The organism is Dyadobacter jiangsuensis, from assembly GCF_003014695.1.
In the GTDB taxonomy this organism is placed as follows: domain Bacteria; phylum Bacteroidota; class Bacteroidia; order Cytophagales; family Spirosomataceae; genus Dyadobacter; species Dyadobacter jiangsuensis.
In genome coordinates this window covers 1-57,671 of sequence record NZ_PYAS01000001.1, presented here as the reverse complement: position 1 = coordinate 57,671, position 57,671 = coordinate 1, and the positions used below count along the sequence as shown (strand labels likewise).

42 protein-coding genes (1 of these 42 running past the window's edge) are annotated in these 57,671 nt (G+C 51.5%); 22 read left to right on the top strand and 20 right to left on the bottom strand.

Translation table 11 applies throughout. The features are described 5' to 3' along the window. A protein-coding gene (locus CLV60_RS00220; protein WP_106593384.1) for a TolC family protein crosses the window boundary here: on the top strand, nt 1-991 show its 3' portion. 392 nt of this gene lie to the left of the window's left edge; only the last 991 of its 1,383 coding nucleotides appear in the window; the start codon falls outside the window, past its left edge; the stop codon is at nt 989-991. Between the two features lie 75 nt (nt 992-1,066). Here CLV60_RS00220 and CLV60_RS00215 read toward each other — a convergent pair whose 3' ends face one another. Next, on the bottom strand, nt 1,067-1,951 hold the full coding sequence (locus CLV60_RS00215) for an aminoglycoside 6-adenylyltransferase (protein ID WP_106593383.1): 885 nt from the start codon (nt 1,949-1,951) through the stop codon (nt 1,067-1,069). Nucleotides 1,952-2,191: 240 nt separating this feature from the next. Between CLV60_RS00215 and CLV60_RS00210 the strand changes: the two genes are divergently transcribed. Then, nucleotides 2,192-3,784, top strand: a complete 1,593-nt coding sequence (locus CLV60_RS00210) for a tannase/feruloyl esterase family alpha/beta hydrolase (RefSeq protein WP_106593382.1) — start codon at nt 2,192-2,194, stop codon at nt 3,782-3,784. Between the two features lie 57 nt (nt 3,785-3,841). On the opposite strand, the gene CLV60_RS00205 is transcribed toward CLV60_RS00210, so the two are convergent. From CLV60_RS00205 to CLV60_RS00195, 3 genes are read right to left on the bottom strand one after another with little or no spacing between them, the layout of a single operon-like run. Further along, entirely contained in the window at nt 3,842-5,257 is a 1,416-nt protein-coding gene (locus CLV60_RS00205) for a TolC family protein (RefSeq protein ID WP_229210753.1), read from the bottom strand. Nucleotides 5,258-5,268: 11 nt separating this feature from the next. Then, nucleotides 5,269-6,597, bottom strand: a complete 1,329-nt coding sequence (locus CLV60_RS00200; protein WP_106593381.1) for an HlyD family secretion protein — start codon at nt 6,595-6,597, stop codon at nt 5,269-5,271. Further along, the gene (locus CLV60_RS00195; protein WP_106593380.1) at nt 6,578-8,263 is read right to left on the bottom strand and encodes a peptidase domain-containing ABC transporter; all 1,686 of its coding nucleotides are present in this window, start codon (nt 8,261-8,263) and stop codon (nt 6,578-6,580) included. Before CLV60_RS00195 ends, CLV60_RS00200 begins: the two co-directional genes overlap by 20 nt. A 147-nt stretch (nt 8,264-8,410) precedes the next feature. Here CLV60_RS00195 and CLV60_RS00190 point away from each other — a divergent pair, with 147 nt between their 5' ends. After that, nucleotides 8,411-9,106: a TetR/AcrR family transcriptional regulator gene (locus tag CLV60_RS00190; protein WP_106593379.1), complete on the top strand. Its 696-nt coding sequence runs from the start codon at nt 8,411-8,413 to the stop codon at nt 9,104-9,106. Between the two features lie 14 nt (nt 9,107-9,120). Here the strand turns inward: CLV60_RS00190 and CLV60_RS00185 are convergent, their stop codons facing one another. Both CLV60_RS00185 and CLV60_RS00180 read right to left on the bottom strand, forming a co-directional pair. After that, nucleotides 9,121-11,100, bottom strand: a complete 1,980-nt coding sequence (locus CLV60_RS00185; protein ID WP_106593378.1) for a BspA family leucine-rich repeat surface protein — start codon at nt 11,098-11,100, stop codon at nt 9,121-9,123. 277 nt (nt 11,101-11,377) lie between these two features. After that, nucleotides 11,378-12,829, bottom strand: coding sequence for a T9SS type A sorting domain-containing protein (locus CLV60_RS00180; protein WP_106593377.1), 1,452 nt, complete (start codon nt 12,827-12,829; stop codon nt 11,378-11,380). A gap of 465 nt (nt 12,830-13,294) precedes the next feature. On the opposite strand from CLV60_RS00180, the gene CLV60_RS00175 reads away from it, so the two are divergent. The 11 genes from CLV60_RS00175 (at nt 13,295) to CLV60_RS00125 (ending at nt 29,463) form a co-directional block, all read left to right on the top strand. Next, complete coding sequence (locus CLV60_RS00175) at nt 13,295-16,399, top strand: SusC/RagA family TonB-linked outer membrane protein (protein ID WP_106593376.1); 3,105 nt, start codon at nt 13,295-13,297, stop codon at nt 16,397-16,399. Nucleotides 16,400-16,410: 11 nt separating this feature from the next. Next, nucleotides 16,411-17,856, top strand: coding sequence for a RagB/SusD family nutrient uptake outer membrane protein (locus CLV60_RS00170; RefSeq protein ID WP_106593375.1), 1,446 nt, complete (start codon nt 16,411-16,413; stop codon nt 17,854-17,856). 60 nt (nt 17,857-17,916) lie between these two features. Next, on the top strand, nt 17,917-20,709 hold the full coding sequence (locus CLV60_RS00165) for a hypothetical protein (RefSeq protein ID WP_106593374.1): 2,793 nt from the start codon (nt 17,917-17,919) through the stop codon (nt 20,707-20,709). Between the two features lie 69 nt (nt 20,710-20,778). Next, nucleotides 20,779-22,122: an aspartate aminotransferase family protein gene (locus CLV60_RS00160; protein WP_106593373.1), complete on the top strand. Its 1,344-nt coding sequence runs from the start codon at nt 20,779-20,781 to the stop codon at nt 22,120-22,122. 19 nt (nt 22,123-22,141) lie between these two features. After that, complete coding sequence (gene dgoD / locus CLV60_RS00155; RefSeq protein ID WP_106593372.1) at nt 22,142-23,320, top strand: galactonate dehydratase; 1,179 nt, start codon at nt 22,142-22,144, stop codon at nt 23,318-23,320. Between the two features lie 32 nt (nt 23,321-23,352). Next, complete coding sequence (locus tag CLV60_RS00150; RefSeq protein WP_106593371.1) at nt 23,353-24,120, top strand: SDR family NAD(P)-dependent oxidoreductase; 768 nt, start codon at nt 23,353-23,355, stop codon at nt 24,118-24,120. A gap of 8 nt (nt 24,121-24,128) precedes the next feature. Continuing rightward, nucleotides 24,129-25,505 carry a hypothetical protein gene (locus tag CLV60_RS00145; protein WP_106593370.1) on the top strand — a complete coding sequence of 459 codons (1,377 nt, stop codon included), beginning with the start codon at nt 24,129-24,131 and terminating at the stop codon, nt 25,503-25,505. Continuing rightward, nucleotides 25,502-27,073, top strand: a complete 1,572-nt coding sequence (locus CLV60_RS00140) for an SLC5 family protein (protein ID WP_106593369.1) — start codon at nt 25,502-25,504, stop codon at nt 27,071-27,073. The genes CLV60_RS00145 and CLV60_RS00140 overlap by 4 nt, the downstream gene beginning before the upstream one ends. Nucleotides 27,074-27,148: 75 nt before the next feature. After that, a complete protein-coding gene (locus tag CLV60_RS00135) occupies nt 27,149-27,790 on the top strand; it encodes a GntR family transcriptional regulator (protein WP_106593368.1) in 642 nt (213 codons plus the stop codon). A 110-nt stretch (nt 27,791-27,900) separates the two neighbouring features. Further along, on the top strand, nt 27,901-28,776 hold the full coding sequence (locus CLV60_RS00130) for an SMP-30/gluconolactonase/LRE family protein (RefSeq protein WP_106593367.1): 876 nt from the start codon (nt 27,901-27,903) through the stop codon (nt 28,774-28,776). A 60-nt stretch (nt 28,777-28,836) separates the two neighbouring features. After that, nucleotides 28,837-29,463: a GntR family transcriptional regulator gene (locus CLV60_RS00125; RefSeq protein WP_106593366.1), complete on the top strand. Its 627-nt coding sequence runs from the start codon at nt 28,837-28,839 to the stop codon at nt 29,461-29,463. Nucleotides 29,464-29,482: 19 nt separating this feature from the next. On the opposite strand, the gene CLV60_RS00120 is transcribed toward CLV60_RS00125, so the two are convergent. The 9 genes from CLV60_RS00120 to CLV60_RS00070 form a co-directional block, all read right to left on the bottom strand. Continuing rightward, the gene (locus CLV60_RS00120) at nt 29,483-30,673 is read right to left on the bottom strand and encodes a glycosyl hydrolase family 28-related protein (protein ID WP_106593365.1); all 1,191 of its coding nucleotides are present in this window, start codon (nt 30,671-30,673) and stop codon (nt 29,483-29,485) included. Between the two features lie 101 nt (nt 30,674-30,774). Next, nucleotides 30,775-32,235 (bottom strand): RagB/SusD family nutrient uptake outer membrane protein, encoded by a 1,461-nt coding sequence (locus tag CLV60_RS00115; protein WP_229210752.1) that lies wholly within the window; start codon nt 32,233-32,235, stop codon nt 30,775-30,777. A gap of 17 nt (nt 32,236-32,252) precedes the next feature. Next, entirely contained in the window at nt 32,253-35,336 is a 3,084-nt protein-coding gene (locus CLV60_RS00110; RefSeq protein ID WP_229210751.1) for a SusC/RagA family TonB-linked outer membrane protein, read from the bottom strand. A gap of 66 nt (nt 35,337-35,402) precedes the next feature. Then, on the bottom strand, nt 35,403-36,923 hold the full coding sequence (locus tag CLV60_RS00105) for a PQQ-dependent sugar dehydrogenase (protein ID WP_229210750.1): 1,521 nt from the start codon (nt 36,921-36,923) through the stop codon (nt 35,403-35,405). Continuing rightward, nucleotides 36,923-37,984 (bottom strand): dihydrodipicolinate synthase family protein, encoded by a 1,062-nt coding sequence (locus tag CLV60_RS00100; protein WP_106593363.1) that lies wholly within the window; start codon nt 37,982-37,984, stop codon nt 36,923-36,925. The genes CLV60_RS00105 and CLV60_RS00100 overlap by 1 nt, the downstream gene beginning before the upstream one ends. A 120-nt stretch (nt 37,985-38,104) precedes the next feature. Next, complete coding sequence (locus CLV60_RS00095; RefSeq protein WP_106593362.1) at nt 38,105-39,121, bottom strand: NAD-dependent epimerase/dehydratase family protein; 1,017 nt, start codon at nt 39,119-39,121, stop codon at nt 38,105-38,107. A gap of 2 nt (nt 39,122-39,123) precedes the next feature. Beyond that, a complete protein-coding gene (locus tag CLV60_RS00090; protein ID WP_106593897.1) occupies nt 39,124-40,332 on the bottom strand; it encodes an Nramp family divalent metal transporter in 1,209 nt (402 codons plus the stop codon). Nucleotides 40,333-40,711: 379 nt separating this feature from the next. Further along, nucleotides 40,712-41,155 carry a tetratricopeptide repeat protein gene (locus CLV60_RS00080; protein ID WP_106593360.1) on the bottom strand — a complete coding sequence of 148 codons (444 nt, stop codon included), beginning with the start codon at nt 41,153-41,155 and terminating at the stop codon, nt 40,712-40,714. A 426-nt stretch (nt 41,156-41,581) separates the two neighbouring features. Beyond that, a complete protein-coding gene (locus CLV60_RS00070) occupies nt 41,582-41,965 on the bottom strand; it encodes an NAD(P)H-dependent oxidoreductase (RefSeq protein WP_229210749.1) in 384 nt (127 codons plus the stop codon). Nucleotides 41,966-41,975: 10 nt separating this feature from the next. Here CLV60_RS00070 and CLV60_RS34945 point away from each other — a divergent pair, with 10 nt between their 5' ends. Next, on the top strand, nt 41,976-42,089 hold the full coding sequence (locus tag CLV60_RS34945) for a winged helix-turn-helix transcriptional regulator (protein WP_374755638.1): 114 nt from the start codon (nt 41,976-41,978) through the stop codon (nt 42,087-42,089). A gap of 75 nt (nt 42,090-42,164) precedes the next feature. Here CLV60_RS34945 and CLV60_RS00060 read toward each other — a convergent pair whose 3' ends face one another. Then, nucleotides 42,165-42,935 carry an SDR family oxidoreductase gene (locus tag CLV60_RS00060; RefSeq protein ID WP_211302162.1) on the bottom strand — a complete coding sequence of 257 codons (771 nt, stop codon included), beginning with the start codon at nt 42,933-42,935 and terminating at the stop codon, nt 42,165-42,167. A 105-nt stretch (nt 42,936-43,040) separates the two neighbouring features. Here CLV60_RS00060 and CLV60_RS00055 point away from each other — a divergent pair, with 105 nt between their 5' ends. From CLV60_RS00055 to CLV60_RS00045, 3 genes are all read left to right on the top strand, one after another. Next, complete coding sequence (locus CLV60_RS00055) at nt 43,041-43,394, top strand: winged helix-turn-helix transcriptional regulator (RefSeq protein WP_106593356.1); 354 nt, start codon at nt 43,041-43,043, stop codon at nt 43,392-43,394. A 31-nt stretch (nt 43,395-43,425) separates the two neighbouring features. Beyond that, a complete protein-coding gene (locus CLV60_RS00050; RefSeq protein ID WP_106593355.1) occupies nt 43,426-43,992 on the top strand; it encodes a Crp/Fnr family transcriptional regulator in 567 nt (188 codons plus the stop codon). Between the two features lie 93 nt (nt 43,993-44,085). Then, entirely contained in the window at nt 44,086-44,478 is a 393-nt protein-coding gene (locus CLV60_RS00045; RefSeq protein WP_106593354.1) for a RidA family protein, read from the top strand. A 128-nt stretch (nt 44,479-44,606) separates the two neighbouring features. On the opposite strand, the gene CLV60_RS00040 is transcribed toward CLV60_RS00045, so the two are convergent. Next, nucleotides 44,607-45,404: a pseudouridylate synthase gene (locus tag CLV60_RS00040; RefSeq protein WP_229210748.1), complete on the bottom strand. Its 798-nt coding sequence runs from the start codon at nt 45,402-45,404 to the stop codon at nt 44,607-44,609. 2,012 nt (nt 45,405-47,416) lie between these two features. Here CLV60_RS00040 and CLV60_RS00035 point away from each other — a divergent pair. The 3 genes from CLV60_RS00035 (at nt 47,417) to CLV60_RS00025 (ending at nt 53,586) form a co-directional block, all read left to right on the top strand. Beyond that, nucleotides 47,417-50,248: a hybrid sensor histidine kinase/response regulator transcription factor gene (locus CLV60_RS00035; RefSeq protein ID WP_106593353.1), complete on the top strand. Its 2,832-nt coding sequence runs from the start codon at nt 47,417-47,419 to the stop codon at nt 50,246-50,248. Nucleotides 50,249-50,373: 125 nt separating this feature from the next. Further along, on the top strand, nt 50,374-51,966 hold the full coding sequence (locus CLV60_RS00030; protein WP_170118665.1) for a DUF4394 domain-containing protein: 1,593 nt from the start codon (nt 50,374-50,376) through the stop codon (nt 51,964-51,966). Between the two features lie 33 nt (nt 51,967-51,999). Beyond that, nucleotides 52,000-53,586 (top strand): DUF4394 domain-containing protein, encoded by a 1,587-nt coding sequence (locus CLV60_RS00025; RefSeq protein ID WP_170118664.1) that lies wholly within the window; start codon nt 52,000-52,002, stop codon nt 53,584-53,586. A gap of 185 nt (nt 53,587-53,771) precedes the next feature. Here CLV60_RS00025 and CLV60_RS00020 read toward each other — a convergent pair whose 3' ends face one another. Next, a complete protein-coding gene (locus tag CLV60_RS00020; RefSeq protein WP_106593350.1) occupies nt 53,772-54,620 on the bottom strand; it encodes an alpha/beta hydrolase family protein in 849 nt (282 codons plus the stop codon). A gap of 508 nt (nt 54,621-55,128) precedes the next feature. Beyond that, nucleotides 55,129-55,644: a hypothetical protein gene (locus CLV60_RS00015; protein WP_146151492.1), complete on the bottom strand. Its 516-nt coding sequence runs from the start codon at nt 55,642-55,644 to the stop codon at nt 55,129-55,131. A 431-nt stretch (nt 55,645-56,075) separates the two neighbouring features. Between CLV60_RS00015 and CLV60_RS00010 the strand changes: the two genes are divergently transcribed. Continuing rightward, on the top strand, nt 56,076-56,582 hold the full coding sequence (locus CLV60_RS00010; protein WP_106593348.1) for a DUF4304 domain-containing protein: 507 nt from the start codon (nt 56,076-56,078) through the stop codon (nt 56,580-56,582). A 134-nt stretch (nt 56,583-56,716) separates the two neighbouring features. Here CLV60_RS00010 and CLV60_RS00005 read toward each other — a convergent pair whose 3' ends face one another. Next, nucleotides 56,717-57,616: a TlpA family protein disulfide reductase gene (locus tag CLV60_RS00005; RefSeq protein WP_106593347.1), complete on the bottom strand. Its 900-nt coding sequence runs from the start codon at nt 57,614-57,616 to the stop codon at nt 56,717-56,719. Nucleotides 57,617-57,671 lie beyond the last annotated feature (55 nt).

The window sequence follows — 57,671 nt, the reverse complement described above, 5'->3', positions numbered from 1 at the left end:
ATCTTGGGAAGCCGACATCTGGGGCAAACTCCGCAGCGCCAAACGCGGTGCACTGGCGGGCCTGCTGCGGACGGAACAAGCGCAAAAGGCCATCCAGACGCAACTGATCGCCGACATTGCCGGAAATTATTACACATTGCTTGTGCTGGACCAACAACTGGCAATTCTTGAAAAAACCAGGAACAACCGCTTTGCCGACGTCAAAGCAGTGACCATGCTGAAAGATGCGAACATCCTCAACGGCGCAGCCATTTCTCAGAGCGAAGCCAATGCCTACGCCGCCGAAATCGCGATCCCGGCGGTGAAAAACCAAATTCGGGAGACGGAAAATGCCTTGAACCTGCTGCTTGCCCTGCCTTCCGGCAATGTTATGCGGACGACGCTCGATCAGCAAAAGCTGGATATTCCCCTGGAAACAGGCATTCCGTCGCAGCTTTTGCAAAACAGGCCGGATGTCAAACAAGCCGAATACGCCCTTTGGGAAGCTTTTGAAAACACGAATGTGGCTAAAACCTTCTTTTATCCGGCACTGATGATTACGGCAAACAGCGGGTTTACCAGTTTCAATTTCCGGGACTGGCTCACATCGCTGGGGCTGTTCGGAAACGTGGCCGCCGGCCTCACGCAGCCGATCTTCAACCGGGGAGCGAACAAAGCCCGGCTCGCCACCGCCCAGGCACGGCAGGAACAAGCGGCTATTGAGCTTGAAAAGTCGATGCTGGCAGCGGGCCGCGAAGTTTCGGACGCGCTGTATGCGTACGAAACCGCGGGCACGCAACGCGACATACGCGTAAGGCAACTCGCATCGCTTGAAAAGGCCGTCGACGCCAACAAAAAGCTGCTCAGGTTCAGCTCCACCACCAACTACACCGACGTACTGACCTCGGAACAAAGCCTGCTGGCCGCACAGCTCGACGCTGTAAACGATCAGCACCGGCAGTGGCTGGCGGTGATCAGGCTCTACCGTGCATTGGGAGGCGGCACCCGCTAGACTAAAACCGGATACTCCCCGTAGTTACATCTATTAGCCTGACCATGCTTGCTAAACCCAAAGCTAATCTGCCCCTCAGTATATCGTGGTCGCCCCTGCCGGCAACTGCTCAACATGCCTCAAAAATGCCGAAACATTCAAATCCTCGTCCATTCGATATTCGTATCCATGCTTTTCAGCCACTTCCAGGGCCATTTTTCTAAACAGGTCAATCGTCGCATACACGCAGCGCCAGTTACTTTCCCAATCTGCCGACACATAAGTGGCCAGAAATTGGGCATAGATTTCAGGTTCCAGGTAGCGTTCGAAATACTTGCCAAACTTGCCCGCATTTACCGCACCGTGGCGACTTTCGATATACCATTCAGTCATTTGCACAAGCGCCTCGTGAATGACTCTATGGTATAACTCTTTGACCAAAATCATCTCCTTACGCCATAATCCTTTTGCCAAACCTGAATTGGTGTACCAGAATTCGTTACAGCAATCGGCGAAAGACCGGGCCGTAGGCGCTTCGACCAGGTAATCACGGTCGCTGGCCGGGGGAAGAGGGCTACCATCGAACAGGCCGTCCTTGTCGAGCAGCAGCTTGCACAGGCTGTCTTCTGTAAATCGTTTGGAATGCTTCACCGGTACCAAGGTCAGATCAATGCGGTTGCCATCCAAAAATTGCAGCAGGTATGAAAAGCCCCCTTTCATACTTTCGTCGGGGGGATACAGTTCCATGTCTTCGGGCATCTGCATAATCATGCGTTCGCCAAACACATCCACCCAACGGTGATCCCTGGTAAAAGGGCGTACGCTTTTTACGATGTAAATGATATCGAAATCCTGAAAGATATCTCCGGATACAGAGGGGTTTGATCGCGATCCGTCCTGTATTACCGCTCGAATCCGGGCATTGCTCCGGGCAACATGAAGGATCAACTCCATCATTTGGCGGTCATTTCTGCTGGCCATGCTATTTTAAAATTTGTGTCCGACTATTTTGTAACCGAATATCTCAAAATATTAATTTACAAGAAATGATTGCCTAATATTTCCCTCCCCCAGCTCCTGCCGGGATTCGCTCTCTTGATCATGTTTCCGGCGATGGGGCACCATAGTAATTCCCCAAAACGGCATTTGCAGCAAGTATAGTTAGTGCGTTAAGAGCCTTTTAATGCATAGGCCATCCCATCGGCCACCAAATTTTGGTAAATGATAAAACACGCTGCATTCGCCTTAGCTGCTGCATTATGCCTGCAATGGGGCATATCCGTCGCCCAGTCCCCCCCGAAATCCGACTGCCCTTGTGCGCAGCTCGCGAAGGCACGCATTCCGCAGGCGACCATCACCGTCGCCGAATGCGTGCCTGCCGGTACATTCTCGCCGCCTGGCAACGCGCAGCCACTCACCGACCTCCCGGCATTCTGCCGCGTCGCCGCCGTATTGAAACCTTCTCCCGACTCGCATATCCGCATTGAATTGTGGCTGCCTGAAGCGGGCTGGAACGAGCGATTTCTCGGCACCGGAACGGGCGGAGGGGCCGGATATATCAATTACGGCTCCCTGGCTATGGGCCTGCGAAAAGGTTTTGCCACGGCTAATACCGACATGGGCACGTCGCCCGGCGCCAACGAACATACGGGCCACCCTGAAAAGTGGATCGATTTCGGGCATCGCGCAACGCACGAAATGACCGTAGCCGGCAAGGCCATTACCGCAGCGTATTACCACAAGCCCGCCCGAATGGCCTATTTTTCGGGCTGCTCCACCGGCGGCCAGCAAGCATTGATGGAATCGCAACGGTACCCCGACGATTACGACGGCATCCTCGCGGGTGCCCCGGCCAACAACCGCACGCATTTACATACCGGCTTCGTGTGGATACTCCGCGCCACCAATGACGCGCCTGGCAGCACATTATCCAAACAAAAACTCGACCTCGTCACGCGCGCTGTGCTGCGCGCATGTGCAGGCAAGGACGGCGGCGCGCCCGGAGACAATTTCCTGACCAACCCCGCCGCCTGCCTTTTTGACCCCGAAACGCTTCCTATCTGCCCTGACGGCACCGACGACAGCACCTGTCTCACCAAGTCCCAGCTGGCCGCATTGAAAAAAATCCGGCAAGGCCCGGTCAACCCAACCACAGGAGAACGGATTTACACACCTATACCCGTAGGAAGTGAAAATGTGGCCGCAGGCATCGATATGCAGCAAAACCCTGCACTGGCGCCCAATGCATTGTTTTACCAATACAAATGGGCCTTCGGCAAAGATTTCGACTATAAAACTTTCGATTTCGATCGGGACCAGGACCGGCTCGACGCCCTGCTTGGCCCCGTCCTGAATGCCAACAGCACCGACCTTTCTGCATTCAAAAGCAAGGGGTCCAAATTACTGATGTACACTGGCACCGCCGATCCGCTTGTGCCCTACCAAGACGCGCTAAGCTACTACGAGCGCGTGATCGGCATCCAGGGCGGCATCCCCCAGACTCAGGACTTCTTCCGGTTTTACCTAATCCCGGGTATGGGTCATTGCAGCGGCGGCCCCGGCCTCAACGACGGCGGTGACATGCTCGGGGCATTGATGGAATGGAAAGAAAAAGGTGTTACCCCGCAGCAGCTCATTGGTACTGCCTATGAAGGTGGCGATTCGAAAAAAAGTATACGTTTCCAGCGCCCTGTGTATCCCTACCCGCTGCTGCCCGCGTATAAAGCCGGCAACGAAACACTCCCTGAAAGTTACGAAGGGCGGGCGCAGCCGATACCCGAAGTAACGGCGCCGGCTGCGCGGTATTTGAAATAGGCAAAACTTCCAGTACCCAGGAAGCGGTGCACGGCATAATTTCACACTTCGCTATTTCTAGTTAAGCAGGCCCGCCGTCCATTGCACCGCGTACGCCGTTTTGAAAAACTTGGCTTTCAGTTCTATCAGTTTTTGTTGCGCTTCGAGCACTTTGTTTTCGCGGCTGTTGACGAGAAACAACGAGCTTTCGCCATTGTTCAACCGCGTTTGCTCGGCTTCCAGCAGCTTTTGATAGTTGGCATAGTTCATCGTTTGCAGGCCGATCTGCTCTTTCAGTATTGCATATTCATTGTGGTACTGCCTTATTTTTAATTGCAAGTCGAGCTGCTTTTGGGCCTGGTCCAGGCGGGTTTCCATGATTTTCAGGCCGGCTTTCCGGTACTCGCCCCGCCCGGCAGACAGCCGCAGCGGTATTTCGAATTTGAAACCATATTGGTAATTGTTCCCCAGGAACGCCGATTCAGAAATACCCGAAAACGCATTGTAACCTTTGCTCAGGTGATTATAGCGAAAGTCGGCCTTCGGCAGCAATTCCTGGAATTTCAGTTTCTTTTCCACATCCAGCGCACGCAGCTTGTAGTCGTACACACGCAAAGCAGGGTGTGAATTTTCCACGATCGTCAGCAAGGCATTCAAGTCCAGCTCCATGTCTTTCAGCATATGCGGGTCGTCCCAGGCAGCAGGTGGCGAAATGGTTTCGGGGAGATTGTAGGGAGCCCCGGTTTCGGTCCACAGGAAGCTGGAAAGCGCCAGACCGGCGTTCCGGAACTGCATGCGGTACTGCGTCTCCTGGTATTGGAAACTTTGCAGCTGCGACAACGCCTCCACGGTATCGATGGCCGCGCGCTCGCCGTTTTCGAATGCCTTCCGCACGAACTCCATCCTTTCCACATTGATGGCTACGGCCGTCCGCATTACCTGGTAGAGGTTATAACTGCTCACCCAGCCCCAGTAGGCTTCCATGGCATCCATCAGCAAATCGTTGATGTAAAGCCGCTGTTCCGTTTCGGCCATGGAAGTGAAAATTCGGGCCTGCTTTAAATATGCACGCCGCTTGTCCATCAGCAGGTCTTTCCCCAGCGGGATGCTCGCGCCGATGAACGACGATTGCCCTTTGGACATGGTCGGGTCGAGGCGCTCGCCGGTGTAGTTATCGATGCCGCTGTACACTTCGATACCGTACCAGGTGGGGATCACGATTTCGGGCGACGCGCGGTCGTAATATTCCACTCCGCCGAACCGCTTCCGGGCGAGATAGGCGCCCAGCACAGGGTCGAAGCCGCCTCGGGCTACGAGCAGGTCGGCCTGGGCCTTATCCACATGAATGCGCGCCTGCCGGGCCACCGGGTGGTACTTGCGCACCAACTCCAGCACCTGCGCGCCGCTTAGCGTGCGGGTCGAATCCTGGGCCGATGCCGAACCGAAAAGCGCCGTTGCCACCAGCAAGGCCAGCTGAATTACGATCGTTCTCATAGGCTGCCGCTTCATTTTTCTTTACTTTTTGCAGCCGGCTCTTTCAGCATGTAATAGTCGGGTGGGAAGCCGTTGATATTACGCCAGAGCTCGTACCATACCGGCACATCTTTCAGCAATGCAATGGCCTGCGCCCCGGTACCGAGTTTCAGCTGCTGCGGCCATGGGCGGTCGGTAGTATCTTCGGCCACCAGTACCCTGAAAAGCCCGTTGGTGCTGATCGTATGCTCATAAGCAACCACTTTACCCCCAAAGGTACCGTAGCTATTTTCCGGCCAACCGCTGAAAATGATTGCCGGGAAGCCATCGAACATGAATCGCACTTTTTGTCCGACGCTGATCAGGGGCAAGTCCACCGGGCGGACGAACATTTCCACCGCGTACTGCGTGCGCGTGGGCACGATCACCGTAATGCGCTCGCCGTCTTTGAGGATTTCGCCGATACCGGCCTTGTTAGCCTGTACGATCTGCCCGTCCTGCGGGGCGGTGATAATGTACATCCCATTACGGATCGTATAGTTGGTCACCTGGTTTTCCAGTTTCGCCATTTCGCCTTCGCCCGAAGCGATGTTGCTCAGGCTTTGCAGCCGGTCGCCCTCGGCTTTGCTGATCTTTTCGGCATACTCCTGCTCCACCCCATTCTGCTCGATCTGCGTGATCAGAATTTCCTGTTTGGTCTGCGCTACCTTGTTTTCGGCCGTCACACGCTTGGCCATCGCATTCCGAAACGCAGTATTGCGCTGTTGCAGCTGGGTTTTGGACACAAGCCCTTCCTGCTGCATTTTTTCCTGACGTTCGTACTGGTCTTTCGCCAGGTTATACTCATTATTCACCGCTTCCAGCTCCGCCTGTTCACCCGCGAGTTTGCTGTCGAGTTGGCCGAGTTTATTTTTGAGCTGCTGGATTTTCAGTTTTTTGGATGCTTCCAGTGCCTGTATCTGCGAGGCGGCCGTGGCTGCCTTGCCTTTGTAGTACCGGACAGAGCCCTTTTTCGCATCGAGCTGCTGCTGCGTACGGCCCACGAGGTTAGGGTCGAGATAATCTTCCTTGATCTCCGAAATCTGCGCGATCGTATCGCCTTTCTGCACAAAGTCACCCTCCTTCACATACCACCTGGCAATACGCCCCGGGATCGGAGAAACGATATCCTGGGGGCGCTGCTCCTGGTAAAGTGTCGTGATCGACCCGCGCGCCTTGATATTTTGCGTCCAGGGCAGAAAAAGCCCGAGCACCAGGATTAGCATGATTCCGTAGAACCAGTAGCGGACCTTGCTTTCGTGATCGCGCATGTAAATCGTGTCGAACGATTTAAGAGGGATTTTATAGTTCGCCTGATCCATTTTCGATGTTCTCGGTTAGAGTTGCTGTGCCGTTACTGAGCAAAATCTGGTAATCGCATGCTTTCAGGAAAGCGGGGTCGCCGCCAGCCACGATGACCGTCGCGTCGTTGGGCCTGCTCGTCAGGTATTGGGTAAGTTTCTGCATTTCATGCCCTGCCAGCCCCTCCCATGGGTCTTCAAGCAGCAGCAGCCGGGGCTTGTTGAGCAACGCCCTCAGTAGTGAAATGCGTTTAATATAATGTCCGGGAAGGTTTTTGCCATGCGGCGCCACCTGCGTTTGAAACCCTTGCGGGAGTTGGTCGAGGAAGCCCGAGAGCCCGCTTTGTTCGGCGAGGTCGATGATTTCCTCGGAGGTAATGTGGCTTCTGCCGTCGATGATGTTGTCCCAAACCGTACCGGTAAAAACCTCCCGCTGGTTCAGGTACAAGCCCATCTTCATCCGAAGCGCTGCGAGCCTGTAATTGCAAAGCGGCACTTTGTTGAACAGCAGGGAACCGGAGAAGTCCTGGTAATGCCCCGCGAGGATTTTCAGGAAAGTTGATTTACCGAGGCGCCCCATTGTAGAAACACCCACCAGGCTGCCGGCCGGAATCTGCAAATTGATCCCGGAAAACACATTCCGGTTATCGGGAAACGAAAACGAGAAGTTCTGCAACTCAACAGCCACACCCTTGCCGGCCGAATCGATAGAAAGTGTACCGTCTTTCTCCGAAAGGTTTTCCGTCACGGACGCCAGCTTTTCGAGGCCGGTCACCACATCGTAAACAGTATCGAGGTTCACGATCAGCTTCTCTACCGCATTGATCACCGCAAGCACCACGATTTCAGCCGCAATGAACTCACCGATATTCAGCTGCTGGCGCAGCAAAAGGAATGCACCTCCGGCAAGCATGGCGGTGGTGATGGCCACCTTCGTGAACACGAGCGTTTTGTATTGCAGCAGCAACACCGAAAAGTGTTCCGTGCGGCTGTTAAGGTATTTGTTTACGTGGACGTCCGTGCGGGTGAGGTTGAAATTCGTGTCGTAGCTGAGCTTGAACGGGTTGATAACCCGCGCCATTTCTTGCAGCCATGCCACGGTTTTATATTTATGGACGCTCTCTTCGAGGCTGGTGTCGAGGCCCTTCGTACCGGTCAGACGGAAAATAATGGTAAGGACGACGATGAGCGTAAGACCGAATACGATGAAGAAGGAGTGATAAAGCGCCAGCAGCATGAGGCCGAAGACGATCTGTATACTTGCCGCAGGGACATCGAGCAGAAGCTTGGACAAACCTTTTTGAACATTGAGAACGTCAAAAAAACGGTTGACTTTCTCGGGGAGATAAAACTTGTCGGTTTTGAGCAGGTCGAAGCGCGGTATTTTATCGGCGAACTCGAAGGCGTAGCGGGTGAAAATTTTCTGCTGGATCTTTTCAATGATCCTCATCTGATTGATTTGCATGAGCCCTACAACCACCACGCCGGTCACCACTAGGGTTATCAATACGTAAATGGAGGTCACCATGGAGGCTCCTAACACGAACCCGATGATTGCCTGAATGCCCAGGGGAAGACTTAAATTGACCAGGCCGCTTAGCATTGCGTAGAAGTACACCGCTATGATGTCCGACCGGTCAAGCAATATCAAATCCCATAATCGCTTGAAGGGGTTTACCTTTTTCATAGTTCTTAATTGGGTTTCACCGCAAATATAACTATGCTTACATCAATAATAGTATTACTACCTTGCAATAAAGTGAAATTTTTATTCCGATATATTTACTGTCCATGACAGACATTTTACTATTTTAGTGCAATAATCGATGGTTGTATGGAATTTCATGTTAGTTTTCATTTGAATGAGAAGGTCTACTTAAAAGACCCGGAGAGCAGCGAGGTGGGCAAACAGCTCATTAAGGCGGCCATTGAACTCATTTACGAGCTTGGCTTCGAGCACTTTACATTTAAGAAGTTGGCATTGCAGGTGAACACTACCGAAGCAACCGTTTACCGCTATTTCGAAAACAAACACCGGCTGTTGCTCTACATCCTGAACTGGTATTGGAGCTATATGGAATTCCTCGTAATGTTCAAATTGCAGAACGTCGCGGCCCCTGGGCAAAAACTGCATGTAATTATCGAGCTGCTCACGCAGGAATTGCCTCAGAGCGCGGGAGCATTGAATTATAATGTAAAATTCCTGAACCAAATCATTATCAGTGAAAGCAGCAAGGTATACCTGGTCAAGGAGGTTGGGGAAATCAACAAATCAGAGGTCTTTAAACCCTACAAGGATCTTTGTGCCACAATCGCTCAGGTCATCACTGAATACAACCCCGCTTACCCTTATCCGAGGTCACTAAGCAGCACACTGATCGAGACTGCTCATTACCAGCAGTTTTTTTGCAGCTACCTGCCAAGACTTACCGACAATACAACCGGGGATGATCGTGCGTTTGTTGTAAGTTTTTTAACGGACCTGCTTTTTAAGAGCATTAGAAAGAGCGATTCGCAAGTCGTGGACTGATTAGTCACTCACGTCTAATTCTTCACAAATTTGGAATTCAAACCATTATCAGACACAATAATGTACGTTCCCACCGGCAGGCCACTGATCGGAATAGTAGTTTTCTCAGCATTGATTCTCATTCGCATTACCTGCCGCCCGGAACTATTGAATATTTTGAAATATCCTTTCGCTTTCCCCGAGATGGTCACCGAGCTGATAGCCGGATTGGGATAAATGTTCATGGTCAGGCCGGGTTGTAAATTGATAGGTTTGATCATTGAATAATCGGCTTTTCCTTTGAAGTCAACGATTTTCAAGCGGTAATACGAAACACCTTCGAGGGGATCTGAGTCGGTCAAAGCGTAATTCTGCGTGGTGCTTACGGTTCCCGCCCCTTTGATCCGGCCAATTGCCGTCCAGGTCCTGACGTCTGCCGAACGTTCCACTTCGAAATAATCGTTGTCCGTTTCCGAAGCAGTAGCCCAGTCAAGTCTGACCGCCTCGCCGACATTTTTCGCATTAAAATGGATGAGTGAAACTTCCAACGCTTCGCACTCGACGTCGTCACCAATCGCAACCGTCCAGCCTTTAGAATTTGTTAAAGTCTCCAAAGCTGCCGCAGCCTGAACACCATAGTTGATGCCTTCCGCGCCAAAAAAAATGCTGTCGGGCGTAGCAACATTGGCTGCCCACCCTTGCAACGTGAGTCCCATATTTACGCAATCCATTTTGGTACCCAACAACATGGATATCATCCCCGGTGTAGACGCCAATGTCCATTTATTAAGTGGCTGATTAAAATTCGGTGCCATGGCAAACATGTAAACCATGTTCGTAACCTTGCTAACGTCCCAATTATTAACCGGTTGGTTGAAACTATTGGCAAATGCAAACATCAGAAACATATCGGTGACATTACTTACATTCCAAGTGTCGACAGGCTGGTTAAACGAAGTCGCCTGATAGAACATATTGGGCATAGCCGTTACGTTGCTGACATCCCAGCTTTCCAAGGATTGATTAAAAACTGCGGTCCCTCTGAACATGAAGGACATATCAGTCACTTTGCCGACGTTCCAGGAGCCAATCGGCTGATTGAACGCAACTGCGGCGGAGAACATTCTGCTCATGTTCGTAACATTGCCCACATCCCAGCTACCGATAGCGCCATTGAACGCGGCTGCTCCGTTAAACATATGTTGCATGTCGGTAACCTGTCCTACCTCCCAGTTATCCAATGCCTGATTAAAATATGGTGCCTCTGAGAACATACCTTGCATTGCAGTCACACTGCTCACATTCCATGAACCAATTGGCTGATTGAAATTGCGTGCTCCTAAGAACATATTGGACATATCTGTTACTTTGCTGACGTCCCAGTTTCCAATAGGTTGATTAAAATCGGAGTTTGAGAACATCCCGTTCATATTCGTGACATTGCCGACGTTCCAATTTTCAAGAGGTTCATTCATTCTCGTATAGGAAAACAACCCCTGCATATTGGTTACCGAGCTCACGTCCCAGCTGTTAATTCCTGGAATTGTTGTAATAGCGCTGCAATTGCTAAAGGTGTTCACCATTGAGGTAACATTTTGCAGATTCGGGATGTCAGTTGCCGTAATTATCATCTTGTTACAGAATAAATATGCGGTTTCCATGCTTTCCCATTCGATATCGCCCCATTGTTTTAACTCAATCAGTTTGAATCTATCGCTTTCACCGCCAAAGTTAATTTGTGTGAACGTACCGCCGCCTGGTGAAATACTTACCTGGTAAATTCCCGGTGCAGGAAAAGTGAGCGTATAGTGACCTGATGCCGTTGTCGCACCGTTGTTCGCGGGATTACCCACTTCCTCCCAGGCCACACTGTAATTGGTGCCGGTTGCCGGGATGATGATCTGATTGTTAGCACTTTCACCAATATTGTCCGTTTTCCAGATGGTAATATATTGGCCGCTCGCATGGAGCGCAGACAGCAAAAGCACGAAAAAGAATGTAAAAAGGTTCTTCATTAAAATCCAGGTAAAGATTAAGGGAATGACGAATCAAACGTCATTCGCACTATTGGTAAATTTTATACCCGGAAAAGTAGCAAATAGTCGACCCTCGGATCGTACGATTAATTACGAATTGTTTGTCGAAATAGCGCCACAGATTGCTGTGCAGAAAGAGGCAGTTTATAAAATCATAAGTCTTTTCAGGCGTCATGGCAGGCAGTACAATAACAGCCAGAGTAGTCCTCTCGAAAAAGGACTGGCAAGCGCTCCGACGATGCTTACTTTCAGTTATTTATTGTTTGATTATCCGCTGTGCCGCCCCACCCTCGACCCGGATTAAATAAAGCCCCTGGCGCAGGGAACCCATCTCCAGATAATCGCGGTCAGAAGTTATTTTCCACTTCTTCATAATGTCGCCCCGAAGGTTGATCAGCTCAACTTTTTTGTTGAGTCCGCCCCCCTCTATCCAGACACCGGCTGCTGCCGGAACAGGGTATATCAGCGTCTGATTTTGTTCCGTCATTGCAACCGAAGCTATTGAGCTAAGGCTGTAAGATCCATCCAGATCGACCGACCGAAGTCTGTAATAACTGGTGGATGGAACAGGATATTTGTCCGTGAACGTGTATTTGTTAAGCTGCCTGCTATTCCCCTTTGCCGGCATCGACCCTAAAATGTGCCAGTTTTGAGCGTCGGAACTCCTCTGAATCTCAAAATATCCGCTGTTGATTTCTTCGGTTGTTTCCCAATATAAATGTGCCTGCCCGGCTTCCTCATCAGCCTTAAAGTTTATCAATGTAACAGGCAGTGCGACGCATGCGTCCAGAACTGCATCCAGGCTAAGGCAATCTCCCAGGTTGTTTTCAATTTTTGCCGGGGTATCAGGCATACTAATAAAATCACATACCGCCTTTATTGCGCATTCACTCAGCATTCCGTTATTAACAATGGTCACCGTGTTCGTTATTTCTTTCAAGCTTGTTAGCCCCTTTAAAGAAACCAGGGACGGATTACCAAACAGAATGAAATCTCCGACCTTTTCCAGCTTTGACAAACCACTAAGGTCGGTTACCAATGCACAATTATAAATATAGAACCAATCATCGACAGTTGTTAAGTTACCAAGTGCACTGATATCAGTTAGGGCATACAGGTTTTGTAACCAAATTTGGCCTACATGGGTAAGATTTTCAAGTCCGGCCAGACTGGTAACAGGAGTTGTTACTCCAATGTCGATTACGCCAGTGACTGTCGTCAGGTTACTAAGTGCAGTCAGGCTGGTAAGCGCGAGGTTGGCGTCTAAGCTTAGTGAATTGATAGTGGTGAAATGCTCCATCCCGGTAAGGCTGGCCAGTGCATTGTTATCTTGTAATCTAAGCCACAGATCGGCGATATTGCCAAGCCCTGCCAACGAAGTCAGGGATCCATTTCCTGATATTTGCAGCCCGCCTCCTGCACTGATAATGTTATCGAGTCCCCTCAGGTTTGTAATACTCGTGCCCCTGATGATCAGTCCTCTCCCCACGCTGGTAATTTGAGAAAGGCCCGAAAGATCTGTAATGTCAGACCCGGTAATATCAAGAACACCTGGTATTGCCGTGCAACTGGGATAATTCGCTTTAAAAGCAGCAATTTCGGCCTGTGTGTTAAACCTGATAGCATTATTATTAGTAGGAACCGGACATTGCGACCAACCGGTTAGAAACAGGAAAAGCAGAACGACAAGTAGAACTATTTTTTTCATATGATTTGTGGAGGTTTTCCCTAGCGTCGCAAAGTGAATCAATTCGCGTTTGCCAGGGTATCCCTCTTTTGGGGGGCAGGTCATTGGTCTGGTGGATACTCTCACAAATACCTACTTCCATCTCCACGAAGCATAGATCACGAGTTTTTGTATACAATATTTAGGTGCAAATCCGAACATACTGGTTACAAACGCCATTTAAAACCATCGCTACTACCTACATCTTCCATACAAAATCAGGCAACAAACAACCATAAACGCGGTCGAAGCCAATTAAAACAGTGCATATTCAAACATTTACCGTGGTTTTAGCGGCCCAAAAACAAAAAACAGCAAATTTTATTTTTGTATACAAAAATTCAATAGTTTTGTATTCAAGAATACAATGACTTCGCCACGCACTGACATCAAGCTTGTTAATTTCCGATCACTAGTCCAATCAATCACTCATTTAACCAAGGTGGCATGAATTATTCGGTTTACCCCAGTTTTGCGCCCGCGGTCAGGCAGCTGTCCAAATCCAGGGAGCTCTTTGCCTTGATCATCTGCTTGCTATTATTGCTGCCATTCACCAACGCGACGGCAGGACCGGGCTCCCGCTCAAAACCAGGTGCATGGGCACTGGCAGAGATCAGGGGCACAGTTACCGACACCCTCGGCAGTCCTATCCCCGGAGTTATCGTGCGCGTTAAGAGCACCAACAATGCCACGATCACCGACGAAAAAGGGGCTTACAAGCTCGAAAATGTATCGGAAGGCGCCCTGCTCGTATTCAGTATGATCGGCTACCAGCCGCAGCAGGTCATCGCCAGTTCCGGGCGGCTCGACATCAAACTCAGCGTGTCGGATGTTTCGCTGGAAGCGGTTACGATCACCAACGGCTACCGGGTCACGCATGTCGCCGAGAATACCAGCTCCACCGGAACAGTGGGCGGCAAAGCACTGGAAAACAAGCCGTTCTCTACCGTAATCAGCTCCATGCAGGGGCAAGTAGCCGGATTCACCGCGCCGGTCACCAGCGGGCAACCCGGCGGGTTGGTCGACGTCCGCATTCGCGGTCTGGGCTCCCTTTCGCTGTCGTCCAGCCCCTTGTTCGTAATAGACGGAATGATTGTCAACTCCGGGAAGCTGGGCTATAACACCACCACGGCCGACGCCCTGGCCGGTCTGAACCAGAACGATATCGAGCGCATCGACGTCCTCAAAGATGCGGCCGCCACCGCACTGTACGGTGCACGCGGTAGCACGGGCGTGATCGTGATCACCACCAAAAGAGGAAGTGCGGGCCGGACGCAAGTGCGCCTGGATACCGAAATAGGCGTTTCGGCGGCGATGGACCCGCCTAAGGCCGGCATGCCGCTCAATGCAAGCCAATATGCCGAATTGTTTAGAGAGACACTTACCAACAGCAATTTTACACCTGCACAAGTCGAGACCCTGGCTGAAAGCTATGGCCTTAACAGCGGCAAAAGCAATAATTGGTATGACCTGGTAACCCGTACCGGCAAACAGAGCCAATATAATGTAAGCGTCAACGGTGGATCGGAGAAATCCAAGTTCTTCGGATCTCTCGGCTACTTCTCGCAGGACGCCACCACCATCGGTTCGGACTTCAGAAAGATATCTGCGTTGCTCAACATCGACCACAAAATCAATAGCAAAGTGGCGCTGTCGGCAGGTTTCAACGTTTCGAATGTAAACCAGAATACACCTTACAGCTCGCAGTTTTCGGGTAACCCTACCTGGGCTGCAAGGTCGCTGCGCCCATTCCAGCTTGCGTATAACGAGGATGGTTCTATTAATACGACCACACCCGGCAACACCAACTTCCCGGGCATTTACAACCCCCTGTGGATCGCGGAAAAGGATAAAAAACTACTATCGGCGACCAAGATGCTCGGCAACCTGAAGTTGAAGTGGGACATTGTGAAAAACCTGTCTTTTTCCACCTACACGAGCGTCGATTACAACGGACTGGAAGAAACGCTGTTCCTCAACGCAACCATGGGAGACGGCGCCTCCCTCAAAGGACGCAGCAAAAATTATTACACCCGGTATTTCAACTGGCTATCCAGAAACCAGTTTGACTACCGCTACGATATCCCCGGTTTCAACAACTTCTATGTGAGCGCTTCGGTAGGCTATGAAGCCCAGAAATCGAAAGAATACCTTTTGGCGGCCGACGGCAGCGGGTTCCCTTCCGCGCACGAAGACCTGACCGCACTTACCAACGCGGCCACGCCGCTGGGCACCTACGGCCAATACAGCAACTATGCATTCACCTCGCTTTACGCGATCGGAGAGGTTAATTTCAGAAACAAATATGCGATCAGCGGTTCTTTCCGGCGGGATGGTTCTTCCCGCTTTCCGAAGGCAAATCGCGAAGCCAATTTCTTCTCCGTCGGCGGAACATGGAACGTGCATGAGGAAGCATTCTTTGTGAAACAACGGGTGCTGTCGTCATTGAAAATCAGGTCGTCCTACGGAACCACGGGCAATGCCAACCTTGGAAACTACGCGTGGGTACCGCAGGCAAGTTACAGCACCGCATACGGATATGCAGGATACAACGGACAGCAATATTCCAGCGTGGGTAACATTGCATTGAAATGGGAAACATCCAAAAAGTTTGATGCCGGCGTGGATATCGGCCTGGCCAACGACCGGTTCTCGCTCACGGTGGATTACTACCGCAACAATATCGACGGGCTGATCCGCTCCATCCCGACCTCTTACACCACCGGTTTTACAGCCGTGAGCCAGAACGTCGGTTCGATGCTGAACTACGGTTGGGAATTCACATTGAGAGGCGATTTGCTCCGAATCAAGGATTTTACCTGGAACAGCAACTTCAACCTTTCGCTTAACCGCAACAAAATCACCAGCCTGCCGGCCGGTACCGCGGTGACGAACGGGCAGTATTATCTCAAAGAAGGTTACAGCTTCTACACCTATTACATGCGCGAGTTCGCGGGGGTGGATCCGGCCAATGGTAGCCCGTTGTATTACACGAACGAGTCAAGAACGGAAAAGACAGCCAATATCGCCGACGCCAGCCTGATTGTCCAGAACAAACAATCGAACCCGAAATACACGGGCGGATTCAACAACCTGTTCACCTACAAAGGCATCAACCTCGGCGTTGATTTCAACTTCAACCTCGGCTACTGGATCTACGGCGCTTCGGACCTTTACCAGACCTCCGGTACTTATTATACGTACAACAAGTACCGGTTTGTTTACGACAGACGCTGGACAACGCCGGGACAGGTTACCGACGTGCCTAAAATGTCGACTACGACCGACAACTCCGTGAGCACCTACCGCATTTACAAAGGCGACCACATCCGTTTCCGCAACCTGATGGTGGGATACGACTTCAAGAACCTGGGGATCTTCAAAAATCTGAAAGTGAGCAAGCTGCATCTCTATGGAAGAGCCACCAACCTGTTTACCAAAACATTTGACAAACGTTTACCATTTGATCCGGAGGTTGGGTTTTCAGGATTCGACTCGCAGGATATGCTGCAATACAGAACCTACACAGTTGGCGTGAACATCGGACTATAATCCTTACTGACATGAAGATCAATAACAAATACACTGCCCTGGCGCTGGCCATGCTCATGACCGCCACGTCTTGCAGCGACAGTTTTCTGGACGAATCCCCTACTACGGCCATCTCGGTGGAGCACGCCATCAAAACCGACGGAGATATGATGGAGGCCACCGCAGGCATGTACCGCGTGCTGCAAGGTTACTACCTTTTCGGCCGGAACGCCACCGTTTTCGGCGATATGCTGGCCGACAACGTCTACCTGAGCAGTTCCAACTCCAACCGGCTCATCCCGCATAACAATTTCACGTTTGTCGCCGGAAATGCCGAAACCAGAATGCTCTGGCAACAGGCCTACTATGCCATTTTGCAAGCCAACCGGATCATTGGCTCGGAGATTGCCGAAAATGACAACGTGAAATACCTGAAAGGCGAAGCCTATGCCGTACGGGCGTTGTGCTACCTCAACCTGGTCAACTGGTTTGCCACCCCGCACACCGTAAACCCCTCCGCTCCGGGTGTGCCCGTCGTGACGGTTTCGACCGACATCGCGGGGCCGTTGGCCCTGCCGGCACGAAACACGGTGGCGGAGGTCTACGCCCAGATATTGAGTGACCTGCAAACCGCATTCGCGATGATGCCTGCCGCCACTCCCACCATTCATATTAACAATACCAATTTCTTCTCCAAATACGCGGTTAAAGCATTGGAAGCAAGAGCCCAACTCTACAAAGGCGACTATCAGAAAGCGAAGGACGCAGCACTGGAAGTTGTTCAGAATGGTGGTTATACCCTTTCAGCTACAAAAGCGGTATTCACCGCCTACTGGGCCGCCACCACGCCGCGCACCGACAAGCTCGAAACGCTGTTCGAACTGAACAACTCGGCCATTGCCAACAATGGCGTAGAGGGAATGGACTGGATGTATGCCAAAGGCGGACTCGGGGAATTGCTCGTGACCGATGACACCTACGCCATTTACAGCCCGACAGACATGCGAAGGGAGCTAATTCTGGACGGTACCCGAGGAAATAATCAGGTATATTATGTAAACAAATACCAGAATACCGCCAATACCGATCGCGACGAAATCAAGATGCTGCGATACGCAGAAGTGATACTGACACTCGCGGAATCGTATGCAAGGCTGGCCGACAACACCAATGCCTTGCAATACCTGAATATGCTCGCACAAAACCGCGACCCCGAGCAAAAGGCATATACCTTGACAGGCAGCGAGTTGATCAACGCGGTCCTGCTCGAACGGCGGAAGGAGCTCGCATTCGAAGGCTTGCGTTTCTTCGACCTGACGCGTACCAATGCCAGCTACACCCGGCAAAACATGGGAGCCAAGGCCGCTGCCATTTATCCGACGGTAACCACCACCGATTTCAGGAGGCTCCAACCTATTCCCGAACTGGAAATTGCAGCCAATCCTAACGTGAGCCAGAATCCGGGGTATTCCAATTAAATCTTACGGAAAAGGAAGACCGGAAACGCTGGAATCCGGGGCTTCCTTTTCCTCTTTGCGATGAACGTAATTCAACACAACAACAAACGAAAGACCGGCAAAACGCCGCGGAAAATACGGCTGGTGCTGACGATCCTCTTCTGGGGGTTGCTCCCCTTTGGGACAAGCGCTCAGTCATATTACAACAACAATGGCGAAATCGTCCTGAAAATCAATGCGTCGGAAGGCCAAATCAATAAGGCGACGACAAAAATCGTCCGTACGGCCGGGGATGCGAGGTCGAAAACATGGCTTGCCCGAAAAAGTGCCGGTCCCAGATCCGCCGCCGATTCGGTGGGGAAACCGGACGTGATTTTTAAGGTAAAACTGCCGCACGCGGGCCTGTACTACCTGCGTACCTACGCGATCGAAACCGGGCAACCAACCGGCAAAACATCGCATATCGGCATTCAGATCGACCACCAGCGGGTAACGCGCCGGATTGTTTTCGATTCGTACCACGGCGCTGCCCAGGTAGCCGGGAAATTCCATTTCACCGGCCAGCATCAGGAGCTAAAACTCTGGCTTCCGTCCGGAATCCAGCTAGCGGTCGTCGAGTTCAAAGAGTTTATCCCCCCTGCGGTTCCCGAAGCCGTCAGGAACTACACACCGGGCATCACGCCACCTGCCAGCCGGCCACGCCTTTGGGTTAACCACGAATCTTTGCCCGTCGTGCGCGGGCGGCTCACCCTGGGGGAAAACAAGCCGGAATGGGAGAAGGTAAAAGCGGCCGCACTGGCGCCGTTCCGGTTCGACTTCCAGCCTGACCACGAGATTTTTCACCGGGAAGACGTCGAGAAAGCGGCCGAGACCAAGGCATTTTATTACCTCATGACGGGGGATAAAAAAGTAGGTTCGGAAGCGGTGACGCTGATGCGCAACTACCTGTCGGTGCTGGAATTCGGCAACATCACCTACGGGGATATTACCCGTGAAGTCGGCAGGGCTATTTACACCGCCGCGCTCGTGTACGACTGGTGCTACGATTTACTCGATGCCACATCAAAAAAGGAGCTTTTCGACCAGATGCATAAACTGGCCATCGAAATGGAAATCGGCTGGCCTCCATTCGACGAATCGCTGCTGAACGGCCATGGCAACGAGGCCCAGCTGAGCCGCGATCTGCTCGCCATGAGCATCGCCGTGTACGACGAAGACCCGGAACCCTACCGCTACACCTCCTACCGTATCCTGGAACAGCTGGTACCGATGCGCAAATTCGAATACCAATCGCCCAGACACAACCAGGGCGTCGATTACGGCGCCTACCGCTTCGGCTGGGAAATGCACGGCGTGTGGCTATTGTACCGCATGAGCGGCCGGACCAGTTTTGACGACAATATCAAAAACCTGCCCGATTACTGGCTTTACATGCGCCTGCCCGACGGTTATATGCTCCGCGATGGCGACATGTTCAGCATCAAGAACAAAGGGACGCAACCCGGATACTGGAAACACCCCCAAACGATGCTCCTCTCCTATGCGTATTCGAACAATCCGCTCATTAAAGGCGAATTTGAAAGGCAGGGCGGGCTCCCCGACAACCCGGTACTGTACCTGTTGGTCAACGACCCGGCATTAAAAGCCGACCACGACCTCACGAAGCTGCCACAAACCAAGGATTTCGGAAAAGTACTTGGCTCGATGGTTGCCCGCACAGGCTGGGACAACACCCCGAGCAGCAACGACGTAATCGCGGAAATCAAAGGCGGCGGGTATAACTTCGGAAATCACCAGCATGCCGATGCCGGCGCCATGCAGATTTTCTACAAAGGCATTCAAATGGGCGATATCGGCTTATACTTATCCTACGGCCCTCCCTACGACATGGAGTTTAACAAGCGCTCCATTTCGCACAGTACGATGCTCGTGCTCGACCCGGACGAACAGCTGCTGTTCCGTACCAAAAAGCACGACGGCGGTTCGAGGTTCAGCCAGCGGTTTCCGCTGTCGCCCCGGGAAACGATGAGCGATCCGTGGTACAATTACGGTTCGGTCGTTTCCTCGCATTTCGGCCCCGACGCTGTCAAACCCGCATATAGCTATTTCAAGGCCGACCTTACGGCCGCCTATACCGGAAAGGTCAGTCACTTTACCCGCGAGTTCTGCTTTCTGGACTTGAACAGAAAGGATGTACCGGCGGTGATCATCCTGTCCGACGACATCGCGAGTTCCAATGCCGATTTCACCAAATACTGGCAGATTAATACGATCAATACGCCGGACACGACCGGCTCTGCAATTGGCCTGCACAACCAGCTGAATGGTGTTACAGGAAAAACACATGTGCGCATGCTCGTACCTGCCCCCGCCGACCGAACGCTTGAAATCAAAAGCGGCAAGGAGGCGAACAGCACATTCGGGCAGCAATTCGACGTCAAGTCCGACAAGCCGGAAGCCAGCGGGCACCGGATTATGGTTTCCCCGAAAGGAAAAAACAAGCAGGACCGCTTCCTGACGGTCTTTCAAATACTTTCCGATAACACCCAGCCTTTGCCGGTGCAATTCTCCGAAAGCGACGGACGCTACCTGCTGACTTTCGCCGACCGTGTGGTGAGCATGAATGCCTCGTCCGACTTCGCCGCATCCGCATTCAAGGTAAGCGCCCCCAACGACACGACCTACCAGTTGATACTCACCGGATTACAGCCCGGCTTCTGGTCCGTCAAGGCAAAAAATGGCGCTGCGCCCACGAACTACGACGTCAAACCCGGCGAGAACACGCTCTACTTTACCTCCGCCGGAGGGCATTTTGAGGTGACGCCCGGACGGACCCGGGAAACGCAGGACGTGCAACCTCCCGCCAGGCCCTGAAATGAATAAAGAACAATCCATTAGAGTCATAGTAACCAATACAATTTTAATTTAACCGAAGTGAAGGATATGAGCACGCTGAGCAAATCATCTGCAATTTTAAAACACAATGAAAATTACATTCCGGGAGGGGTTGTGTCACTCAACCGCAAGTCGGACCCGAATATATGTTTTACCAAAGGAAATGGAAGCCGCGTATGGGATGTGGACGGCAACGAGTACATTGACTATCAGGCTGGCTTTGCCGCTTCCTTCCTGGGGCACAACGACCCCGATATTAACCGCGCCGTACGCGAAACGCTGGAACGCGACGCCGTGCTGATGGGCGCCGGACCGACAGACCTGGAAGGCATTTTCGCCGAAATGTTCATCCAAAGCGTCCCTACCGCCGAGAGCCTGCAAATCACAACCACCGGCTCCGAAGCGACCTACCATGCGATCCGGATCTCCCGCGCGGTGACCAAAAAACAGCACGTGATCGTGATGCAGGGCGGCTATAACGGCTGGCACAACGATGTGGCCTGCAATGTGATCAGCAGCCTCGCCGACGTAGGCCCGCGCGTAAGCCCAGGCGAATATCCGTTCGACTCGCTGTCGGCGGGTATCCCGGATGTCCATAAATCCCTGGTACACATCGTCAACTATAACGACCTGGCTTCGGTCGAATACATCATCAAGCGGTATGAGGTGGCCTGTATCATTCTCGAACCGCTGCTGCAAAACATCGGGATCGTCAAACCGAAACCGGGCTACCTCGAAGGGTTGAGAAAACTGGCCGATGCGCACAACTTCCTGCTCATTTTCGACGAGGTCAAAACCGGCTTCCGCCATGCGCTGGGCGGTTACCAGAGCATTTGCGGCGTGACGCCCGATCTGAGCACTTTCGGGAAAGCCATTGCCAACGGGTTTCCGCTCGGTGTAATCGCCGGGAAGAAAAAGTACATGGATTACTTCGTTCACCCCGAAAAAGAACACCGGGTGCTGATCGCGGGCACCTACAATGCATTTCCGCTGACGACCATGGCGGCCATAGCGACACTGAAAAAGCTCGCGTCTGCCGAGCATGACGTGTACGGCCATGTGAACAGGCTCGGTACGATGCTCGAAGACGGGCTGAACGCCATATTCTCCGAAACCGACCAGCCCTATTACCTCGCTCGCCAGGGCTCCGCATATTGCCTTTACCTGATGGATCACGCACCGGCGGACCTGCACGATATCCTGAACAACCACGATTTTGCGCTCGACAAAGCCTATCGGCTCGCATTGATCGAAAAGGGCATTTACAACTTCCCGCTGCCGATCAAGCAGGGCAGCATATCCTTCGCCCACACCGAAAAGGATATCGAGATCACCCTCGACAAAACCCGCGAGGTGGTGAGCAGCTTGTTCAAAGGGGTTGTCGCACAGTAAAATACAATAGATAGTTCAGATGAAAATCACCGCCATTGAAACCAAAGTTTGCCATGCCCGCATGCGCAACTGGATATTTGTTAAAATCATCACCGATCAGCCCGGCCTCTGGGGCTGGGGCGAAGCTACGCTCGAATGGCATACCCGCTCGGTAGTCGGCGCGATCGAAGACCTGTCGCAACTGCTCATCGGCGAAGATCCCCGCCGGATCGAGTACCTGTGGCAAATGATGTACCGCCAGCACTTCTGGCACGGTAACGGTGTCGTGCGGGGCACGGCCATCAGCGGCATCGATATCGCTTTGTGGGATATCCTGGGTAAAATACATGGCGTTCCCTGCCACGAACTGTGGGGCGGCCGCGTGAGGGATTACATCAGGCTGTATTGTCACCTGGGTGGCGGCAAAATGGAAGATTTCTACGAAACGCGGCGAGACGACGCCAAACGTTTTGGTGAGCTCGCTCAGAAGGCCGTCGAGGACGGATTTACGGCCTTCAAGTCGATGGCAGTGCCCGAAACGGCTCCTTTGGAAGGCTTGCAGCCCGTGCATTACGCGGAAGCATGCGTAGCCGCCATGCGCGAGGCAGTCGGCGATTCGATCGACATCATGGTCGACTGCCACGCGCGGCCTTCCCCGCGCATGGGAATGCTCTTCGCAAAGGCCCTGGAACCTTACGGCCTGTACTTTTTCGAGGAGCCATGCTGGCCCGAAACCATGGAGGATATTGCCCTGATCCAGCGCGCGGTCAAAACGCCGATCGCCAGCGGCGAGCGGCTAACGGGCATCCACGCATTCAGGGATATGCTCGAAAAGCGTTCGGTAAGTGTGATCCAGCCGGACATTACCCATTGCGGGGGATTGAGTGAAGTCCGCAAGATTGCCGCGCTGGCCGATGCCTATCGGGTATCCATCGCGCCGCACAATCCGCAGGGGCCTGTGAGCACGGCGGCTTCGATAGAATTTGGATTTTCGGCCCCTTCGTACATCATTTGCGAAAGTGTTCACAACGATGTAGAATGGCGGCAGGATGTCGTACAGGAAGGATTTGTGGTGGAACAAAAAGGGCGCATCGTAAAACCGAACGCATTGCCCGGACTGGGAATCGAGATCGACGAAAAGGAAGTAGCCAGGCATCCGTTCCAGCAAGAGGTATTGCAGCGCAGTTTTTACAAGGACGGAAGCGTAGGTGACTGGTAACAGACCAGCACCTTCAAAACAGCAGACTATCAATGAATAAAATCTTTCAAGAACAGGTGGTCGTGATCAGCGGCGGGCTGGGCGACATCGGCAAGGCCATTGCCCTCGCGTTCGCTTCCGAAGGGGCGTCGGTCGCCATCGGGGATATCAGACCTGCCCGGGAAGCCGAAGCGTTACTTGCAGAAATCACGTCGCAAGGCGTGCAGGCTCATTACCGGCAGGTGGATGTGGCGCGCCCGGAGGAGGTGGCCGGTTGGATCGGAGCGGTGGAAAACGCGCTGGGTACCCCGCAGATTGTCATTTCCAATGCCGCCACAGTCACCATAGCGGGTATCGAAACGGTGAGCGACCAGCAGTGGGCGAACGAGATCGATATTAACCTCAACGGCTCTTTCTACCTGAGCCGCACCGCAGCGTCCCGTATGATTGCCGCGCAGATCCCGGGCAGGATCCTGTTCGTGGGCAGCTGGGCAGCCCATGCGGTACATCCTAACCTGCCCGCCTACTCGGTGTCCAAAGCCGGCGTGCGGATGCTGTGCAAATGCATGGCGTTAGAGCTGGCGCCGCACCAGATCCTGGTCAACGAGATCGCTCCCGGCTACGTGGAGGCCGGTCTGAGCGCCTCCATCTGGAAAACCGCACCGGAACTCGCCGAACAGGCCCGGCAACGCGTACCTGTCAAAAAACTCATTACCACCGGTGAAGTAGCCAGGCAGGTATTGCACCTGTGCCACCCCGACAATGTCCACATGACCGGCAGCACGCTGCTCATGGATGGCGGCCTTTCCCTATTAACCTGAGAACATCTATGTCCTACCCTATTGTAGCCAACCCTTCCTTTTCAGGACTGATCGGCGTATCGCAGGCAGTCATTACCCCTCCGGCGGGTATTTATGCAAAAAACTGGGGTGCCGCCACGCACGAAACCGCCGAAGGCGTGCACAAACCACTGTACTTGACCTGTATCACATTCAGGGCGCCCGGAATGGCCGACCCGCTGGTGCTGATCGGGGCGGACCTGGGGTGGTGGAAAAGCGCCGATGACGAAAAGTTTCTGCGGAACGGGATATTATCGAAAACTGGGCTTCCCGTCGAAAACCTGATGTTCTGTTTGTCGCATACGCATGCCGGCCCGAGCCTTTTCCGCGAGGATGCCGGCAAACCCGGCGGGCACCTGATCGAACCCTATTTGGCCGAAGTCCGTGACAAATCCATCGCCGCCATTCGCCAGGCGATGACCGCTGAAACTACCGCTACGCTGGCCTGGAACTACGGAAAATGTACGCTGGCCGTCAACCGCGATTTGCCGGAGCAGGGAAAGGACCGCCTGCTGGTGGCGATGAACCCCGGCCAGCCTGCCGACGATACGCTGCTGGTAGGAAGGATTACCGACTCCCAGCACCAGATTATCGCCACGATCGTCAACTACGCGTGCCATCCAACCACCCTGGCCTGGGACAACAAGCTGATATCGCCCGACTACATTGGCGCGATGCGTGAAATGGTGGAAACCACCACCGGAGCCCCTACCTTGTTTCTGCAAGGCGCGTCGGGTGAGCTTTCCCCGAAAGACCAATATGTGGGAGACACGGCTGTCGCCGACCGCTACGGCCGACAGCTAGGCCATGCCGTGCTGTCGACGCTGGAAGATATGCTGCCCGCGGCCACCGGCCTCAGTTTTCAGGGAGCCGTGGAATCGGGAGCACCGCTGGGTATCTGGGCCCAAACCGCGGTAACGCCTCCCGGAACCGTCGCATATGCCCTGACCGACATCCCTTTCACCCTCAAAGAAATGCCCTCGCTGGCCGAAATTGAAGCGGAGTGGGCCGCCTGCGCCGACGCCGTGACGCGGGAAAGGCTATGGCGAAAAAGGGGAATCCGAAAGACCGTTGGCGACGGCGGCACCAGCCATATGCCGTTATGGATATGGCGCCTGGGTGACTCCCTGCTCGTCGGCCAACCCAACGAGGCCTATTCCGCTTTCCAGCAGCAGCTACGCGCCGAATTGGATGGAAAAGCAGTGGCCGTGATCAACATTGTGAACGGTTATGCGGGCTATCTGCCCCCTGAAAGTTTGTACACCGAAGACACCTATGCCGTCTGGCAGACCCCATTCGAAGCGGCTTCCCTGGAACTGCTCATCGAAAAAACCATTGACATCGCTCAAAGAATCCTCCGAGAATGAATATAAACCTGACCCTGGCGGATGCCGTCATTTTTGGCCTATACATATTGAGTATTCTACTGCTTGGCCTGTACGCCTCCCGAAAAGGCAAGCAGACCAAACGCGACTATTTCCTGGCCGGCGACAAGCTGCCGTGGTGGATGATCGGCGGGAGCATCATCGCTTCCAATATCAGCAGTCACCACCTGGTGGGTGCGATGGGCGCCGCCTATAACCGGGGCTTCGTCGTGATCGCGATGGAATGGGGCGCGATCCTGATCGGCTTCAATGCGCTGCTCTGGATTTTCCTGCCTTTCTACATCCGCAACGGGTTTTATACCATTCCTGAATTTCTGCATAAAAGATTCGGCACCGCCGCCCGGAGCACGTATTCGGTATTGATTTTAATGACTTACGTTTTTGTGGAGATCGCGGCCGTACTGTACCTAGGGGCGCTTTCGCTCCACGCGCTGCTGGATATTCCGGTGATCGTCAGCATTATTTTACTGGCGCTGCTCACCGGCCTCTACACTATTCTGGGAGGCTTACGGGCGGTAATATGGACGGAAATGCTGCAATTGGTCGTGCTCGTGGCCGGTGGCATTATCCTGACGATCGCGACGCTGAATGCTACCGGGGGCGTAGAGTCCGTGCTGGCAACCACCAAGGACTGGGAGCTTATCCTGCCTTCGGACGACCCTGATTTCCCCTGGACGATGTACCTCGGCGGCCTGCTCTGTATCAGTATTTTCTATTGCGCCACCAACCAGTTTATCGTGCAGCGCGTGCTGGCCGCCAAGAACGAATGGCATGCGCGGATGGGCGTCATTTTCGGGGATTATCTCAAATTCCTGGTGCCACTTATCATTACCATACCCGCGCTCGTCGCTCCCCGGCTGATTCCGCACCTGGATAACCCCGACCTGCTTTTCCCGATGCTCGTAGCCAAGCTGCTACCTTCGGGGCTGGTGGGGCTGGTCATGGCCGGACTGATTTCCGCCGTCATGTCGCATTTGTCCGGCGCGATCAATTCCTGCACGACGATCTTGACCGTCGATGTATACCTGCCCCATTTCGCAAAAAATGCCTCCGACCAGCAGGCCGTTCGCTTCGGGCGTGTCGCCGGAACGCTCATTGTGGTGGCGGGTATCCTCTGTACGGGACTGTTGATGAACTATTCCGATAAACCGGTTTTCATTTACCTGATGAATGCGTATGGATTGTTCACGCCGGGGATCGCAACCATGTTTCTGATGGGAATCTTCTGGAAACGAACCACGCAGGCAGGTTCATTGACTGCCGGAATTTTGACCATCCCACTGTCGCTGCTGATTGAATTCTCCTTCCCGCAAATGCCGTTTTTCAACAGAACGGGCATCGTGTTCTGGATATGTATGCTGCTGTGCTTGGTGGTGAGTATGATGACCAAGCCCAAGCCGGAAGCCGAGCTCTCCGGGCTGATCTGGAACCGTGAAAGCCTTCGCCTCCTGCCGGAAGAACGTGACCAGCAGCGCGGCATTCGCGACCCGTTTTACTGGTGGGCCCTTATTACAGCTGCCGTACTGTTTTTCTATATTCGTTTTGCCTGACCAATGGGGGCAGTTCCCCAATAGGTATTAACTATATAAATTCGTTTATTTGAATTAATACTTTTTGTATACACAATGAAACAGGACTCACAGGCCAGCAAGGTATACGTTGAACTGAGGCGAAAAATCCTTTCCAATCAACTCTCGGCCGGAAGCAGGCTGAAAGAAGACGCCTGGGCTAAAAAAATGGAAGTCAGCCGGATATCTGTCCGTGAAGCGCTGACCCGGCTTTTAGGGGAAGAACTCATCGTTTTCGGGGAGAAAGGCGGCTATTTCGTCAAATCGCTCACTGCTCAGGACGTCAAGGAAATACGCCAGATGCGGCAAATTTTCGAAATTGGCGCGCTCAGACTGATCTTGCAGAACAGAGACCCGCAGGTGATCACCAAACTCGAAGAAATCTGCGACGACTTTTCTACGATGATACAGCGCGGGTATCTTGGCGGCGCGTGTGAGGCCGATATCAAATTCCACGAGACGCTGATTGCCAGTGCCGGAAACGAGAAGTTAAAAATGTTGTATCAGGTTAGTAACATTCCCCTTTTTCATCAAAAACTGGGACAAGCCCAGTCACACATGGACGACTACGAGCTCACCGATACAGAGCACCGGCAAATCCTGGAAGCGATCAAAGCCAACGACCTGGATTCAGCCGAAGCTTTATTAAACAAACACCTGCTTAGAGGCGAAGCTGCCGTGCTGGAAGGTGTTGATTAGTAATTGCAGCAGTGCAGAAGTCATCATATCAGCTTTTATGTTTACATTATTTGATTATATTTGCATACAATATTTAAGTTTTACCTTCGATCAGTATCTACCCGGCGATCATGAATTGGGAAGTTGCGGGTAGTTTCCGCTGTCATTTAGGAGAGGGACCCGTATGGGACGTGGCAAGTCAAAGCGTGTTATGGGTTGATGTCGCCGAGGGCAATATTCACCAGCTCTGTGTTGATTCGGGTAGCCACTCCAAGTATTTCACAGGTCAACAAACAGGATCAATAGCGCTGGAAGAGACAGGCATGCTGGTAGCAGCCCTGCAAAACGGTTTTTTCCTGATCAATCTGCGGGACAAAACGCAAGTTCCGCTCGCAGACCCTGAACGGCATTTACCCGGTAACCGTTTCAATGATGGCAAATGTGATCCTGCCGGACGTTTTTGGGCAGGAACCATGTCGGTTCAAAACGAGCCGGGGGCAGGTAAACTCTACTGTCTGGACAGGGACGGTTCGGTATCGGCAAAGATCTCCGGAGTCGGCTGCTCCAACGGGCTCGCATGGAGCCCGGACCAACAAACGTTCTACTTTATCGATTCGCCGGCCCAAAATGTGGTTGCCTATGACTACGATGTGGCCACAGGCAAAATCTGCAACTCCCGTACAATCCTGGAAATACCACGGCAAAACGGCATTCCCGATGGGATGACGATCGACACGGAAGGTATGCTCTGGATTGCCTTGTGGGGTGGCGGCAAAGTTATCCGGGTCTCCCCCGAGACCGGTACCATCCTTGATCAAATCGCGTTACCGGTAAGTCAGGTAAGCTCCTGCACATTTGGCGGGGCGGGCTTACGTGACCTGTACATTACCTCGGCTAGCATCGGCCTGACTGACAAGGAGCTGCAACAGCAGCCACTGGCCGGTTCGCTTTTTGTTTGCAAAAACACTCCATTTCAGGGATATGAGCCCCATTATTTCGTCAGGTAAATACGTAAAAATAGCTCGCTTTGAGCGCTGTTTTTACTTCCTTGAAGCAAAAATTACTACATGAAGGATGTTTCGAAAGCCACTACGGCTTATAATGAAATTCGCAAACGCATATTGTCCAATCAGGTTGTGGCCGGTGCCCGGCTCCGCGAAGATGAATGGGCGAAAAAACTGGATGTCAACCGGGCAGCGGTGAGAGAAGCCCTCACCCGATTGTTAGGAGAACAACTGGTGGTACCAGGCGAAAAAGGCGGTTATTTCGTCAAATCGTTCACGGAAGAGAACGTGACCGAGATCCGGGAACTGCGCAAGGTTCTCGAACTGGGTGCGCTGGAAATTGCGATTGTCAAAATCAGCCCGGAGGATCTGCAAGAGCTTTCGACAATTTGCGACGAGTTTACCGCCATGGTGGAAAGGGGCTATTATGGTGGCGCCCTGGAAGCGGACATGAAATTTCACGAAACCCTGATCGCGGCATCAGGCAATCAGAAGATCGCGGGTATCTACCATTCGAGTAACATTCCCTTGTTTCACCAAAAACTCGGCAAGATCAAAAGCCACCTGGACGACTACCTGCTGACCGATCAGGAACACCGGGAAATTTTAGCGGCTATTCGAAATGCAGACCTGGAAAAGGCGCGCGAAGCACTTTCCAGGCACTTGATGCGCGGGGAAGTATATTTGTAATGACCGCCCGGCAGATTTCCTATGGGTTGCTTAGTAGCTCGATGTCCGACAGCCTGATTTTGGAAATATTCGCTTTCCCGAAATCGATAAAAGCATTGCTGCTCAACCCCTCGTAAATCGTCGAAACATTGCTGATGTGAAGCTCACGTACGTCCATCTGGTCGTCAAACCGCAACGTTGGTTCGGCATACCGATTCTCGAGTCTGGCAACGCCGTCGATCACCAGCCGGTCAATTTCCGAGTTTTTGAATGTAATTGCCGCGTACGAGGCGTGTAAATCCGGATGTTCAGACCGGGAATAAACGTTGGTGCCTTCAACATGGGAAATGCTCACGTTGGAAAAATAGCCTTTCTGATCGAACAGGCTGTAAAACAACACCGAGGCCGCGGCCGTGTTGCCTTTGACATTGTCGATCGTGATGTTCGAAACGCGTGTGCGACCGAATGTGTAGAATGCAACGCCCTTCAATGCCGGAATGGAATCGTAAATGCTTTCCGGGAAGATATTACGGACCGTAACATTTTCGTAGTTTCTGGCTGAAAACGGCGACATTTTGCCCTGAAAACTGGCCCCACCCGACGCAAATGCAATCAGGTCGTCGTTAGTAAAACCCGAAATATTCTCGATGAGCACATTGTTGCCTCCTCCGGTCACGCCGTCGCCGTTATGATTCAATGCGCTGGTGAACCGGGCGTCGCGGAAGGGATTTTGCTGAAAGCGGATGTCGTGGATGTAAACGCTATCGCATTCCATGTAGGCAATCCCCCAACTGCGGGTACTGTCAATCTGCAACTTGCCTACTTCCAGGTTTTTGACTTTATAAAAGAAAAACCCGAAACAGAAGTCCGAATTGTCGACCTTGTCACGAATCGTACGCGTCTGCGTCCAGGCGTTGCCATTCCACTTCCCGCCAAAGACCTTTATATTCTCGTTGCCGTTAACAATGTCCTTGTTACGAAGCAAATACTGGTTCGACGATTTCTTTAATTCCAGATAAGCCCCTTTATCGGCGACGAGCGTGAAGTTGGAAGGGATCAGCAACGGGGCCGAGAGCAGGTAATGCCCGGCTGGGATTTCCAGGCGGTTGGTTCCCTTTTGAGCGGCACGGTCGATGGCCTTTTGCAAGGCCTTGGTATCGTCTTGCTGACCCATTGCGTAAAGTGCGGTGCCAAAGACCAGGAGAATCGCTAACAGGTGCTGATATTTCACGGATTCGGGAAGTTAATGAATGAGAAGGCTGTAAAAATAAGGGTTTAGGTAGAGACTGCCCATAGCCGGTTGTTGCCGGCTATGGACGTCGAATTAACTGCTTAATATCCGTTGTTCTGCTTCAAATTGCTCGACAGGTCGATCTGCGCTTGCGGAATCGGGTATATTTTCATGAAATCCTTGGGCACAAGATTCACTACCACCGGTGTTTTTGCCGCATAATTGTACAGGCGTTCTTCCTGCGTCATAACGGTCAGATACTTGCCGGTGCGCACCAGGTCGAACCAGCGCTCATGCTCGTAGGCGAGTTCCAGCTGCCGCTCGTTGAGGATAAGGTCCATCAAATCGGCGGCCTCGGTGCCTTTGTAGTTATGTGTTGCATTTCCGAAAGCGCGTTCCCTGACTTTATTAAGCTGGATCAATGCATTGGCCTTATCGCCCGATTTGAAAAGTGCTTCGGAATACAGCAGCAAAATGTCGGCATACCGCAGCACGGGGATATCGATACCCGACGCGCCATAGGAATGCTTGACGGCGTATTTACTCACATACGGGTAGTAAATCGGCTCGGCGTTGGGCTGTGCGGGCGAAGTCCACCATTCCTGAACAGTGGCCGCTTTACGCTTGTCGCCGGTTTCGTATTTTTTCATCAGACTCCACGACGGCAGGGAAGTCTCCGCGCCGCGGTCGGCGATCCCGACAAGGCCGCCGTTGGGCGTGTAGGATGTCGACAGGCTTTGCCCGTTTGTCCCATCCACGTATTTGACGGTAAAAAGTACCTCGTCATTGTCCTCCGATTCGAGCTTCCAGAGTGAAGCAAAGTCGCTCACCAGTTTGTAGTCCTGTTCGTTCACCAGCTTTTCCAGTTGCGTTTTCGCGTTGGCCCAATCCTGGCGGTACACATACACTTTGCCTAGTAAACCGGTAGCCGCCCCTTTGCTGGCTCGCCCGGTGGCGATGGACTTCCGTGCGGGAAGTTTGGCGATCGCGTCGGTCAGGTCCTCGATGATCAGCGAGTAGATCTCGTCCTCGGTCGATTTCGGCAATGCGGCCGCTTCGGTAATCGAAATTTTATCGACGACTTTGGGGACACCCCCAAAAACCCGCACGAGGTCAAAATAAAACAGTGCCCGCATGAATTTGGCTTCACCGATGTACTGGTCCTTCAAACCCGCTCCGTAGTTGGTAGGCGTGTCGATATTGAGCAACACCGCATTAGCCCGGAAAATACCATTGTAGGTCGTATTCCAGAATGCGGCTGTCAATGCATTGTCGGCATTCACAGTCAGGAAGTCGACGTCGTTGGAGCCGGCAATGGTGGTGTTGGCCGACATATACAGATTATCCGCCGGTACTTCCATCAGCAGGTAGTCGGTCTGGCGACGGGTTTGCAGCGAGTTATACACGCCCAGTACAGCCTGGTTAATATCGTTGGCCGTTTTATAGAAGTTCGTCGGCGTGAGCACCGATTCCGGTGTGAGGTTCAGCAGCTTGTCTTCACAACTGGTCAGGCCCAATGTCATCAGCATCAGGCCGGTTTTAATATGTTTTGTGATTTTCATGTTCCGATTTTCAAGCATTAAAAGTTGAAATTGAGACCCAGCGTATACACACGGTTGATCGGCGTCGCTCCGTTGTTAAAGCCTGGCTTACTGCCCGTTCCGGCAATTTCACCGCCGGTGTAACCCTCCGGATTGTAGCCGTGAAAACCTTTTTTGGTAAACATGAAGGGATTCGCGAGCGAGGCATACACGCGCAGACCCGACAAACGCAGCTTTTGCGAAACAGTAGAAGGCACCGTATAACCGAGGTTGATATTGCGGACGGCCAGGAATGAAGCGTCCTCGATGTAGGCATCCGACGAGGACTGGTAAGTGAGCTTGCTCAATGAGCTCGCGGGTACCCTGCCATTGCCCGGCTCGGCTTCCGACCACCACTGCGTGTCTACCAGCGAGCGGCGCATCGCTCCCAGTAGCGCGCCCTGGTAGTATTCGTTTTCAAAATTGTACATTTTGGCACCCACGGAGGCCTGCATGGCAATGCTCAAGTCAAATGCCTTATAAGCGAAGTTGTTGATCAAACCGAAATATGCTTTGGGCTGAAAGTTGCCCAAAATCACTTTATCCGCCGAGGTGATCTGGCCGTCGCCGTTCACATCCTGGAACTTGGGGTTACCCGGCACCGATCCTGCCAGGACCGGCGAGTTCTTCACATCCTCCGCATTTTGCAGCACGCCTACGATCTTGTAGCCATAATAGGAGAACATCGGCTGCCCCAAACGCAGAATCCAGCCCATTCCATAAGTATCGGTGGTAATGCGTTCCTGTACGCCACCCAGGTCTTCGACTTTGTTCACGTTCCTGGCCATATTGAATGAAGTCTCCCATTTGAACTCCCCTACCAGGTTTTTTGTGGTCAGTTCAATTTCAAAACCTTTGTTGCTCACACTGCCGACATTCGATAACGAGCTGGTAAAGCCGGTCACCGATGGGATCGACACATTGTAAAGCAGCCCACTCGTGCGTTTGTCATAATAATCCAGCACCAGGTTCACCCGGTTGCGAAACAGCCCCAGTTCCAGCCCGAAATCGTAGCTTTTGGTTTTCTCCCAGCTCAGGCTATTGTTACCGTAAGAGATTTGAGTCTGGCCTTTGGTGAGGGTATTGTTGGGCGAGTAGTATACATCGCCGATTTGTCCGAGGTATTCAAAATCGCCGATGTTGAAGTTACCGGTAGCTCCGTAGCTCGCGCGCAGTTTCAACTCGCTTACGGGGCGGACATTTTTCATGAAATCCTCCTGCGAAATGCGCCATGCCACGGAGGCCGACGGGAAGTACCCCCATTTGTTGTCGGGGCCGAACCGCGAGCTACCGTCGGTACGGATCGAGGCAGAAAGCAGATATTTGTCCTTAAACCCATAATTCACCCGGCTGAAATAAGAAATCAATCCCCATTGCGACCTGGACGAGGCCGAAGCCGAAGGGTTGATGATCGCATTATTGAGCGTATGGATGATATCATTATTGAAAGAACCGTTCACCGCCGCCAGCGAGGAGCTGCTCGAATTATATTTCTGGTAGGAAGCACCGGCGATCGCACTCACATTGTGAATGCCTTTGAAAGTGTTGGTGTAGCTCAAAACGTTCTCATTGGCAATGCTGGTAGTCGAGCTCAGCGCCTGCGAACCGGAGTTCAGACCGGTACTGGTCGCCCAGGAGGCCTGGAAGCGATCGGTGGTGTTCGAGGCGAGGTTGGTGCTCAGCGAAGACCGGAATGAAAGGCCTTTGGCCAGGTTCAGGTTGATAAACGCTTCGCCCAGGTTGTTAACGGTCGTACCGAAATAGTAGCTGCCGTCCAGCGTGGCCATCGGATTGGCCTGCCCGCTCACCACCGCGCCCCAATACGAACGCGCGTTCGGATAGGTACCGTCCGGATTTTGCACAGCCACGAAGCTGGGGAACTTCACATAGTTGTTAATGTCCGCAGATGCAAAGCGGCGTTTCGAATATGACGGGTTCAGCATGAAACCCAGGCTCACCACCGAATTGACGGTCACGTCCACATTTGCACGCAAGCCGTAGTTCTTGTACCAGGTGTTTTTCAAAGTCCCTTTCTCATCTTTCAGCGTACCCGATACGTAATACCGTACATGGTCGTTTCCTCCACCCACCGACAAATTGTAGTTCTGAATGGCAGCGCTTTGCATGACTGCGTCTTCCCAAACCACATTGTTACCGTTTTTCAAAACGTCGCTCACCTGGTAGGCATTCGGCCGGCGGGAGTCGCCCCACACCGGGATACTGGTGTCGCCGCCAATCCATTTGTACTCGCGGTTCTGGTAACGTACCGCGTAATCGTAATACTCCTGCCCCGTGATCCAGTCCTTATGCCCTTTGGCATTGGCCACACCGGCATATGCATTGAAATTGAATTTAGCCTTACCCGATTTACCCTTTTTAGTCGTAACGATAATCACGCCGCCCGCGCCGCGTGAACCGTAGATGGCCGCCGCAGAAGCGTCCTTCAAAACCTCTATTGACTCGATGTCGTTGGTACTCACGCTGCCGAGGCTCCCACCGGGAAAACCGTCAATTACGACCAACGGGTCGTTACCCGCGTCGATGGAGCTCGCACCGCGGATACGGATCAACGGCGCGCTGCCCGGCGAGGTATTGTTTTGGGTTACGTTCACCCCCGCAAGCCGCCCCGCCAGTACCGATTCTGGCCTGCCGACCGGAATCTGATCAAGGACGGTGTTCTCGACCTTTGCCACAGATGCAGTCACCGAACTTTTCTTCACCGTACCATAACCAACTACCACCAGCTCGTCCAGAACGGTATTGTCCTGCCGCAGCACCACCCTAATCACCGTTTGATTGCCCACCGGCACCTCGACTTTTTTGTAGCCGATGAACGAGAACGTCAGTACTTCGCCTTGTGCAGCCTGGATCTGGAATTTGCCATCCACATCCGTAGTGACACCTTTGCTCGTACCTTTGATAACCACGCTTACTCCGGGTAAAGTGGCGTTGCCAACGCTATCCACTACCGTTCCCGACACATTGCCGGCATCCTGGGCCTGTAACCGGCCCGACATACACAAGGCCAGCATCAGCATCATCGCCAGCAGAGGCCTTTTCAGGTAAAACTTCATTTGGATCATAGGGTATTTGGGTTTAACTAAATATACAATTGGTGACGTGCGCGTGCCCGAAACCGGGCAAATGGATTACTTGATTCGCGTCTTAGCAACATCGCTGACACTGACGGGGTCGAGGTCCTGGTTGAAAGACTGCCGTACATAAGTCCCGATCTCGGCAATGGACTCATCGGGCAGAAAGCTCATCGCGGGCATATGCTGATCGAACTCTTCGCCCTGGACAGTTATCTTCCCCGAAAGGCCATTCAGCATAATTTGTACAAATTGGTCTTTATCTTTCACCTGCTGCGTGCCGTGCAGGGTCGGAAAAGTACCGGCGACGCCTTTGCCGTCGGGCTTGTGGCAGGAAGCACAATACTGGCGATAAAGCCTGGCGCCATTCGATACGTTATCGGTCACGGCCTGGCTTTGCGCTTTGCGGGCGAGCAGGTCCGCCTGTGTACCGCGCGTAATGCGCAGGATGCGGTCATCCTCCGGTTTTGGGAAACCGCTGCCGGGATTCCAGTCGCGGTTACTGGTCGAAACGTAAATGCTGCCGTCGGGAGCCACGCACACCGCACGCAGACGGCCATAGCTCGCATCCAGCGGAATACTTTCCGACACAATGCTTTCGCCTTTCGCGTCCGTTTTCAGCACCCGCAAATCGGCTTCCTTCAAAGTAGTGAGCAGGATCGCGCCTTTCCATTCAGGGAACAGCCTGCCTTCGTAAACAGCGATTCCCGCAGGGGCGATCGTGGGCGTCCAGGCTTTGACCGGCTCTGTTACTTTCACCGAGTCACAGAATGCCTTTTCATTGGGCTGATCGCAAAAACCTTCGACCTTCGGCCAGCCGTAATTCCGGCCGTTACGGATGATATTCAGTTCGTCTTCGACCGCATCGCCGTGCTCGGAGCTGTACAGAATGCCGTTCCGCCCGTAGGCCAGCCCCTGGATGTTGCGGTGCCCCCAGGACCATACAAGGCTTCCCTTGATCGGGTTATCGGCCGGCACGCTTCCATCCAGATTCATTCTGAGCACTTTGCCGTTCAGTGAGCCGGTATTTTGGGCGTTGGTGATGGTAACCGCGTCCCCGGTAGCGAACATCAGTTTACGGTCAGGTGAAATCACGATCCGTGAACCATTATGGCCGGTGTGAGCAGGGATTTCCAGCATCGTCAGCGGGTCGGCAAGCCGGTTCTGGCGGTAAGTAAACCGCACCAGCTTTGTTGCAATAGCCGAATCCTTTTTGCAGGTGTAATCCACATACACATAGGGTTTCCGAGGAAAATCAGGATGCAAAGCCATTCCCAGCAGGCCTAGTGAGCGGTGGCGATACACCTCGTCGATTTTCACGAGCAGCTGCTTCTCTCCTGTCTTCGGATTGAGCCTGCTGATACTGCCGCTCTGCTCGGTATACCAGATCCAGTTATCCGGTCCCCAGACCATTTCCCAAGGTACATTCAGCCCGGAAGCCACTACGTGCACGTGCACGGAAAGGGGCAAAGAATCAGGTTCAACGGGACGTTGCGGCGCTGTCGCATCGCGACCGCCTGTCACGAATACCGCCGCAAAGGCAGCTATCCAAACCGGTATGGAACGGAAGAAATCCATCAGATCACATTTACTTCATTTTCAAGAAAGCGCGCCACGAACGTATCGTCGACGAGTTGCGGATAGGCGTCGATCACACGCGTGATTTCTTCAAACTGCCCCGGCGAAAGCGTTTCTTTGGGGTTCAGCGTCCAGATGCCGTCCATCAGGCCCTGGCGGCGCAGTACCTCGTGCACGCCGGTAATGCAGCCGTGAAACGCATTGGCCGGATCGAAAATCGCGGCGTTCATGTCCGTAACGGCAATATTCGTGGCGAGCATCGAAGCCGCATCGGCATAATCGGTGGTGAGCGTCTGTTTTACTGTCACGAGCAATTCCACGGCCTTTTCCGTCCAAACCGCCCAATGCCCGAGCAAGCCACCCACAAAACGCTTTTCGATTGTTTTTCCTTCTATTTCAAAACGATAGGGCGTCAAAAGGTCGGCTACGATATTGTCGTCGTTGCCCGTGTAAAGGGCAATTTCATCGCGACGGCCCGAATGCGCCACCGCCCGAACAACATCCAGGGTCTGGTAGCGGTTGAATGCGGCCACTTTAATGGCGTACACATTGGGAATCTCGGCAAACTGCTGCCAGAACTCGTAGCTGTAAACGCGCCCGCCGATGGCCGCCTGCAAGTAAAACCCAAATACGGGAATCACCTCGGCAACCTTTTTAACGTGCTCAATAATCTCGGATTCCGGCTGCGTTTTGAATGCCGCCATGCTGACAAGCCCCAGGTTATAGCCCAGGTTCACGGCGATTTCAGCCTCCTTCAAAGCCTGCACCGTCAGTCCGCAAATGCCGGCTACTTTGATAAACGGGCGTTTCAATGCCGCCTTATCGACTTCATCTGCCGCTATTGCCAGCACTTTTTCAAACAAATTCACCTCGGGATCGCGGATCTCAAACTGCGTGGTATGCACACCAACCGCCACGCCACCGGCCCCGCTGGCCATATAATAGCGCGTCAATCCGCGCTGCTTCTGCTCGTCGAGCTGCAATTCGTGCGTCAACGCCAGCGGATGCGCCGGTATCACCGTCCCTTCAAAAAGCAGCCTTTTGATATCTTCTCTCAACATAACCTATTCATTAACAACATTAAACAACAACTACTTCCCCCCAAACTCCCCTCCTCCCTTTCCTCCATCCTCCCTTTCTTCCCTTTCCTCCCTTTCCTCCATCCTCCCCTTCTTCCCCGATTAAAACTGCCCCTTCCGCTCCTGGAAATGCGTCGGCTTATTGATCGTCTTGCCGCCTTCGAGCAGCCATTGCGCGGTAATGCCGATCATTTGCTTCAAAGTCGTGCGCGGATAGCCGAACAATCGGAACGATTCGGCCGCATTGCTTAAAAGCGCGGTAGCCTGCTCCTCGCCGGTAAACTGCGGTTCGATGTTGAATATACGTCCGAACTCCCCGGCCAGCCAGCGTAGTGAGACCGTCTCTGGGCCGGTAATGTTCAGGGTCTTCGAAGGCGAGTCGCAATGCAGCAGCGAGCGGATCGCCATTTCATTGGCATCTCCCTGCCAGATCACGTTCACATGCCCCATCGTCACATCCAGCGGCTTGCCGTTCAGCACCGACTTGGCCACTTCCAGCAGCACGCCGTATTTGAAATCGATCGCGTAGTTCAGCCGGTAAAGCAGGATCGGTGTGCCGTAAACCGATGAAAAGTACTGGAACATCCGCTCGCGCCCAAGACACGACTGCCCATATTCCCCTACCGGGTCGGTGCGCATTTCCTCCGTGGCCCCGCCCGAGCCCACGGGCGTGAATGGGTACACGTTGCCCGTCGAATACACCACAATGCGCGATTTGCGGAACTTCTCCGCCACACGTCCCGGCAGGTAGGTGTTCATCGCCCAGGTGTAGGGCTCATTGTTGGACGTCCCAAATTTCTGTCCGGCCAGGTAGAGCACGTTTTCAACCTCCGGCAGGTCCTGCAATTGTGAATCGTCGAGAATGTTCGCAACGATGGTTTCAATGCCTTCCGCATTCAGTTCTTCCACCAGCCCTGGTTCGCTGAATCGCGACACGGCGATCACGCGCTTATCCAGACCGGCCCGTTCGATGGCCTGCATGGTGAGCCGCGCTATGCTCGGGCCGATTTTCCCACCCGCACCGAGGATCATAATGTCGCCTTCGATACGCTTCATATCCTCGACCAACGCCTCGGACGGGCTAAGCCATTGTTCCTCAAAAGATTTACTACCGTTCATTTCTATTTAAAAAGCGGATTGTTGAAAAATAATTCTTTACTGTTAATGATAGCCAGGCTGAACACGATGATCAGCCCGATCCCCGCCACCACTTTCACAAGCGGGCTGTTGACCTTATCACCCATGATCTTGCGGTCGTTGCCCACCATATACAATGCGGTCCCGATAAATGGAACCACAAAAATCGTGACGCTCTGTGCGAAGACGATCAGTTCGAGCGGCAACTTGCCAAACCGGATCGCGATCGTCGCGCCGATCACCATCACCAGCGCCACCAGGTAACGCACTGATTTTGAACTAAAATTACTTCCAAGACCCAGCGCATCGCCCAGCAAAGTGCCGCCTACCGACGCATTGCCGATCAGCGACGAGAATGCCGCACCGAAGAGTCCGATCAGAAATAAAGTGGATGCATTGCTGCCGAAAATCGGTTCCAGCGCCTTGGCCATATCGGTTGCCGAGTTCACGGCAATGCCTTTCGGATGCAGCACCGCCGCCGCACAGATGATCACAATGCTGCACATGCCGCCGAGCAGGATAATGCCCGTGGTGCTGTCGTTCTTCGTGCCGCGCAATTCGGGGTTGATTCGGATACGCTCCTGAATAAGGTAGGACTGGTACGACGCGCCGACGATCGAAAAGCAGGAGGCGATAAAGGCAATGATCAGGCCCGTCGAACCTTCGGGAATCGTGGGTGTGGTGAAGCCTTTCGCTATTTCTACCGGATCGGGATTGGCCCAGAAGAATGTGGTCGCGAACGAGAACAGTTTCACAAAAATCAGGATGACCATCACACTTTCCAGCACTTTATAAAAGCTCCGAAAAAACAACAGACTGATCCCGAACGCATTGAGCCCGATAATCCAGGGCACCGGCGAAGTATGGAACAACTCCCCTACCGCAATGCCCACGCCCACCGAATTGCCCGCCTGGAATGAGGTCGTAACCAGGAATACCCCGATACCCATCGCGACCGATGCCGGCTTGCCCCATTTCTGCTTCACGGAAGCCAGCAACGACTGGTTCGTAGCCACGCCGATGCGTGTAGACATGGCCGTGAATACGCCCATGAAGAAAATCGCAACAACTACAATCCACAATAGCGAGTAGCCGTACACCGCGCCGAGTTTGGAAGTAATAGTGAGCTTGCTGGGCCCGAACACGAGCGCCGCGGTGATCATCCCCGGCCCCAGCGTTCTGAGCCATTTCATAAATTTTTCTTTGAAGTTTTCCAAGGTAAAAGGGTTTGTGTTGGATTGAATTTTGCGCTGCCGGGCAAATTACGGGCACGTGCCCGTAAAGGTAGAAAAGAATTTTATAATTCCACTTTTTGGCAATTTATATCTATTAAATTTTGTCATTTTCATGCGGACAGGAGTTTCAGCTACCCTGGTCGACCTTTTACAGTATATTTTAAGATTTGCACTTCCTAGATACAAATAATGTTCCCGGTCCTCAATGTAAAGCAACAAATGGAGGTCAATACGCACCCAGTCATAGCCGGTTTTGACAAAGATGTATTCGTCTGGCTTTATTTCACTTTCAATGTTCGAATGTTTTGAGGTAACCCGGTTTTTATCGTCAAGCGCCCTATTGATTTCGTCCAACTTCCATCTTAGATCTTGCTCGTTGCACACCAGCTTCAAGCCCGGCTTTTATCATCTTGCTGTATCCGTCATCATTTAGGTAATTGCTGAACGTTAAGCCTTGCTCATAGTATTCCATGGCCATTTTGAAGTCTGCCATGTCTTCATAGCACTTTCCCAGGTTCAAATACAGCGACGGAAATGCTGCTTTAACATACTCTTTGTCAATAGTCAACGCCTCATTCAAAGCAATTTGATCCCACTTAACCTTTTCGAAAATTGTGTCCTGGATCCGGGCCACGTAATGGGCAGCGATGAATCGCTCTTCATTATTCACTGCAGCATCCCACGCCTTTCGGTAGTAATAACTCGCTTTCTCGGGTTCACCCTCAAGTTCGATTCCCTTAGCACATAGCTTTACAACATGATTTTCTGAGTCAAAAAACATAACGGTTCTAATAAATGGATTTGAAAAAGGGGCCCGGTTTCCAAATAGAGAGGTAATCTAAGTTTTCCCTTCAACCAGCATATGTAATTGGTAAGTGTGGCCGAGCGCCACAATCTTCAAAGCAAACTCTTGAACCTCTCCCAGGTAGTCACCAGGAATCGTGATCGTTTCATTCATGTCCAAAAGTAAGCTGAAACATCAAGCCAACCGTAAAACGGTCGATATCTTTGTAACTCCGGTAGTTCACACCGGCCCGCATGGCGTGATCCCATATGAAACCGTCACGCGGGTGCGCGATTTGCTTCTGCCCTTCATAGTCATAGGTCCCGCCCTGGCTCCGTAACTGGTTTCCGCCCGAGGCATAGAGCGCCCGAAGTTTATTACGTTTTACAATGAATCCAGAAAGTCAAGATACTTTGGAATACTTTACTGTATCCATTCGTCCGAAGAATTGCGCTCAATCCCGTAATACGCAAAAAATGGCCGGTAGTCGGCTCTGACGTACTGGAAACTGAGCTCAAAAGGCCTTGTCAGTTCTTCCAACGTATACTTATACTTTGCCGAGGGCAGGTACTCGTCCTCATCGATCCCCAAAGAAATGGCCAGCGCAATTTTCTTACCCGCCATCCTGTACCCGCTCCGGCTGCCGTACGCCCAGCCGTAAGTCATCACTTCATCCAGCCATTGTTTGAAAAGTGGCGGGCAACTGAACCAGTAAAATGGGAACTGGAATACAATTTTGTCGTGAACTTCGATCAGTTTCTGCTCTGCCGCAACGTCCAGTTTATGGTCGGGATAAGCTTCGTACAACTGATGGACGGTGTACGCAGAAATCCCCCCTCGTGTGGAGTATGAGCTGACCCCAATTGGCTATGATCTCAAACCGATTATTAAACAACTGGAAATCTGGGGAGATAAGCATAAGGCTCTTTAATTTAAATGGCCCGGGTTACCATTAAACCCCGGGCCATTTAATATCACTGCTCCGTATACAGCTGCCGATCAAAAATCACTTCATCAGGCTAATATTGGTCATCCCGCCATCCGAGAGGATTTCTGTTCCGACAATAAAGGCCGAATCATCGGAGGCCAGGAACACGGCGGCCTTTCCGATATCAGACGGAAGCCCCTGCTTACCCACCGGGATCATGTCGATCCAGGTTTGCTTTACCTGCGCCAAATGCTCTTCGGGCACCAGCTTTCCAAAAACAGGCGTATCGATCGAACCGGGTGAGAGCGTGTTAACGCGGATGTTTCTGGCCAGCAAATCCAGCGAAAGACCCTTGGCAAGCGAAATGACCGCCGCTTTGGCCGCGCTGTAAATTGCCATGCCAGGCGCAGCCCGGTGGGCGGCGCTAGACCCAATCAGGATGACCGATGCGCCGTCGTTCAGATATGGAAGCGACTTTTGCACGGTGAAATAGGCGCTTTTCAGGTTCAAGTCCATGTAGCGATCGTAAGCCTGCTCGGTCACATCGCTAATGGAGCCCATCGGAATACCGTCCACCACGCCGCCTGCATTTACTACCAGCACGTCTATTTTCCCGAATGCTTCGGCGGTTTGTTGAAATATCCTTTCCAGATCATCCTGATTGGTGACATCACCCTGGATACTTATAAACCCCTCCCCCAATGATTGAACAGAATGATTCAATGTAACCTGGTTTCGGCCTGTAATAGCGCCTTTCGCGCCTTCATTTTTAAAAGCCTGGGCGATACCAAACCCGATACCACTATTGCCGCCGGTAACAACGGCTACTTTATTTGCTAATTTGTTCACTTTGTTAATCCATTTTAGTTTGGAATACAAAGCTAGGACGGATCTGTTACTTTTCGTAACTTCGTACTGAAAAGTAACAGTAACATCCAGGTAACAAGGTAACATATGCAGTGCGAGCCCCACCAGATCGATAAACACAAAAAGAAAATGATGGCCGTCCAGGATTCGATGGACGTGCTCAGCGGCAAATGGAAGATTTCGATTATTTCCTCTATTTGCTATTACAACAAAAGGAGGTTTTCGGACATTCTCAATGATGTCGACGGCATTTCCAACAGGATGCTCAGCAAGGAATTGAAGGAACTGGAAATCAATCAACTGGTGAAGCGAACGGTACTCGACACGCACCCCGTAACAGTGGAGTACGAGCTGACCGAGCACGGCCTTACACTAAAAACCATCATCAACAATCTGACCGATTGGGGTATGGAGCACCGCAAGAAGATCATCGGCGTATAACTTACAGATTCAGCCAAAATCCCAGACACCTATGTACAGCACGCTGCGGGAACATATCGAGAAGATCATGCCCCTTACAGACGAGGAATTCGCGTTTGTTGAAAAGCATTTCAGTTTCAAAAAATTCAAAAAGCACCAGTTTATGGTCCAGCAAGGCGAGCTGGTGCCTTATAACTATTTCCTGCTATTCGGCCTGACAAAACTGGTGTATACAGATCCCGACACGGATAAAGAGTATATTCTTGCATTCGCCATGCAGGACTGGTGGGACAATGATTTTCAGGCCTACTACACCAAAACCAGGGCCTCATTTTCGATGGTCTGCCTGGAAGATACCCAGGCTCTTTGCTTGTCACTCGATGATTTCACCGCACTCCGGGCGGGCCTGCCCAAAATCGAGCACTTCTTTCTGGAAAAAGTAATGGCCGGCTTTTTGTCCGCCCAGCGCCGTATCCTTTCCATGATGACTTCCAACGCCCAGCAGCGTTATGAGCAGCTGTTGGCACAGCATCCGTCCCTGGCACAGCGCCTGCCCAAAACACAACTCGCTGCCTACCTGGGTGTTTCCAGGGAGACACTCAGCAGGCTGAGCGAATAGTGTGATCTACCTCACACCAAAGACGTGAGAAAGCGCACGGGTTGGTTTTCAGTAACTTACCTAGCTTTGTATTGAAAATCAACTCAAAAGAAAATGGAAAAGAGAATCATCAACCCATGGACATGGCAGGACCAGCTCAGCTACGTGCAGGCAGTGGAAGTAAAAGATGTCGCGGGCACATTATATGTTGCCGGGCAGGCGGCCGTTCACCCGGATGGTACGTCCAGCGATGCCGATATGCGCACCCAGCTTGGCATCGCGATTCAGAACCTTGAAACCGTCATCAGTCAGGCAGGTTACGAGTGCGGTAATATCGTCCGGCTAACTATTTATTCAACTTCCTCTGATGAGTTCATCAACAAGTGCTTTGATATATTCCAGGATTTCGTGGCAAGGCATGGCATGAAGCAGCCGGTAACCCTTTTGCAGGTCGTTGCCCTGAACGAAACGCTCAATGTAGAGCTGGAAGCAACGGTTGTCAGATAATCACCAGGCAAGAAACTTGACATTCGTAAGTGCTTGTGTCGCCCTCCTGCAAGTCAAACCGCCCTAAACCTTCTATCTAGCGAACCGACGCATTTCCCTGCGTTGCGTATAATGGCGCGAGTCTTTGGTCAGGGCGCGTCTTCCAGCTCCATTCCGGCAAGCATATGCGTAAGTATAGGTTCACATTTTTCACGACAGGCCGGATAAAAATGCCGGTGTTGCCAGAAATCGGATTTTGGGGACTGGCCCCACCAGAACTCAGCCATCGCAACGGGTTTCATGCGGTGCCGAAAGGCATATTGCAGCATTTTGGGTGCGGCGCACTCGCCGGCACCCGCAGGAGGGTTTTTGTATGAGGCCCCTTCGAAGATGGCGCGCAGGCTTTTCTCTTCCCCAGCCTGGTTTAAGAAGTGGTATTGGTCGTAAATCTCGTTTTGAAGGCGGTTTGAATGAATTTTTCGCGCTGTTTTCAATGATTGTATTTCCTCTTCGAAACCTTCAGGCTTTCGCGTTTGCAATGTCCTGATCTGCTCGTTGATATTGGAAAGTTCATGCATTCCTGCGTTGAGAAACGCACCGTCTGCCAATCCGTCGAAGATCGGCGGCACAAACCCATCGTGGTGATTGCGACCTGCCAGTTTACCCGAAAAAGCAGCCAGGTAACCAATCCTGTCGTCCCGGGTCAGTACCACCAGTACACCGAACATCTTGCCGATAACGGCTTCGTCACTCGCCGACAGACCAAAATTATGGACCCAGTTTTGTTGTACTTCCAAATGCGATTGCAGCTTTTCAACCGCCAGGAGGCTGATCGCGTGCGGCTGATAGTGAAACGGAAAAGTAAACTTTTCAGGAAGCGGAAAGTCCCCGGGTGTTCCGTTAAAATAATGAATGACAGAATGCTTTTCCGTTGAGCCTGTGTTCAAAATATGCAGCTTATTGCCCGGGCCGACCGGAGATTTTAGTCTAAAAAAGATTCAAATTTACAGAAAGTTATGTTGTCAGTGATAGCTTTCCCGAATGTTAAAATTGCATATGTTCCGCTCACGAAACTCCCTCCCAGAAGTCAGAGTGACTGAGACCTTTGTGCATTCACGGTATATTACGTCATGATGATTCAGCGAAGCTCCTGTATAAACATACAAAACTGACGGCTTTATGCTTCAAAATCGCGGAGCCCCTTACGGACAAATGATCTGGTATCTCCGCCGAGGGTATTGGACGGGGAATCGCGGCGTAATTCACAATGAACGCAAAGAAATAATACGAGTATTTAGTGTAAGGCCGTGGATCACTTGTTTGGCTGGAGAATTCGGTGTCGATGACCATCATTCCGTATCAGATTGACCATCGATAGATTACTACTTACGCAGGTGAAGAATCTATTAATCATCCATTTATCCTTATTACTTTCTCCCGAAATAGACTGTCCTTGAATCCCGAATTGAGGTGGTCATTGGCTCCGAATTCTTCAAGTCACGCGCTGACGAGATGCACAAAAGTGTAGGGCTATCTGAGAAAAAGAACAATCAGCAAGCCAATAAGTAATCGCCAGGTGAGGAAGAGAAAAGTAAAGGTAACAGCAAGAAACGCAGCTTGAAGGTATGATCCATTCTGATTCCCAAAGCTCCGCTCTCGAATGCCTAACCGCTTTCTTTACGCGGATACAAAAAGACCCGAAAATCGGCCCGTCTCACATTGCGCTTTACCTGACGATATGGAAGGAAACGATTTCCTCTGGAAACCCCGGCCACCTAGCAATTTATAGCCGGTCGCTGATGAAAGGAGCAAAAATTAACAGCAGCTCGACATATTCCAGGGTTCTCAAAGACCTGTGTAACGGCGGCTACATTTGTTTTGAACCTTCGTACTTCCACAACCAACCTAGTAGGTACCTACTGGTCCCGCCATAACAGGGTTGCATTTGATCTGACAAACTTGGCGTAAGAATGTTCATTACATTTGGGAGAGCTCTCAACTATTTTATGTTATCAGCTCGAGAAGATTTTGGCATCTCTTTCCTTATGGCTCAATGTTCAATCAATTGATCAACATATTTTGGACAATAATCGCGTTTAGCGTTACTGGCCAGACTAAGAATCAAAAATTTGCTCTATCAATCAGGCACTTAATAGATTTAAGCTATGGTTGGTTGCTAAGCAAACCTTAGGCGGAACGGCGGCAAAGCTGGTATAGAAGGCTCGTGCTGCTCCATAGCCTGGTAGAAAAAGAATGACAGGCCATCCTTTGCTCGCCTTAGCCACTGTTGCATTCAATATGCCATAGGTATTAATTTGATCGTAGTGATCCATTAAGAAGCTTGGTAGGACACTCACATTTGGTGGTAGCCTATGTAAGCCATCCAGGTAAGGTGCATGCGTACCGCCTGTCTTCCCCCCGGCCGGATACCAGGCCTGAACTATAACATTTCTTAGGTCAGAAGTGTCTTTGGTTATTTGTTCAGCTCTGGTTGAATCTACCCAGCGAAAAATTTGGGTTCCAACGGCATAATCGCCGGAAGGCGCAATTAGAGTGGGAACAGTATTGATATTGCAAGTATCTTATTCGCCCGATCTGAACGGTGTGTTGAATAAGCGGTAGCGATTACCAGTAAAATTAAAATCAAGACATCTAAGCCATTCATTTGTGATAACAGGGGTTAAAAACATGGCTGAAACTAGCCTTCTGGATAGCCACGAGATCAATAAAAAGTATGAAAGGCTTAATAAAGTGTATAATCGGAAGAGACCTCTAAAAGCTGTCAATTGTGTACTGTACTTCGTTCACAATAACAAGCCATCTCATAAGTGCGGGTAATGCAACAAATGTTGCATCAAAGGAAACAAATGTTGTATATCAATACATTAAGAAAGTAAAAGCTCGTATTTGATGTACTTTGAGCAGTAGGCAACCTGCCCCAGTACCACATACGGTTTCAATGAACGTATATCGCTCAACTTTCCATCGCCTTAACATCGACAGGCTCGTTCGTCATGCATTACAGGCAGACTATTTAGTGAAGAACCATATCGCAATCATGCTGGTAATTGCAGGATTGTTAAATACATCACCTTCTTACGCCCAAAATCAACGGCCCGACAGCCTGCTAAGGGTGCTTTCCAGGCATCGCGGACAGGATTCGGTACGTGTGAACATCTACCTAAAACTGAGTCATTACTACTTCGGTGTGAATCAAACCGAGTCATCTGCCTATGCGCGAGATGCTATTATGCTGGCCGCCAAACGCGGATATGCCTACGGTGAGGCACGTGCGCATAACCAATTGGCGCTTATTCACAGCCTGGCCAACGAAGCGGAGCTCGCCATTGCGTGCGCACTACGGGCTGAGTCTATCGCCGAGCGGAATGGCTTTCGTGAACTCACGGGCGAAAGCTACCGGGTAATGGGCCTCACTTACCTGGATCAGGAGGATTTTACAAAAGCAGGCAACTTTTATCGTAAGGCAGAAATGCGCGCGCGTGAAACCGGCAACCAGGTACTACTCGCTAAAACATTGAACGGCGAAGGTGGAATGCGTATCCGGCAGAAAGATCGACCCGGTGCGCTGAAATACTATCTCGAAAGCTTGAAAATAGCGCAGGAGGTAGGAATGTCGTTTTATATGGCGCTGATCCTTTCTAACATAGGGGAAGTGTATATGAGTGGTGATCCGCCCGACCTGGCCAATGCCAGCCGGTATTTTACGCAGGCGTTGGAAAGTGCACGCATAAGTGGAAACAAGAACGGCGAGACGAATGCACTGGCTAATCTGGGAAAGGTATACATGCTGCAGGGTAAGCTTGCCGAAAGCGAGACGCTGCTGCTGCAATCATTGAAAATGTCTGACCAGATGGGCATCCGCATTACCTCGCAGCGGACCTACATGAAGTTAGTGGATCTTAGCCTCCGCCAATACAACTATAAAAAAGCCAGCGAGTATATCCAAAAATATTATGCGGTGCGAAACTACCTCATGAACGATGAGCGGACGAAAGAAATGGCCCGGCTGGAAGAGAAATATCAATCCGAAAAGCGCGAGCAACAGATTCAGTTATTAAAACAGGAAAAGCGGTTTGAGACTGCCTCGAAAAACTTCTGGATAATCGGCTCGTCATTCCTGCTATTAGCCGCAACAGCCATATATCTGCTGCAACAGTCGCGAAACAAGAAAGCGCGCCAGGTGATGACGATTCAAAAGACCTTGATTGCTGAAATGGAAGAGATGGACCTGATGAAATCTCGATTCTTCGCCAATATCTCTCACGAGTTTCGCACACCGCTTTCGCTGATAGCTGCGCCATTGGAAGAACTTACCCAAGAAGTAGGGGCCTCCGGGCAGATCAACCTGAATTTAATCAAACGAAATGCGAACAGATTACTCGAACTTGTAAATCAACTACTTGACCTCTCCAAATTTGAGGCGGGCAAAATGGAGATCGTAGTGTCCATGGGAGAGCTTGGGCAATGGTTACGGGTATTTGTTGCCTCCTTCGAATCGCTGGCCGAAGCCAGGAAAATCGACTTTCAAACAACCATCAATGTGCCGGAGGGAATGTTCGCATTTGATCAGGACAAGCTTGAAAAAATATTAACCAATCTGCTGGGAAATGCATTCAAATTTACCTCATCAGGGGATTCGGTGCGGCTATCGGTCCAGGTCATGGCTGAACAAGGGGATCTTGAAGTGGTGGTGAGCGATACCGGGTCCGGTATCCCGGAAAAAGACCTGCCACATGTCTTCTCGCCATTCTTTCAATCACAGCACATTACCAGCGACGGGCAGCCCGGCACGGGGCTTGGCCTGGCGCTTGTCAATGAAATCGTGAAGCTGTACCGGGGAGTTATCAACGTGCAAAGCCGCGAGCATGAAGGTACCACGCTCACGGTTCAATTACCCTTGGAAGTCAGTAAACTGACATTTGCACGTTTTGCTTCCGAGCCGGTACCTCATTTTTTAGCGGCTGGCCAAATGCACGACGAAGCCATTCTACCGGATGAAATAATAGGCCCCATCGCAACAGACGCTACGATTCTGGTCGTAGAAGATAACCGGGAACTGCGCCAGTTCATCGCTCGTGCGTTTGCAAACCGATACAAAGTGCTCACTGCTGAAAATGGCGAGACAGGCTTACAAATCGCAACTGAACGAGTACCGGACGTGATTATTTCAGATGTGATGATGCCAGGAATAGACGGTATACAGTTAACCGAGTGCATTCGGCAGCAGGAGGTGACATGCCATATTCCGGTGCTGCTATTGACGGCCCGGTCAGACGGTGAGTCGCGCATGAAAGGGCTTCTTACAGGCGCGGACGACTACCTTTCAAAACCATTTTCCACTGATGAACTGCGGGTGCGCGTGTTGAATATGATAAGCCAACGTAAGCGCCTGGCCCAAAAATTTCAGACAGAACTTGTCACGCCGCCTCCCGCAGACACGATTCCATCCATAGACGACAAGTTCTTGGCACGCCTGCGGCAAACCATTAGCGAGCGCCTGGCTGATCCGGTATTCGGGGTAGAACAACTGGCAGCTGAAATGTGCCTGAGCAGAACCCAATTGTTCCGCAAGGTGAAAGCGCTGCTGGATACCACGCCTGTTGATCTGATCAATGACATTCGCCTTCAACGTGCCGCGGTACTGATCCGTTCACGAGCCGATACGCTCACCCAGATCAGCTACTCCGTCGGTTTCAGAGAACAGTCGTACTTCGCCAAAAAATTTCGAGTAAAATTCGGCGTTTCACCGCGTGAATACGCCAATTCGTGACATTAAGCAACTAATCTATTCTTGATTGCAACATTATTGGTATCCAGCCCAAGCTCATGGAAATAGTTTTGTGCCGCAATCCGCAGTCCACTAAGGGCTGGGTAGTTCACACAATCCAATTAACCATGAAAATTTTTAACAAGCTGTTGCTCGGGCTAGCTGCACTGGCCCTACCGATTTATTCATGTGAAGACCACGCGCCCTCTGGTGGTGACCCGGTAGAAGTACCGGGCCCGCCGGAAGGGATAATTTTTGCACTAGCAGAAAATAACCTGCTCTACGAGCTCGATGCCAGCAACCCCTCACAGCCAAGGCAGGTCATTAAAATTGAAACCCAATACCCAAAGGAAAAAGTCATCTCCATCGACTTCCGGCCTGCTACCGGGCAGCTTAATGCATTAACAGACTACGGGACGCTTTACGCAGTAAACGTAAATACAAACCGGATCAGCCGCCCGAACCCGGTAAACCCCGCGCAACAACCAGCCGAAAAGCCGGCGGCACTTCCTTATTTACCGTTTGATTTCGACCCCGTTACAGATGAAATCCGTTTAATTGCGTTCGGCGCAGTTTTTAGGTACGAATCCGAGACTTTCAAAATTGTCGAAGGCAGCGCACGACCGGCGGGTGACCAGTTGTCGTACGTGGAAGAAATCGCTTTCGGGAGCAATTATTCCGGGGCTAAAAGCGCAGCACTTTACGGTCTGGACCCTACCCATGACAAACTGGTGCGCTTCAATAGCGAGCAGGTTAACACCGTCGAGACCTCGCTCGACCTGGGAAAAGACATCACTTCCGCAGGCGGTTTCGATATTTCGCCACGTACCAGCAAATACAAAGAGTATGGCTTTGCCGCAGTGCAGGTAGACGGGCGGTGGGAACTGGATGTGCTCGACCTTGGCAATGGTAAATTACGCAAACTGGGCAACTTGCCGGACGGAGACAAGTTTATCGGCATTGCGGTACCAACACCGGTAGCTTATGCACTCACGGCAGACAACCATCTGATTGCCTTCAATCCAACCTACGGAGCAGACAAAGCGCCCGGTTTGATCGTAGATAAAACCATAACCGGCTTGCCCGCAAACGTGAAACTGCTCGGCCTGGATTTTTCCGTTGAAGTAACACCTAAACTGTATGCATTGGCAAGCAATAGCAAAATTTACCGCATCAATCAAGTGACCGGCGCGGCAACTGAGAAGTCTACATTGTCGATGCCGCTGGAACTCACCAACGATCCCGCGTTCGCACTCGATTTTGACCCGGTAGACAACAAGCTCTTGGTCGCCAACACCACTAAACATGCATTCAAGGTAGATATCAATACCGGTCAGGTATCCGAATTCGGGGCGCTGACCGCCGGCGACCAACCTTTCGGGCCGAGCGGCATCGCCTTCGGCAACAGCCAGGTAGGCGCTCCCGAAGGCTCTGCCAAACTATTCGCGATCGACGGCGAAACGAAGAAGTTGTATGAGCGGTTCGGCCGAAAGGAATGTAAAGAAGTCGCCGACCTTTCCACCGGTTTTGATAAATACAACGGCTTCGACATAGGCGGTACACCCGACGAATTCGGTTTTGCATTACTGACCGACCAGGGCAAAACCACCCTGTGGCGCATGAGCCTTGAAACCGGCGTCGGCGATCCCGTTACCACCATCCCCTACAAAATCGTTGGCCTTACGTTGGGAGCATATTTAAATACAATCACTGAAATTTAAATCCAAGAGCACATTCAAGCCATGCGTATATCCATGCACTGCATTCGCATCGCGGCCGCTTTCTTGGTCGCCATCCTGATAAACTCCTGCCAGGATCACGAAGGTCCGGTCGATCCCGGCCAGTTTCCCCGTTCCCTCGACGAAAGGATTTTTTACGCGCTCACTGACGATAACCTAATCTACGAAATTGACGTGGCTCGTCCGCTCGCCTCCTCGCGGATATTGCGTGTGGTAACCAGGGATTCCGACGAAAAAATTATCGCAATCGACTTTCGACCCGCTACCGGGCAGCTCTACGCTTTGGGCCGATCAGGCACATTCTATGCCGTCAATCTGGATTTGAATACAAATGGGAAACCCACGGTTGTGAATGTAAAAACGGAAGTAGAAGCCGACTTTTCGGCCAATACCTTCGGTTTCGATTTCAACCCGGTAACCGACCGTCCGCGACTGGTGACCGACAAAGGGGAGAATCTGAGCCTGGACCCGCACACCGGGTCACTGGATAACCGTTCAAATCCAGTACGCGGACGGGCTACACCAAACGTTCATGCCATTGCCTATTCAAACAATTATTCGGGCGCCTTGGAAACAACGCTCTACGGCATTGACCCCGTCGCGGACCAGCTCTTGCGCTACATGGGCGTTGATGCGGGGCAAGTGGAAACCGTGGGAGGACTGGATGCAGATATCTCTGAGGTAGGCGGCTTTGACATTTCTCCCAGGACCAGCCGGTCCCCTGAATATGGGATCGCTTCTGTCCGCCGGGGCGACCGGTGGGAAATCGATTATGTGCATTTGGCTTCGGGCAAGCTGCAAAAGATCAGCGACGCTCCTGCTGGAAACATTATCGGCATTGCGGTCCCAACGACAGTAGCGTATGCAGTAAGTAGCACAGGTAAGCTGCTTGCATTTAACCCGCTCGACCGCGTGGAGCGCGACCCGGCGAAGCTGATTTCGGCCAAAAACATCACCGGATTGACACCGGGCGACAGCATTCTCGGAATGGATTTTTCGGTCGATCAGTCTACGTTTTATGCCTTGGCAAGCGACAGCAAAATCTACCGGCTCGATCCTGCAACTGGCAAAGCGGTCTTCGCCAGAGATTTACCTGTAAAGCTAAATCTCGCAGCTACTGGTGCATTCGGCTTTGATATCGAGCCATTCAGCCAGCGCGCGCATGTGGTAACAGGCATTTTTCAACGGTTTTATGCCCGTCCGGACATATCGGATTTCCAGTCTCAAAATGCATTCATTTACAACGGAAGAATGCAGGGACTGGACGGCCTGGCATACAGCAACAACCAATCCAACTTGCCACGGCAGACCGCTTCGACGCTTTACGGGATCGACAGCCAGTCACGCAACTTGTTCAAACTGGACACTGTATACAATGAGCTAAATTTAGTAGGCCAGCTGGATCTCGCGTTCGACAAATTCAACGGCTTTGACATCGGCGGCATGGCTGAGCTGGGTTACGGTGCCTTCAAGGTAAACGGGAAAACGCGGATTTATGAGATCCTTCTTGACGACGGAATCATTATCAGGGACGTTTCTGAACTGCCTTATGATGTCCGTGCATTCGCATTGGGGCGATATTTATACAACAACATTCCATAATAAACCTACCTAATCGTAACACGTTCAATTGCATGGCCGCGACGTATGTCAGCGGCTTTTGCAGTTTTGACATACCAATAATTACATAACGTAGGAAAGGCCACTATACACCACGAAAAAGGACAATGCATTGTATGCACATTGTCCTTTTTCATTTGACGTATAATAGCCCCCGAAAACCCTTGTTATTGCTCGATAATGGCCATTAGTACCGGCCAGAGTTCTTCGCGGTACTTCTTCCGGAAAATCCCCGTGTGCCCCACCTTACCCCGCGTATGTTCACGAACGGAAAGTTTGAGTATCTGGTGCGGTGAATTCGGGAAGAACCCCATCATGAGCGGGACGGTTTTGTCGTTGGCAATAAAATCGTCGCTCATGTACACGGCGGTAATGGGCCTGGTAAAGTGCACAAACTGACCGGTATCGAGCAGCTGCGTCAGGCTCCCGCGGAAGTATGAGCGGTTGAGGCACCAGGTGCGCCATTCCAGCAGCATATTGCGCGGCAGGTTTTCGCCCCACCCTATTTTGTTCATCACGCCATAGCCGTAAAATTTCACCATCAACGGTCCTACAAAATACCATAGCGCCCAGATCAGCCAACGCCACGGCAGCGGGAAATACCGCCAGTAACCCAGCGCGGAATTGACCGACACAACTTTGGCAATGTGCTCGGCATGGTCCACAAACCCTACGAGCTGCGCGCCTACGCTGTGCCCCAGCCAGATAATTTCCTTCAAACCTTTCTCATGCACCAGGTAATCCACCACGGCATTCATATCCTTGGTGCCCCATTCGTGCATGTAGGCGTCCATCGTGCGCAGGTCGGCAGGTGCCGAACCGCCGATGCCACGGTAATCGAACAGCAGCACATGGTAGCCCTGCCCTACGAGGAAACCTGCAAAATGGATGTAAAATTCTTTCTTGACACCGGTAGCGGAGCTGATCACAATGGATCCTCTGCTTTTCTGATCGGGTGAGGCGTACAATGCGCTGAGCTGATAGCCATCGGACGCTGTGATTGTAAGTTTTTCCATGACATGTTTTTTTTAAAGCGGATCAAAAACGGGTCACGAAAATAGGCTGACAGCCCGGAAACGAGCTAATACAAATGTTACAATAAAGGATAAGTATGTGCCATCCAGTTAATTTCCGGGCCAGTGCAACATTCGACGGCTATGATCATCATTGCGGGCCTATACCGATTACTTAGCTATGTATGAAAGCACCCCTGTTCACCCTGGCCGTTTTGGCGCTCGCCAGCTATTCACTCTCCGCCTGGCATGTATGCATTGCAAGCTACCGGCTCGGCTTGGCTAGCGCTTAACGAAATCGGCTTTGGACTTAATTCACAAAAACTGTAATACATATACTTACAAATTAATAGCAGGCTACTTCAGGGCAATACCCATAAATTACATTATGTTAAGTAATTCCTAGGCAAAGAACGGAGTACCGAGTTGCCTATAATATGGATCCATCTGACAAGTATAAGGATGTCAAAAGTATCTAGAAATTCTACGAACAAATAATTCACAGTCGGTGCTATTCGACGCACAATGATACGTCGTCAAAATACACAACTCCTTTGGTTACGCCTGACACAAGTAATCCAATTTGCAAATTTTCTGTCGGTTTATGTTGGTCAAGATAGTTATCAAACCTTAACTCGTAAGTGTTGAAATCAGACGTACCATCAATTCTTTGCTTTCCCTCTGTAGATAAAAAATAATTTTCAGCTTTGTCATTGTCGAACATTCCATGCATATAGATTGACACGCCATCACCCTCGACGTTTTCAGTTTTTATTTTCACTCTTAGGACTAGATTCGAACCTTTCGGTATGGACGGATTAGCAATATTCTGATACCAATAGGCATTTCTGTCCTTCTCTGTAACCTGTAACCTACTAATCATCAATGAGGTTGGACCTGATGAAAAGTATTCATGCGAAATATTTCCGATAAAATCTTTTGACTCTGAGGGCTTTCCATATTCTCCCCATTTATGTGAAGCATACTGCCAATGCTTACTTCCTAAGCTTATTGAACCGTCTTTCAATAACTCAGTCTTACTATTTTTGTCAATATTGTCTGATTTACAATTAAAAAGAAAAAGGAATAAGAGTATTACGTAGTAATATATCCGCATGTTGCCCAAGTTTGAATGTTGCCCAAGTTTGAATAAGGTAAATATAATTTATCTGATGGTTAGTAGTGGTGAACATATGAGTGAGATGGCCTGATAGCCTACCGCTCGCTTTTCTTGTGTTTGAAAAAGTCCCTCACATTTTTCAGTCCGGTCGCCATGGCGACTCCTTCTTCTGCGCCGTCCAGCAGAAGGGCATTTGCGAACTTAGCAAAAGACAGTCTAGCCGAAGGCAGGCGTCGCGGCCGTCAGCATTTTACAGGTAGCCTCGCAAAAAACCGAGTCCATAGAGAAAGGTATGCAGTGGCTTTAAGTATATTACATTAAAATACTTAAAGCTCTCTATGACCGCCAAAGAAAAACAGATACAGTTTATAAATACCTTCTTAAAGCCCATTTTGAAGAACTTTAACTACCAGACTAGCGGACAGACCTGGTGGCAAGACAAGGGAGACTTCTTTACACTAATTAACCTACAAAACTTCTCTTGGAACAATAAGGACAGCGTCGATTTCTGTTTCAACATTGGCATCGCATTGAAAGTCACAATGAAAGATTCAGGCAAGAAAAGGCCAGCATATCATGACTTAACAGTTTATCTAAGAGAGGGATATTACCTATTCCCAAATAGGTCGATACATGAATTTAGGAACAAAACCGGCTATACCGTAAACGAGGAAACAGATTTAGGTGCCTTTATAAATGAGCTTAGAACAGACTTTATTGATCATATATTACCACCTTTAGAACAACTAAACTCTATTCAAGGTTGTATTGACAGCTTTGGTGACGTGCCATTTTGGGGAGAACACTTGAAAAAAGTGATCATGAGCAACAACCTATTGCAATAAAAGACACTATCCAAAGAACTCTTACCGATCGGCTGTCAAGCACTTGTTCTGTGTTTTCTCACTTAACATAGTATCCGTTATCAGAGCAAAAGCGGATTTTAGAGGTTTTGCCCTATTCGTAACTAACTATTTACCTATCGGGGATTCGGAAACAGCTTGGCTAAATAGGCTTCCAAGGCATCAGGTTTCAGGTCCGTGGCGAGTATCTTGCCGTCGGGGCTAATGAGGAAGTTTTTAGGGATCGCTTCGACGTTGTAGAGGGTCGATACATTGTTGGACCAGCCTTTCAGATCCGACAACTGCGTCCAGGCCAGCTTATCCGCCCTGATCGCTTTGAGCCACGCCTCTCTGTTCTTCGACTGGTCGAGCGAAATCCCGAGAATGGTAAAATTACGGTCCTTGTATTGATCGAACACCTTCACCAAACCGGGATGCTCCGCGCGGCATGGCCCGCACCAACTCGCCCAAAAGTCGACGAAAAGATACTTGCCCCGGAAATCATTCAGCGACACCGGCCTTCCGGCCGTATCTGCCTGAACGAATTGCGGTGCCACCGCACCAATGCTCGTTCTCGACAGCTTGGCAAGCTCTTCCTTGTAGTACACGCCCGCGCGACTGTCTTGAACCGATTTATCCAGACTCGCAAACAGGCTTATCAACTCGTTCACATCCGGCGTAAAGCCACCGGCGGACTTCACAGCCCCGATACTGACGATGCTGGCCGGCATTTTCCGTATAAATTCACGGTACACATCGGCCCGGCCCGTCCGCGCGGCTTCTATCTGCTTCTGCCATTTGGTTTCGAATTCCTTCTTGTCGGCATCGTCAGGCAAGGCCTTTTTGGCGTCGCCATAAGCCTTGTAGATGTTTGAAAGCTGCTGAATGGCAGGTCGCAGCATCATCGCAAGCTCGCTGAAATCCTTGTTAGCCTGACCTCCGGTAACGACGGCCTCGCTCAATGCGCCTTGGCTGACAACCGAAATCGTATCCGGCTTGGGTATTTCGGAGAAGTTGACCACCTGATTCCGTGGCAAATTGACCACCTAATTATCTGGCGGCCGGTAGCAGAAAAAAGCTGCAGAAGCAGTT

Coding starts and splice junctions, on each gene's coding strand:
- CLV60_RS00215 (WP_106593383.1), bottom strand. CDS start 1,951: ATGGCCAGCAGAAATGACCGCCAAATGATGGAGTTGATCCTTCATGTT.
- CLV60_RS00210 (WP_106593382.1), top strand. CDS start 2,192: ATGATAAAACACGCTGCATTCGCCTTAGCTGCTGCATTATGCCTGCAA.
- CLV60_RS00205 (WP_229210753.1), bottom strand. CDS start 5,257: ATGAGAACGATCGTAATTCAGCTGGCCTTGCTGGTGGCAACGGCGCTT.
- CLV60_RS00200 (WP_106593381.1), bottom strand. CDS start 6,597: ATGGATCAGGCGAACTATAAAATCCCTCTTAAATCGTTCGACACGATT.
- CLV60_RS00195 (WP_106593380.1), bottom strand. CDS start 8,263: ATGAAAAAGGTAAACCCCTTCAAGCGATTATGGGATTTGATATTGCTT.
- CLV60_RS00190 (WP_106593379.1), top strand. CDS start 8,411: ATGGAATTTCATGTTAGTTTTCATTTGAATGAGAAGGTCTACTTAAAA.
- CLV60_RS00185 (WP_106593378.1), bottom strand. CDS start 11,100: ATGAAGAACCTTTTTACATTCTTTTTCGTGCTTTTGCTGTCTGCGCTC.
- CLV60_RS00180 (WP_106593377.1), bottom strand. CDS start 12,829: ATGAAAAAAATAGTTCTACTTGTCGTTCTGCTTTTCCTGTTTCTAACC.
- CLV60_RS00175 (WP_106593376.1), top strand. CDS start 13,295: ATGAATTATTCGGTTTACCCCAGTTTTGCGCCCGCGGTCAGGCAGCTG.
- CLV60_RS00170 (WP_106593375.1), top strand. CDS start 16,411: ATGAAGATCAATAACAAATACACTGCCCTGGCGCTGGCCATGCTCATG.
- CLV60_RS00165 (WP_106593374.1), top strand. CDS start 17,917: ATGAACGTAATTCAACACAACAACAAACGAAAGACCGGCAAAACGCCG.
- CLV60_RS00160 (WP_106593373.1), top strand. CDS start 20,779: ATGAGCACGCTGAGCAAATCATCTGCAATTTTAAAACACAATGAAAAT.
- dgoD (WP_106593372.1), top strand. CDS start 22,142: ATGAAAATCACCGCCATTGAAACCAAAGTTTGCCATGCCCGCATGCGC.
- CLV60_RS00150 (WP_106593371.1), top strand. CDS start 23,353: ATGAATAAAATCTTTCAAGAACAGGTGGTCGTGATCAGCGGCGGGCTG.
- CLV60_RS00145 (WP_106593370.1), top strand. CDS start 24,129: ATGTCCTACCCTATTGTAGCCAACCCTTCCTTTTCAGGACTGATCGGC.
- CLV60_RS00140 (WP_106593369.1), top strand. CDS start 25,502: ATGAATATAAACCTGACCCTGGCGGATGCCGTCATTTTTGGCCTATAC.
- CLV60_RS00135 (WP_106593368.1), top strand. CDS start 27,149: ATGAAACAGGACTCACAGGCCAGCAAGGTATACGTTGAACTGAGGCGA.
- CLV60_RS00130 (WP_106593367.1), top strand. CDS start 27,901: ATGAATTGGGAAGTTGCGGGTAGTTTCCGCTGTCATTTAGGAGAGGGA.
- CLV60_RS00125 (WP_106593366.1), top strand. CDS start 28,837: ATGAAGGATGTTTCGAAAGCCACTACGGCTTATAATGAAATTCGCAAA.
- CLV60_RS00115 (WP_229210752.1), bottom strand. CDS start 32,235: ATGAAAATCACAAAACATATTAAAACCGGCCTGATGCTGATGACATTG.
- CLV60_RS00110 (WP_229210751.1), bottom strand. CDS start 35,336: ATGATCCAAATGAAGTTTTACCTGAAAAGGCCTCTGCTGGCGATGATG.
- CLV60_RS00105 (WP_229210750.1), bottom strand. CDS start 36,923: ATGGATTTCTTCCGTTCCATACCGGTTTGGATAGCTGCCTTTGCGGCG.
- CLV60_RS00100 (WP_106593363.1), bottom strand. CDS start 37,984: ATGTTGAGAGAAGATATCAAAAGGCTGCTTTTTGAAGGGACGGTGATA.
- CLV60_RS00095 (WP_106593362.1), bottom strand. CDS start 39,121: ATGAACGGTAGTAAATCTTTTGAGGAACAATGGCTTAGCCCGTCCGAG.
- CLV60_RS00090 (WP_106593897.1), bottom strand. CDS start 40,332: ATGAAATGGCTCAGAACGCTGGGGCCGGGGATGATCACCGCGGCGCTC.
- CLV60_RS00080 (WP_106593360.1), bottom strand. CDS start 41,155: ATGTTTTTTGACTCAGAAAATCATGTTGTAAAGCTATGTGCTAAGGGA.
- CLV60_RS00055 (WP_106593356.1), top strand. CDS start 43,041: ATGCAGTGCGAGCCCCACCAGATCGATAAACACAAAAAGAAAATGATG.
- CLV60_RS00050 (WP_106593355.1), top strand. CDS start 43,426: ATGTACAGCACGCTGCGGGAACATATCGAGAAGATCATGCCCCTTACA.
- CLV60_RS00045 (WP_106593354.1), top strand. CDS start 44,086: ATGGAAAAGAGAATCATCAACCCATGGACATGGCAGGACCAGCTCAGC.
- CLV60_RS00035 (WP_106593353.1), top strand. CDS start 47,417: ATGAACGTATATCGCTCAACTTTCCATCGCCTTAACATCGACAGGCTC.
- CLV60_RS00030 (WP_170118665.1), top strand. CDS start 50,374: ATGAAAATTTTTAACAAGCTGTTGCTCGGGCTAGCTGCACTGGCCCTA.
- CLV60_RS00025 (WP_170118664.1), top strand. CDS start 52,000: ATGCACTGCATTCGCATCGCGGCCGCTTTCTTGGTCGCCATCCTGATA.
- CLV60_RS00020 (WP_106593350.1), bottom strand. CDS start 54,620: ATGGAAAAACTTACAATCACAGCGTCCGATGGCTATCAGCTCAGCGCA.
- CLV60_RS00010 (WP_106593348.1), top strand. CDS start 56,076: ATGACCGCCAAAGAAAAACAGATACAGTTTATAAATACCTTCTTAAAG.